We start from the raw sequence: 56,531 nt of genomic DNA, 5'->3' as shown, positions 1-56,531 counted from the left end.
CGTCGTCGGTTCTCGGCTGGGAATTGATGACACACGACCTTGCGCCCAGCGCAGTCGTGGGGGTGGACAAGGAATTGGTCAGCGCCCCCAGGCTCGACAATCAGGGCACGTGTTATGCAGGGACACAAGCACTTTTGGCCGCGGCTGAGTCGCCCGGTCAGCAGGTCCCAGTGCTTGCTCTCTTCGATCATGAAGAGGTCGGCAGCATGTCCGATCGCGGAGCTTTCTCGGACCTGCTGAACACCGTGCTCGAGCGGATCGTGTTGGGACGCGGTGGTGGCCGCGAAGAATTCCTGCAGGCGATGGCCGGCTCGGTATGCGCGTCGGGCGACATGGCACACGCGACGCACCCCAATTACCCGGACCGCCACGAGCCCGCTCATCGGATCGAGATCAACGGTGGGCCGGTACTCAAGGTGAACCAGAATCTGCGCTACGCCACCGATGCGGCCGGTGCCGGCGAATTCGCGCTCGCGTGCGATCAGGCGGGAGTGCCGATGCAGCGCTACGTCCACCGCGCCGATTTGCCGTGCGGCTCCACCATCGGACCGATCACGGCATCACGCACCGGACTGTCCACCGTCGACGTCGGCGCGCCTCAGCTCGCGATGCACTCTGCCCGCGAGCTGATGGGCGCGGCAGATGTCCGCATGTATGCCGACGCGCTCGGTGCGTTCCTCACGCCGCGTAGTTAGAGGGCGCGTAGTCAAAGTGCAGGGAGCCCAGTGGGCGTAGAGGGCGCAGTCGGTAGATCCTCGAAGAAGTCGGCGCTCGGTGTGAAGAACATCGAGCCCGTCACGGCCGTCGAGAAATCGAGCAGACGGTCGTAATTGCCGCGAGGGTTGCCGAGAAACATGTTCTCGAGCATCCGTTCGGTGATCGCCGGCGTGCGGCAGTAGCCGATGAAGAAGGTGCCGATCTCGTCATCACCGAGGCGCCCGTACGGCATGTTGGCACGCAGGATCTCGAGAACCTTGCCGTTCTCGTCCTTGATTGCGTTGAGGGCTACGTGCGAGTTGGACGGCTTCACGTCGGACGTCATCTCGATGTCCTCGAGCTTGCTGCGTCCGATCACACGTTCCTGCTCGTCGACGGTGATTGCTTCCCAGTCCCGCATCTTGTGGACGTAGCGCTGGATATGGACGTAGCTTCCTCCGGTGAACGCAGGATCTTCGTCTCCGACAGTCACGGCGGCGACGGCGTCGCGGCCCACCGGATTTTCGGTGCCGTCGACGAAGCCGATGAGGTCTCGGTTCTCGAAGTACTGGAAGCCGTGAACCTCGTCGACCACCGTGGCTGCTCCGTGCAGTCGCTTCGTGATCTGCCGAGCCACCTCGAAACACGCATCCATGCTCATCGCGCGGATGTGGAAGAGCAGATCGCCGGGAGTCGACGGCGCCGAGTGAACGTCACCCTGTAGAGCGGCGAACGGGTGCAGTAGCGCGGGGCGCGGACCGGCGAACAGTCGATCCCAAACCGACGAACCGATGCTTGTCACCACATCCAAACCTGATCCGGGGACGCGCAGCCCCACGGCGCGCTGCAGGCCGGCGACGTCGGCGACTAGTTCTCGTGTGGTGTTCTCACCACCCGGATTTACGGTCGCGACCAGGAAAATTGCAGCCGGAGTGAGGGGAGTGGTCACCGACTGGGACTGTGCCGTGAGGTCGGACTGACGAACATCCTGGGGGCATGCGAGGCCTTTCGAGGGAGAGAGTGGGCCGGCCCTGACTTTAAGAAAACCGACCGGATCACCCAACCGGGGCGGGTGTGACGGGCGATACTTCGCAGGCCCGGAGGTGTTGCGGGTGCTGCCGTCTGCGGAAGTCGTCGGCCCACACCGATAGACTGTCCCCCGGCACGTTCTTTCGTTGGGCACATTCGTGGTGTCCCGCTCCGCGCCGGCTTGCCTCTTGACTCCCGTAGGGAAGGGACCACTCTCCAGTGTCTGCTCACCAGGTCGATACCGTCACGCACGCATCGGCTGATCCCGATGCCGCTCAGCCGTTCAAGGAGCTCGGTCTCAAGGACGACGAATACGCACGCATCAAGGAGATCCTGGGCCGCCGTCCCACGGACGCCGAACTGGCGATGTACTCGGTGATGTGGAGCGAGCACTGCTCGTACAAGTCCTCCAAGGTCCACCTCGGATACTTCGACAAGACCACCACCGACGAGATGCGCGCCAACATGCTGGCCGGTATCGGTGAGAACGCCGGCGTCGTCGACATCGGTGACGGCTGGGCAGTCACGTTCAAGGTCGAGAGCCACAACCACCCGTCGTACGTCGAGCCCTACCAGGGTGCGGCGACCGGTGTCGGCGGTATCGTCCGCGACATCATGGCCATGGGTGCTCGTCCGATCGCCGTCATGGATCAGCTTCGGTTCGGTGCTGCTGACGCCCCCGATACCCGTCGCGTAGTCGACGGTGTCGTGCGCGGTGTCGGTGGATACGGAAACTCCCTCGGCCTGCCGAACATCGGCGGCGAGACGGTGTTCGACGAGTCCTATGCAGGTAACCCGCTGGTCAACGCCCTCGCTGCCGGCGTCATGCGCGTCGAGGATCTGCATCTGGCCTTCGCTTCGGGCGCGGGCAACAAGATCATCCTGTTCGGCGCACGCACCGGTCTCGACGGAATCGGCGGCGTCTCGGTCCTCGCGTCGGCGACGTTCGACGACGAGGGTGGAGACACCGGCGGACGTAAGAAGCTGCCCGCGGTTCAGGTCGGCGACCCGTTCACCGAGAAGGTGCTCATCGAGTGCTGTCTCGACCTTTACAAGGCCGGCCTCGTCGTCGGCATCCAGGACCTCGGCGGCGCCGGGCTGTCCTGCGCCACCTCCGAGCTGGCCGCGGCCGGCGACGGCGGCATGCACATCAACCTCGAGAAGGTTCCGATGCGCGCCACCGGCATGACCCCGGCCGAGGTGCTCTCGAGCGAATCGCAGGAGCGCATGTGCGCCGTGGTCACGCCCGAGAACGTCGATGCGTTCATGGAGGTCTGCAAGAAGTGGGACGTCCTGGCCACCGACATCGGCGAGGTCACCGACGGTGAGCACCTCACCATCTCCTGGCACGGCGAGACCGTCGTCGACGTTCCCCCGCGCACCGTCGCGCACGAGGGCCCGGTTTACCACCGCCCCGTCGAGCGTCCGGCAACGCAGGATGCCTTGATCGCGAATACGACTGCCGGACTGAAGCGTCCCGAAACCGACGCCGAGCTCGAAGCGACCCTGCTGAAGATGATCGCCTCGCCTGCCCTGTGCAGCCGCAAGTGGATCACCGAGCAGTACGACCGCTACGTCCGCGGAAACACCGTCCTGGCCGAGAACGCCGACGGCGGTGTCATCCGCATCGACGAGAAGACCGGACGCGGGATCGCACTGTCCACCGACGCTTCGGGCCGCTACACCGCGCTCGACCCGTACACCGGTGCGCAGCTCGCGTTGGCCGAGGCTTTCCGCAACGTGGCAGTCACGGGCGCAACGCCCAAGGCCGTCTCCAACTGCCTGAACTTCGGTTCTCCCGAGGACCCGGGTGTCATGTGGCAGTTCCAGCAGGCCGTTCGCGGCCTTGCCGACGGCTGCGCCACCCTCGGCATCCCCGTCACCGGCGGCAACGTCAGCTTCTACAACCAGACCGGATCCACGGCAATCCTGCCGACGCCGGTGGTTGCCGTCCTCGGTGTGATCGACGACGTTCACCGCCGCATCCCGACGGGCCTCGGACTCGAGCCGGGCGAGACGCTGATCCTGCTCGGCGACACCCGCGACGAGTTCGACGGCTCCATCTGGTCGCAGGTCGAGCACGGTCACCTCGGTGGCGTGCCGCCGAAGGTCGACCTCGCCCGTGAGCAACTGCTCGCCGACATTTTGCTCGCCTCTTCGCGTGACGGTCTCGTCACCGCAGCCCACGACCTCTCCGAGGGTGGACTGGCCCAGGCTGTCGTCGAAGCCGCGCTGGCCGGCGAAACCGGTTGCCGCATCCTGATTCCCGAGGGCGCCGATCCGTTCGTGACCCTGTTCTCGGAATCGTCGGGACGTGTCCTCGTTGCAGTTCCGCGTACCGAGGAGACTCGCTTCACCGGTATGTGCACCGCCCGCGGCTTGCCGTGGACGCGTATCGGGGTCGTCGACGAGGGCAGCGACTCCGTCGAGGTCCAGGGACACTTCTCCGTCACGATGGCCAAGCTCCGTGAGGCCTTCGAGGGAACGCTGCCCGCACTGTTCGGGTGATAGATGGTCGATTCCGGAGAACTGACTTCTTCTGACAGCCAGCCGCAGGAACACCACCTGCGGCTGGCTGTTCCCGCACCCCTCGAGAAGCTCGACAACCGCTTCACCGAGTGGGCGTGGGGGCTCCTCAAACTCGACTTCACCGGCATCGCGTTTGCCGCGTTCTTCTTCTGCTGGTCGTTGACCCCTTCGCTGTTGCCGCGCGATTGGCTTTTCCAAGGTCTGATCGGCGGAATCAACTCGGCCATCGGCTACGGCGTCGGTACTGCGATCGGTTGGGCTGTCGAGCGATACCTGCTCAGCGGGCGACGGTGGTGGCCACTGCCCGAGCCGGTGCCTTCCGCGATCAAGGTCTTCGTTCCGGTCGCGTCCATCGTCGCGGCGATCATCATGCTGGTCTACGCGGCCGGGTGGCAACGTGAAATCGCGGCACTGACCGATGCCGAAGGCACGACCACTTCCGGCTACATCCGAACCCTCGGACTGAGCCTGCTCGTCGGTGGCCTGCTCATCTCGATCTGGCGGGTCCTCCATGATCTGGTGAAACTGATTGCCCGACAGCTGATGCGGCGGTTCCACTGGTCACGGTCGGTGGCCAATGGCGTCGGTGTCCTGGTTGTCACCGTCCTGTTCTTCATGCTGGTCGACGGCGTCCTGGTCCGCGGAATCTATGCAGCGACCAACTCGATCTTCAGTCTGCAGAACTCGACCACTCGCGACGGCGTCGTCGAACCGCAGGATCCGATGAAATCGGGTAGCCCCGAATCAGCCGCTCCCTGGGACACATTGGGGTTCGAGGGACGAAACTTCGTCTCGCGCGGACTCGACGCGCAGGAACTCGAAGCGGCAACCGGTAAGCCTGCGATGGATCCGATTCGCGTATATGCCGGACTTGAAAGCGCCGAAGATCCCGAAGAGCGTATGGATCTGGTCATCAAGGAGCTGGAGCGAACCGGCGCCTTCCAACGCAAGGTCCTCGTGGTCATTCCGACGACGGGTACGGGATGGGTCAATCCCACTGCGGCACAGGCAATCGAACTTGTGCATGACGGCGACACTGCTCTTGTCGCCAGCCAGTACTCGTACTTGCCGAGTTGGATCTCGTTCCTCGCCGACCAGGAGAAGGCGCAAGCTGCCGGACGCCTGTTGATCGAGCGGGTACACGAAAGATGGCTCCAGGAACCGGAAGCCACCAGGCCGAAGTTCATGGTCTACGGCGAGAGCCTCGGCGTCATGGCCGGCGCCGGAGCCTTCGACACACTGCAGGCGGCGCGCGATACCGCCGACGGAATTCTGTGGGTGGGCCCGCCGAACGCGACGCAGTTGTGGCGTTCGATCGAGAAGAGGCGCGATCCTGGTACTCCCGAAGTAGCGCCCGTATACGCGGACGGCCTGGCCGGCGTGCGGTTCGCGGATCGCTCCGAAGACATTCCGACCGACGGGATGACGTGGCCGGAGCCGCGAGTTCTGTTTGTCCAGCACCCTTCCGATCCGGTGGTGTGGTGGTCGCCCGACCTCATGTTCAATCGTCCCGAGTGGCTCAAGGAAGTACCGGGATTCGACCGCTCACCGTCGATGAAGTGGTTCCCGGTCGTGACGTTCTGGCAGGTGTCGGCCGACCTCGGCAACGCCGCGGGAGTTCCGGACGGCCATGGTCACAATTACGGAACCTCCGTTCTGGACGCCTGGATCAGCGTTGCCCAGCCCGAGGGATGGACGGCCGCAGAAACCGAGCGGGTGCGATCGGCTTTGGTTGTCGCCGTGAAATCAGAGGGCCCCGAGAAGTGAGGGGAGTCGCCTCGATCGCGCTCTCCGCTACCGCGATCACCTGGAGCAACGTCGTGCTTCCGGCATTCGGTCTTTCGCCTCGTGCCCGCGCCGTGGTCAACACCGCGGCCGGTCTGTCGGCGATCGGAGTCCTACTCGCACGTGGTTACACCCGCGAGGAACTCGGCTTGGCGCACACCGGCATTCGTGGTGGTGCTCAGTTCGGCGGAGCCGCGGCGGGGGCGGTCCTTACCGGCTACAGCGTCGCTTTGGCCGTTCCGTCCTTGCGCGCGACTCTCGCTGCCGACGAGCGAGCAGACGGCCGCGAAGACTTCCTCGAATGGATCATCCTGCACATCCCGTTCGGGACGGTGCTCTCCGAGGAACTGTTGTTCCGTAGCGCGATGTCGGCCGTCTGGAGCCGCGAACTGAACAGGCCGACCGCGCAGGCTGTTCACGCACTGACCTTCGGGCTGTGGCACGTCGCTCCCGCTCGCGGTGCCGGCGACAACGTTCCCGCAGCAGTGGCGTTCACCGGCGCTTCGGCATTGCTGTTCGAGTGGCTGCACCGCCGTGGCGGCAGCGTACTTGCCCCCGCCCTGCTGCACCTGGCCACGAATGCCGGTGGCGCACTTGCCGTTCGTATCGCTACTCGCAGACAGGGAGTGAACTGATGCCGCCCCGCCGCGCCGTCGACCCCGCCGAATTTCGTGCCGCCGTCCTGGCCGTCGGCCCGTGGCTTCGAGATCCGGAACTGCCGAAGCCTTCGCGCAGTGAACTCGGTGCGGCAGTGAAGATGAGTGCGCGCACTCTCGAACAGATCGCCCCCGGATCGAGCGTCGAGGTGCGGGTCCCACCGTTTGTTGCGGTGCAATGCATCGAAGGTCCGCGTCACACGCGCGGAACCCCGCCCAACGTCGTCGAGACGGACGCTCGGACGTGGTTGCAGATGGTCACCGGATTGCTCGAGTTCTCCGAGGCCTCAGGTGACGGAAGAGTCGACGCCTCAGGTAGCCGCGCTCCCGAAATTGCGCACTGGCTCCCACTGCTGCGGTTGACCTAGCAACAGAGGGGTTGGCGTAGTGACAGAGTGGTTGACGCAGTAACAGAGAGAGACCATCCGGTTCGCTTCGGCGTGATCTGAGACCCAAGGCAGCCCTCAGGGGAAGTGAGTCCCAAAATGGCCGTAGACTGTGGATGCCCCCCAACCCCTGCCCACAAAGGGAGCGCCCGGTGACTCGTGCCGATCTGTCGGTCAACAGTCCAAATCTCCTCGCTTCGAACCCGTCCGACGAGGACGAGAACGAGCCCCGCGAAGAATGCGGTGTATTCGGCGTCTGGGCGCCGGGAGAGGATGTGGCGAAGCTCACTTATTACGGCCTGTACGCACTTCAGCACCGTGGTCAAGAAGCTGCCGGCATTGCGGTAGCCGACGGCTCCCAGGTGCTGGTGTTCAAGGATCTCGGCCTGGTCAGCCAGGTATTCGACGAGCAGACCCTCGCAGCGATGCCAGGTCACGTCGCCGTCGGACATTGCCGTTACTCCACCACCGGTTCCACGACGTGGGAGAACGCGCAGCCCATCTTCCGTACCACCACTGCCGGCACCGGCATCGCGCTCGGCCACAACGGCAACCTGGTCAACACCGCTGAACTCGCGAGCCGCACCCGTGCAGCCGGCCTGGTCAACGACAAGCGCCCCAATGCCGCGACTTCCGACTCCGACCTCATCGGTGGTCTCCTGGCACACGCTGCCGGCGACAGCACCATCGAACAGGCCGCGATGGAATTGCTTCCCACGTTGGAGGGCGCGTTCTGCCTCACCTTCATGGACGAGCACACGCTGTACGCAGCGCGCGATCCGCACGGCATCCGCCCGCTCTGCCTCGGTCGACTCGACCGCGGTTGGGTAGTCGCCAGCGAGACCGCAGCCCTCGACATCGTCGGTGCGTCGTTCGTTCGCGACATCGAACCCGGTGAGCTGCTTGCGATCGACGCCGACGGCGTCCGCTCCTCACGTTTCGCGAATCCGACGCCCAAGGGCTGTGTTTTCGAGTACGTCTACCTTGCCCGTCCCGACAGCGTCATCGGTGGCCGTTCGGTCCACTCGACCCGCGTCGAGATCGGCCGTCTGCTCGCCAGCGAGCATCCCGCCGAAGGTGACTTGGTCATCCCCGTTCCCGAGTCCGGCACCCCCGCAGCCGTCGGGTACGCACAGGGCTCAGGCATCCCCTACGGCCAGGGTCTGATGAAGAACGCCTACGTGGGCCGCACCTTCATCCAGCCGTCGCAGACGATCCGTCAGCTCGGTATCAGGCTCAAGCTCAACCCGCTCAAGGAAGTCATCCGCGGCAAGCGCCTTGTGGTGGTGGACGATTCGATTGTCCGCGGAAACACCCAGCGTGCGCTCATCCGGATGCTCCGCGAAGCCGGCGCCCTTGAAATTCACGTCCGTATCGCCTCGCCGCCGGTCAAGTGGCCCTGCTTCTACGGCATCGACTTCGCCTCACCGGCCGAGTTGATCGCCAACGGCGCGGGCGGACAGGATGCGACGTTCGAGGAGATGCTCGACGGTGTGCGTCGTTCCATCGGAGCGGACACCCTCGGATACATCTCCACCGAGGGCATGATCGCCGCCACCGAGCAGCCGGCCAGCCGTCTGTGCGCCGCGTGCTTCGACGGGACCTACCCGATCGCGCTTCCCAAGGAAACGTCGATCGGCAAGAACGTCCTCGAGGGGATGCTCGAGAGCACCGCAGGTTCGACGGCCACTCGCGACAACGACAATGCGAGCGCGCTCAGCCGCCCCTGAACATCAGAATCGTTGAAATTCGACAGCCGAGAATCTGCCGTCCACAGCATGTGGGCGGCAGATTTTCTGTTCACGACTTTCTGTTCCACGACACGGCATACGTCGTGAGCATCTGGCATAGTGCCCTCCGTGGCGCAACTGAGAATGGATGGGCACCGGGTCCTGGTCGCAGACCTGGTGGGGGACACCATCAAAGCGATCAACGGCTCGATGGTGGCGTACGAGGGTGCGATCACCTTCAAGAACGCCGGAATGGGCGGTGGCGGTGGGTTACGTGCCGCGCTGAAACAGAAGGCGGCAGGTGAATCACTGTCCCTGATGGAAGTCAGCGGTCAAGGCACCGTCTACTTCGCGGTCGACGCCCAGGACATCACGATCATCGAGCTCAACAACGACGCTTTGCACGTCGAAGCCTCGCAATTGCTCGCATTGGTCGGCCAACTGCGAACCGACGTGAAATTTGCCGGTCTCCGCGGCGCAGGTTCCGGACAGGGCTTGTTCACGACGGTCGTCAGCGGCACCGGTCTGGTGGCGGTGCTGTCGAAGGGCGGACCGATCATCGCGCTCGAAGTCAGCCCGCAGTATCCGCTGGTTGCCGATCCCGACGCATTCGTCGCTCACCGTGGCCAGCTGAACCAGAGCTTCGTCACCGACGTCACCTGGCGCTCTGCGATCGGCGGTGGCAGCGGTGAAGCGTTCTCGCTGCGATTCGACGGATCCGGAGTCGTCTACATCCAGCCCGAGGAGCGCTGAACCATGCCGTTGGAATTGGTGAACAGCAAGGTCGTCAAGTCGACCCTCGCGCCGGGCCAGAACGTGCTCGCCCGCACCGGGTCGATGCTCTACTACACCGGTGACGTCCGCTTCATCCCGCACAGCATGGGCGGTGGGCCCGGCGCCATGCCGAACATGGGCGGTATCGCCGGGATGGCCGGCCGCATGATGTCCGGCGAGCATGCACGCATGATGGCGGCCGAGGGAAACGGTGAGGTCTTCTACGGGCACGCCGGCTTGTACGTCGAGGTCATCCACCTCGACGGTTCGTCGATGCTCACCGTCGAAGCCGACCGACTCCTCGCACACGACGGTTACCTCCAGAGTTCGATAGTCGCTCTCACGTCGCAGGGCGGTGTGCGCGGAGCGGTACGCGGAGCGATGACCGGTCAAGGACTGTTCACGACGCAGTTGCACGGACAGGGAAGCGTCGCGGTCCTCTCGCACGGGGGCGCGATTCCGTTGCAGGTCGGTCCGAACAATCCTCAGGTCGTCGTCGACCCGCAGGCATACGTGTGCCACATCGGTCAGATCAACGTCGACATCTCCGCGAACGTCGGCTGGCGCGAGGCCGTCGGCAAGGGCTCGGGGGAGTCCATCCAGCTGAAGATGACCGGCGCCGGCACCGTCTGGGTCCAGGCGTCCGAGCAGAAGTTCTGAGAGGGCACAGAGCATGGGTATCGAAATTCACAATCCGGCAACTCTGCCCGCCAACGACAACGTCCCGGGCAACGACTACGCCTTCTGCGTCGAGATGGCCGGGCAGCCGTGGTTCACGTCCAAGGGCGCGATGATCGCGTACTACGGAAACATCAACTTCGAGCCGCTCGGGCGCACGAGTATGACGGCGATCGTCGCGGCCAGGTTCTCTTCGCCGCTCTACGCCGACGACTGGGTGCTCGCTCAGGGACAGGGCAAGTTGATCCTCGGGGACCGCGGATTCAACATCAATTCCTACGACCTCGACGACGGCAACCTCACGATTCGCGCGGCCAATCTCCTCGCCTTCGAGACGAGCCTGGACCTCAAACAGTCCATCGTCCCAGGCTTTTTGACGCTACTGGGGACAGGCAAGTTCCTGGCGTCGTCCAATGGCCCGGTCATGTTCGCGGAGCCGCCGCTGCGCATCGACCCGCAGGCGTTGGTGGGTTGGGCCGACTGCCCGTCGCCGTCCCACCACTTCGACGCCGACTGGATGCAGAGCTTCCTGGGCGCGGTTCGCGGAAGCATGTTCGGCGCGAACACCGGTGAAGAACGCCAGTTCGATTTCACCGGAGCCGGGACGGTACTGATCCAGTCGAGCGAGAAGGTCGTCCACGACGGACACCTCCTCAAACACATCGAATCCGAGACGGTCGCACTCGGGCAGAACAGTCTGCGCGCACTGCACGCCTCGATCGGTGCCCGGCTGCAGAACTGACGTCTCGGGGTACGCGAGGTCTCACCGAGGGGGCCGGTCCGGTAGCGTATGGGCGTAATCGTCGGTATTTGTGTGCGCGCTCTGGGTCTCGAGTCGAACGATCCATCTCGCGTCACGAGGATTGCAAACACTTCACATTGCAAGACCACTTACCTGTGCACGAGCAATACGTGCTCGCGAGAAATACAAGGCTGGAGTAGTAACCCGATGACCGAGGACAGTCACCGCACCGCAGGCGCCTCCTACGCGGCAGCAGGAGTCGATATCGCCGCAGGCGACCGGGCGGTGGAACTCTTCGCCCCTCTGGCCAAGAAGGCCAGCCGCCCCGAGGTCATGGGTGGCCTCGGTGGTTTCGCCGGCTTGTTCTCCCTCAAGGGTGACTACAAGGAGCCGTTGCTCGCCGCATCGACCGACGGCGTCGGAACCAAGCTCGCTGTCGCCCAGGCGATGGACAAGCACGACACGGTCGGACTCGACCTCGTCGCCATGGTTGTCGACGACCTCGTCGTCTGTGGCGCCGAGCCGCTGTTCCTCCAGGACTACATCGCCGTCGGCCGGGTCATCCCCGAGCGCGTCGCGGAATTGGTCAGCGGAATCGCCGAGGGCTGCATCCAGGCCGGCTGCGCTCTCCTCGGCGGCGAGACCGCCGAGCACCCCGGCATCATGGCCGACGGTGACTACGACCTTTCCGCCACCGGTGTCGGCGTCGTGGAGGCAGAGAAGCTGCTCGGACCGGATCGCGTTCGCCCCGGCGACGTCGTCATCGCGATGGGTTCTTCGGGACTGCACTCCAACGGTTACTCACTGGCCCGCAAGGTCCTGCTCGAGATCGACCGCATGAACCTGAGCGCACACGTCGACGAGTTCGGCCGCACGCTCGGTGAGGAACTGCTCGAGCCCACCAAGATCTACGCCAAGGACTGCCTGGCACTCGCTGCCGAGACCGACGTGCGCACGTTCTGCCACGTCACCGGTGGCGGCCTCGCCAACAACCTCGCGCGCGTCATGCCCAAGGGCTTGGTCGCCGAACTCGATCGCGGAACCTGGAGCCCCGCTCCGGTCTTCGCCATGATCGCGCAGCGCGGACGCGTCGAGCGCGCCGAGATGGAGCAGACGTTCAACATGGGCGTCGGCATGGTCGCCGTCGTCGCACCCGAGGACGTCGACCGCGCACTTGCCGTCCTCACCGCACGCCACATCGACTGCTGGACGCTCGGTAGCGTCAAGAAGGCGTCGGACGCCGCTGCAGAGCGTGCGTTCCTGGCCGGAGACCACCCGCGCTTCTAGACCGCAACGTCAGCTGCCCCATCGGAGAGATCCGGTGGGGCAGTTTTGTGTGTCCGTACAAGTAGGCGCGAGGCGGAAAATCGAACGCAAAAATGAGGAAGAGCGATCAGCTCTTCCTCATTTCACAGTCTGCGCGGTGGCAGTGCGCGGTCAACGCCGCCAGTCGTCGTAGTCGTCCTCTCGCGCATGCCCTTCCCTATCGGAAGTCTGGTCCGATCGGACACTGCTCCGATGCGAGTTGGTCGATCCACCTGCGAGCTCTCTTTGCAGGCTGTCGAAATCCGTGGTCGGTACGCTGTATTTCAATTCGCGTGCAACCTTGGTCTGCTTTGCCTTAGCCCGGCCGCGGCCCATGGCTGACCCCCTCGCGCTTTCGCGGGGCGGCCTGGGGAATTTGGCGGCCCCGTTTGAGTGTGTAAGTTTCCTGACACACACTCTAGCGTGGAAAAGTCGCTTCCGCTTCCACGAAGGCCTCACCGCCGTGTCTGATTGCTCTCACTATGGCCGCGAGCTGCCAGGATGCTGAAAGAACTCGTCAGAACTTTGTGAGAACTGCTCAGAAGTTTCCGGGAATTGCGCGAATCGTCCCCACTCGGGCGTCGCCGCCGAAGACCGGAGCGGATGCGAGAGCCGCCAACTCCTCGGTCCACTCGGTGTTCATCCGCTTGAGCAGAGCTGCCGCCAAGGGCAGGAGCGCCCGCTCGTGACCGTCGTCGATCTTGAGGGCGAAAGCGGAACCGTCGGGAAGCGCTCCGGCGTAGATGCCGTCGTATCCGGTCTTGGAGAACAGACCCGGCACTGCGGACATCAGACGCTGATCGTTGCGGCCCGTGCCCGAGACGAGGAAGGGGTTCTCGCGCACCGCGTCGGCCACTGCTCGTTCGGGGGAGTCGGGCTCAGCCGAGGGCAGGCGTCCGAATGCCCGAGCCAGGTTCGTGAGCGAGAGCGGCACGATCGGGAGACCACAACCGTCGATGCCGAGTTCCTGCTCTTCCTCGCCGCTGAGATCGAAGATCGTCTCCTGGATCGCGAGTTGGAGGGGATGAGTCGGCTCCATGTACGTCTCGAGCGGCCAGTCGTTCACGACGCACGTGGCGAGCATCGCGGAGTGCTTGCCCGAGCAGGTCATGTAGATCGGGCTGGGAAGCTCGCCCGCTGCGATCAGTTCGGCTCGGGCCAGTTCGTTGCCTGGCAGATCGGAGGGGCACTGCAACTGGTCGACACCGAGTTGGTAGCGAGCGAGAAGCGCTGCGACCAGTTCGATGTGATCGGCCTCGCCCGCATGTGAGGACGACGCGACGGCCAGCTCTTCCGGGCTGGTGGGTGCAAAGCCGTTACGAAGCGCAGCGACGGCTTGCAGCGGCTTGTTCGCCGAGCGCGGGTAGATGGGTGTGTGAATTTCCCCGAGTCCGACAACGACCTCGCCGTCGGCGCCGAGAATGACGGCCGATCCGCGATGCACGCATTCGCGGAATCCGGAGCGGACCACTTCCACCAATTCGATACTCACGAGTGCACCTGCGCTTCTGCTTGTTCGATGAACCTCTGGACGCGCGCGGTGACGTTCGGTGCAAGGTCGGTGTGTTCTGCGAGCAGCCGTCGAAGCCGCTCAGGGTCCGTTCCGGCGAAGACCTCTCGAACAGTCACTCCGTGATCCGGTACGTGGACTCGGGTGACCGAATCGCCCGCGGCGATCGTGCCGGTCCGGTTGACGCGAAGGTAGGCGCCGACGTCGGTCCGCTCGGTGAATCTTTTGACCCAGCCCTTTTCCGCGGCCCAGATGCCGAAGGTGCCGCACGGGACGCGGGGAGCAGTCACCTCGAGTTCGAGAACGTCCGACGCCTCGGCTCCGGTGATGTGCCAACGCTCGCCGATCACGGCGTCCGTGACGAGCATCCCGCTGATGTGAAGATTCTCGCCGAACCATCCGGGGCCGAGAGGTCGGCCCAATTCGTCCGACCAGCGCTGCGCTTCGTCGCGCTGATACGCGTAGACAGCTTGGAAGGCGCCGCCGTGGAACTCGGTGTCGCAGACGTAGTCGCCACCCAGACCGAGTCGGCCGACCGCGACGCGGCCGTCGACGGGACGCTTGTCGATCGCGGTACGGGGGACTCGCCTGACGCCACTGTCACGTTCGGTGTGGACGACGCAGACCGCGTCGACCGTGCCCGTCACTTTCCGCGCAATCGGTTGACAGCCTCACGTCCGGCCTGGGGTGCGTCGTCCGCCACGATCGAATCCGGATCGATGGACGCAGCGCTGGGGCCGGCCATCAGTTCGGTGTCGACCGGGATGTTGCGCTTGATCAGAGCGAGTGCGATGGGGCCGAGCTCGTGATGATTGACGACGCTCCCGACGCGTCCGACGGCCCGTCCGCCCGCCGTGATCGGGTCACCCGGTTCCGGGACGGCTTCGGCGCTGCCGTCGAGGTGCAACATGACGAGATGGCGCGGGGGCTTGCCGAGATTGTGAACCCGGGCGACGGTTTCCTGACCGCGGTAGCACCCCTTGTCGAGGTGGACGGCGCCGTGCTCGGCCGGCCCGCCGATCCAGTGGACCTCGTGCGGGATCGTGCGTTCGTCGGTGTCCAGTCCGAGACGAGGCCTCGTCGCTTCGACGCGCAGTGCCTCGAAGGCCCAACTGCCGGCGGGCTTGGCACCGGCATCGGTCAGCCTGGTCCACCACGCTGCCAGTTGCTCACGTGGGACGAGAAGATCGAAAGAGTTCTCGGTAGGCCACGGCATGCGGCGGACAAATCCGCCTTCGGCCAACGCGAGAGCGTCGTAGGCCTCGGTTGGCGTCTGCACCTCGAGTGCGGCGAGGACAGTTGACGCTTCGGGTCCGATCAGGCTCAGGACCGCGAGCTCGTTGCCGCCTCGAGGCTCGGCCTTGGACCAGAACACCATCTTCTTCAAGAAGGAGAGAAGGTCGGGTCCGCGGTCGGCCTCGGTGTCGATCCAGGTGACACCTGCCAGGTCCGTCTGCACGAAGTGGTGCTCGACGCGTCCGTTGACGTCCAGGCTCAAGTTCTCGGCACTCTTGCCGTCGGGGAGCGCGGCGATGTGCTGGCTCGAAATCGTGTGCAGCCACGTGAGGCGTTCGTCGCCGGGAATGGCGATCACGAATCTGTGACTGCGGTCGACCACCACTGCTGCGCGCTGCGCGGTTCGCTGTTCGCCGAGGGGATCGCCGTAGTGCCACGCGACACCGATGTCGGCCGAACCGTCCGGTGCGGTGACCGCGCCGGGGGAAGTCAGAAGTGGGCTGTTGGGCACAAGAGCGTTGTCGACCACGAGACCAGTCTAGGAGTGTGGGCGGGATCGCGGTTACAGGGCGGCCCCGGCGGCTTGGCGGATCGTTAGGGTTGATGGCATGCCTGATCGCGTATTGGTGACTCTCGACCATGAGGTGCTCGATGCTGACGCACCGTTTCTGCACGCCGACGACCTGGCGGTGGTGCGCGGCGACGGAGTCTTCGAGACGCTGTTGGTACGCGACGGCCGCGCCCGGGTGGTCGAGGGACACCTGAGTCGACTGGTTCTGAGCGCGCGGGCACTCGGTCTGCCCGCTCCCGTTCTCGATGATTGGCGTCTGGCGATCGAGATGGCTGCCGAGGAGTGGGGGACCGAGAAGGAAGGCGCTCTTCGTCTTGTTCTGACCCGCGGCCGTGAGAGCGGTGACAAGCCGACAGCCTTCGTGATGGTCGGTCCGGTGGCCGATCGGGTCAGACAGGTCCGCGAATCGGGGTTGTCGGTGATGACTCTCGAGCGAGGTTTCTCTGTCGATCTCTCTGCCCGGGCACCCTGGCAGCTACTGGGCGCGAAGACGTTGTCGTACGCAACCAACATGGCAGCGCTTCGATATGCGGCGAATTTGGGTGCTGACGATGTGATCTTCGTCAGTTCCGAGGGCAATGTGTTGGAGGGGCCACGCTCGACGGTGGTGATCGTTCGGGACAGGACTTTGATCACACCGCCTCCCGCACAGGGCATTTTGATGGGCACTACGCAGCGCGCCCTGTTCGACGTTGCCGGCAGTGCTCGCTTCGATTGCCGATACGAAACCCTCCGACCTGCGGATTTGATTGCGGCCGACGGAGTGTGGATGGTTTCGAGCGTCACGCTGGCCGCACGCGTCCATACACTCGACGGGCTCACATTGCCAGAGCCGAAGGTCTCCGGGGAATTCGCGGAATTGGTTGAACGTGCAATTGATTCGGATTCAGCAGGGCGATAGGCGAATAGGAATCGCGACAGGTCTCTACTACATTTGGTAGTAGCAAAGTCCTGCGGTCCAAACCGGACAGCAGTACCGTGTCCGCAGGGGCCGAGCGACTGCCCGCGTCTCGAACCCCGAAGCCTGTCCCAGGGCCCTACTCTCGGAGTAGCCAATGGATACTTTGGACGTCTCCAGGTGGCAGTTCGGTATCACTACCGTCTACCACTTCATCCTTGTTCCGCTGACCATCGGACTTGCGCCGATGATCGCGATCATGCAGACGATGTGGGTGGTCACCAAAAAGGACCACTGGTATCGGCTCACCAAGTTCTTCGGCAAGCTTTTCCTCATCAACTTCGCACTCGGTGTAGCCACCGGCATCGTGCAGGAGTTCCAGTTCGGCATGAACTGGAGCGAGTACTCGCGATTCGTCGGTGACGTCTTCGGAGCTCCGCTCGCATTGGAAGGCCTTGTCGCCTTCTTCATGGAGTCCGTCTTCATCGGACTCTGGATCTTCGGTTGGGGCAGGCTGCCCAAACTTGTACACCTGGCGTGCATTTGGCTCGTGGCGATCGGCGTCAACGCGTCGGCGTTCTTCATCATCGCGGCCAACTCGTTCATGCAGCATCCGGTCGGTGCGACGTACAACCCTGAAACGGGTCGTGCCGAGCTCACCAGTATCTGGGAGCTGTTGACCAACAACACCGCTCTCGCTGCCTTCCCGCACGCGGTTGCCGGCGCCTTCCTGACGGCGGCGACGTTTGTTGCCGGCATCAGTGGTTGGTGGATGGTGCGGAACATGCGCCGCGCCAAGCAGGCTGAGGCCGCCGAAGCCGAACGCCTCGAGTCCGACGCGCGCACGATGTACCGTCCGGCAACACGATTCGCGTTGCTCGTCATGATCGTGGCCGGAATCGGAATCATCTACACCGGTGACGTCCAAGGCAAGCTCATGTTCCAGCAGCAACCCATGAAGATGGCGTCGGCAGAGTCGTTGTGCGAGACCGAGATGGATCCGGACTTCTCGATCCTCACTATCGGCACTCACAACAACTGTGACAGCGTGACGCACGTTCTGAAGGTGCCGTTCGTTCTGCCATGGTTGGCCGAGGGCAAGTTCACCGGCGTCGAACTGCAAGGCGTGAACCAACTGCAGGAGCAGGCGGAGCAGGACTTCGGACCGGGTAACTACCGACCGAATCTCTTTGTCACGTACTGGTCTTTCCGCGCCATGATCGGCCTCGCCGCCGGTTCGGCAGCACTGGCTCTCGCGGGGCTGTGGGTCACACGTAAGGGGCGAGTCCCGGACCAGAAGTGGTTCGGAATCCTCAGCCTCGTCGCGATTCCCACTCCGTTCATGGCGAACAGTGCCGGTTGGATTTTCACCGAGATGGGCCGTCAGCCCTGGGTGGTGCATCCCAATCCGACCGGCGTCGACATGATCAGACTGACTGTCGACCAAGGTGTTTCGGACCACGCGTCGGCTACCGTCTGGGCTTCGCTGATCACCTTCACCCTCCTGTACGGAGCGCTGGGTGTGGTCTGGTTCAAGCTGATCGTGCGGTACGCGAAGGAAGGTCCGTTGGAGCACGACATGCATCCGCCGGGCGATACGGATCATGACGAGCCGGAAGATCCGGACAAGCCCAAACAACTGTCGTTCGCGTACTAGGAGGCGATCATGGGACTTCAAGAAGTATGGTTCGTGCTCGTCGCAGTACTGTTCATCGGTTACTTCGTCCTCGAAGGATTCGACTTCGGTGTCGGAATGCTCATGCCGATCGTCGGCAGAGGCAGTGACCTCCCGGCCGATACGCGTCGACGGGTAGCGCTCAACACGATCGGCCCGGTGTGGGACGGCAACGAAGTGTGGTTGATCACCGCAGGTGGCGCGATGTTCGCGGCATTCCCGGAGTGGTACGCGACGTTGTTCTCCGGGTTCTATCTACCGCTGCTGATCATCCTGGTGGCCTTGATCGTTCGTATCTGTGCCATCGAATGGCGAAGCAAGATCGACGACGACAAATGGCGTCAGCGTTGCGACTGGGGCATCATCTTCGGCTCCTGGGTCCCGGCAGTTCTCTGGGGCGTGGCTTTCGCGAACATCGTTCGGGGCGTGGCGATCAACGCAGACAAGCAGGTCGAGTCGGGATTCTTCGATCTGCTCAATCCGTACGCGCTGCTCGGCGGTCTGACCACCGCGCTGGTGTTCGCTCTCCACGGTGCAGTGTTCCTGGCACTCAAGAGTGCCGACGAGGTTCGTGAAGATGCCGTGAAGATTGCTGCACGACTGGCAATTCCGGCTATTCCGGTCGCCGGCGGATTCGTCCTGTGGACGCAACTCGCCTACGGCAAGGGATGGACGTGGATTCTGGTAGCCGCCGCTGCTGCGGCACTGATCGGCGTCGTCTTCCTGACGCGGGCCGAGCGCGAAGGCTGGGCCTTCGTTCTCACCTGTGTGGCCGTCATCGCCACCGTCGTGCTGCTGTTCGCCTCGCTGTTCCCGAACGTCATGCCGTCGACGCTGGATCCGGCGTACAGCCTGACCATCGAGAACGCGTCGTCGAGTCCGTACACGCTCAAGGTGATGACGTGGGCCGCGGCATTCATGACGCCGGTGGTGATCATCTACCAGGGTTGGACGTACTGGGTGTTCCGACAGCGCATCTCCTCCAAGCAGATTCCGGCGTCGATCGGCCTGCGATTCAAGGAGAAGACGTGGTAGTGGCAAAACCGCAATCACACAAGATTCGAAACACGAAAGAACTGACGGTCGAATTCACGTGACTATCGAAGTAGGCGACGCTCCCACCACTCGGGAGCGTCGCCGGGGACCGATCGACCCGCGGCTGTGGCGACATTCCGCTTCTGCGCGCGGCTATCTGATCCTGACTGTTGCTCTGTCGATGGTGAACGTCGTGATGGTCATCGTCGCGGCGCTCATGATCGGCCGGGTGCTGGCCGGAGTGATCACCACTCGAACTGTGGATGTTTCCTCGTGGACAACCGAATTGGTTGTTCTCGCCGCAGCTGTGGCGGTCCGAGTTCTGGGGACCTGGCTGCAGACCAGGTATGCGCACCGGGCGTCGACTCGCGTCGTTGCCGAGATCAAGAACGGCGTGCTGACGTCGGCGACGGCGATGAGTCCTCGCGATCTGGATCCGCGGCGTGACGAGATCGCGACCGTGGTCACCCGAGGTGTCGACGGCCTTGGTCCGTACCTGACGGGATACCTTCCGGCCCTGGTCTTGTCGGTGACGCTGACACCCATCACCCTGATAGTCATTGCGGTGCAGGACATGACGTCTGCGGTCATCATCTTCGTGACGCTGCCGCTGATCCCCATCTTCATGATTCTGATCGGCCTGCTGACAAAGGGTAAGTCGGAGAAGACGCTGGCAGCGATGACCACGTTGTCTTCGCAACTGCTCGATCTCCTTGCCGGTTTGCCGACGCTGCGGGCGCTCGGTCGTCAGCAAGGTCCTGCCGAGCGCGTCCGTGAACTCGGTGACGCTCATCGGCGAACGACGATGTCAGCTCTCCGCGTCGCGTTCCTGTCCTCGATGGTGCTGGAACTGCTCGCAACGCTCTGCGTCGCGTTGGTGGCCGTGAGTATCGGCTTGCGACTGGTGTACGGCGACATGTCACTCGAGCCGGGGATAGTCGCGTTGATCCTCGCCCCCGAGGTGTACCTGCCACTTCGGATGGTGGGAACCCAGTTCCACGCCGCCGAGGACGGAATGGCGGCAGCCAACAAGGCATTCGAGGTTATCGAGGCGGATTCTGCCGCACCGGAGGGTGGTAGCACGACGGTGGTCGCTCGCGGTGCCGACATCGTCTTCGACGGACTCGGCGTGACCTCTCGTGGGGGAGTCGCACCGTCTCGACTTTCCGCCGTGGCATCGCCAGGGGCGATCACCGTGCTCACCGGTCCCAACGGCTGCGGCAAGTCGACGGCAGTGCACGCGCTGCTCGGGTTGATCGAACCGAGCAGTGGGCGCGTGACGGTCGCCGGCGTCGATGTCCGAGACCTGGACGAGCACGCGTGGTGGAGTCAGTTGGCCTGGCTACCGCAACATCCGGTCCTCCTGCCCGGCACCATTCGCGAGAACCTCGATCTCACCGGGGCTGTCGATGCGCAAGCATTGGCTCGCGCCGCTGCTGCGACGGGATTCGACGCGGTACTGGCCGAGCTGCCTGCGGGCGTCGAGACCGTGATCGGCGTCGGCGGTACAGGTCTGTCTTTGGGGCAGCGGCAACGGCTGGCACTGACACGCGTGCTTGCCTCGGACCGCGCAGTTCTTGTCCTGGACGAACCCACCGCTCACCTCGACTCGGATTCGGAAGGGACAGTGTTGGCTTCTCTGAGAGCACGGGCGGAGCGTGGCGACACCGTTGTCGTGATCGGCCACCGTCCGAGTGTGCTTGCCGCAGCTGACCGGATCGTCGAGGTGCGCGCTCATGAGAAGTGACGCTCACGATCCGCTTCTGCGTGCTCTGCGGCTACTGGAACTTCGGCCACGACGCGTACTGACGGCGGTAGCGGCGGGTGTGGCAACACTCGGTAGCGCACTCGCCTTGGCCGCGCTGTCCGCATGGTTGATCACGCGTGCTTGGGAGATGCCCCCCGTTCTCGATCTCAGTGTTGCGGTAGTTGCCGTACGCGCATTGGGAATCTCACGTGGTGTCTTCCGCTATCTCGAACGATTGACGACGCACGACGTCGCGTTGCGCGGAACCACCGCGGCGCGATCGAGGATCTACCAGCAGTTGGCCGCAGGAGATCCCGCGGCAGCAGCCGGACTACGACGCGGTGACCTGCTCTCACGTACGGGCGCCGACGTGGATGCACTGGGCGACGTCGTCGTCAAAGCACTGATCCCGATTGCGGTCTCGATTGTCCTCGCGTTTGCTGCGGTGGGAATCCTGTTGTTCATCTCGGTTCCGGCCGCGCTCATCCTGGCTGTTGCGCTGGCGGTGTCCGGGATCGCGGCACCCTGGCTTTCGGCTCGTGCTGCTCGTCTCGCCGAGGCCGACAGTTCTGCTGCCGCAGCGCGATTCAGTGAGTCCGCGGTGACCGCCCTCGACCATTCCGCCGAGCTCCGGGTATCGGGTCGCTTGGATCAGGCGGTGAGCGAGGCTGTGTCCGCCGAGAACGAGGTGGTCGATGCAACCGATCGCGCGGCGGTACCGAGTGCCTTTGCCGCCGCGGCGACGCCCCTGGCAATCGGCGTGAGCGTCCTCGGTGCCCTGTTGATCGGAATTACGCTGTACGGAACCACCGACATGTCACCGATGTCCATGGGAATCCTTGTACTGCTTCCGCTGTCGGCTTTCGAGGGAACCGCGATACTGCCCAGCGCGGCGGTGGCATTGACCAAGGCGCGGCTGGCGTCGGCACGCATCATGGCGGTACTCGATCGAGCCGACGCCGAACACGTTGAAGGAAATCGTGCGTGGCCGGAGGACGGGGTCCTGAGTGTGCACGCGTTGCGGGCGGGTTGGCCCGGGGGAAAGGTGACCGAACCGCTGTCGGTGGATCTTCCTCGCGGTGCTCGTGTTGCCGTCGTCGGCGAGAGCGGATCCGGAAAGACCACCGCGCTGATGACGATGGCGGGACTGCTGCCGCCTATCGCGGGAACAGTGCGCGTTGGCGGAGTGGATGTTTCGGAAGTCGATCCGGCCGAACTGCGTCGGCACGTCGGGTACTTCGCCGAAGACGCACACCTCTTCGAGACGTCGGTACTCGAGAACCTGCGCGTCGCGCGGGGTGACCTCACCGCCGAGGACGCGGAGAAGGCACTTGCCGCAGTCGGTCTCGGCGAGTGGCTGGCGGAACTGCCGGACGGGCTCGACACCTACCTGGTCGGCGGTATGCGAGCGGTTTCGGGCGGTGAGCGTCGTCGGTTGCTGTTGGCACGCGCGATCGTCTCGCCCGCGGAGGTACTGCTGCTCGACGAGCCGACCGAGCACATGGACGCGGAGGCCGGCGCTCAGTTGCTGCGCGAGTTGCTCGATCGCGACGGAATGCTGGTCGATTCTTCACGAACGGTTGTTGTCGTTACCCATCAACTTCCGGCCGGTACTGGAGCTGACCAGGTGATATGCGTCGGAAAAGTTTCTGTGGAAAATACGTTGCCGTCATCGTGAAGTGGGCGTACTTTCTCCTGTACACAAGGAAGGAGGTGGTCTGAAATTGAAGTACAGACGGACGCGTGAGGTGGCTGCCAGCTAGCCGCAATCGCTGATGGAATTCACTTACCGCGTGAGCGGCCGGCGAATCCCAGGCAGCCACCCGACCCCCGAGCCCCCGATCAGTCCGACCGGGATCCGCGCGAAAGCGTGGGTGTGGCTCGGGGGTCGCTTCGTGCCGTGCGCCTTTATCAACCCCCGGCGGTTAATAAAGGCGCACAGCGTGGACAAGGATTAGGCCCCCACCATCCACCGCGCTCGAGGATCGCTCTGACCTCGGCTGCAGTTCGGCACGAGGCCCCCTCCACCTCCTCCCAACCGAAGACCAGTGTGGCGTTGCCTGACAGTTCGGATGCGTTTCCTCGCCGACGATCCCGCAGCGCAGTCGCCCGAGAAGCGTGGAAGGCAAATCCGTCGAGTCGAACGATCAGTGCGACACCGCAATTGCGGTAGTCGACGTCCTCGTAGAGAGTTCTCCCATCGACGAGGACCGGTGATTGCCGTCGTGCTTCCGGCAAACCGTGTGCGCGCTCGACCTCGATTGCGTAGCGATGTTCGAGTACCGACTGGACACCGCGATCCAACAGGTCCAATGTCGAGGACAGCGCTTTGACATATCGCCTCGGCCGGCGGCATTCCATTCGGGTGCGCAATTCCATCCGTGACACTTTGCACGCCGTGGCGGAGCGAACCAGAGAACGAGCGGCGTCGCGAGCCGACGGCTCTGCAACCGCCAGGTCAATTGCGGTGTCGGCCAGCGAAGTACGAGCAGGCTGAGTGGCAACGCCGATGTATGCCTGAGCGCGTGAACGATGAACGATCACTCCGGGATGGGCAGTGGACCACCCCAACGGAACGGGGCGCGCCGGGGAGCGTTCGGGTCTGACCGTCGGACTCTGACAGCGCGAGGATCTGCCGTATCGGACCGTGATGTGGACCGGCAGTTCGGACTCGATGTGCGTGAGTCCCCACTCTTCAGCTGCCGTCCGGTGACTCAGGTAGGTCTCTCCGCCGCCGAACAGAAGGGCGGCCTCGAGAATCATTGCTCGGTTGAGTGGGCCGTTGGTGCTGGATTGAACGCCGTGGAGGACGGTTGTCCATTGACCCGATTCGACCAGGTGTTGGATTCGCCGCGGTGAATAGCCGAAAGGGCGTAGTTGTTTGTTGGTCGCGAGTCCGTGTTGGAAGTCGAAGAGTCTTCGGAGATCAGGATCGATGTAGTCGCAGCTCATGCGAATACCGTGAGATCGCGGTCCGACAGGAATCGGTCGAAACTGCCGCTCCAGAGCCCGCCTGTGGAATTTGTCGGTGCCTGTGGATAAATCTGCTGTGCGCCTTTATTAACCGCCGGGGGTTAATAAAGGCGCACAGCAGAGCTAGCCGATGTAGCGCGTCAGGCGGGCCGAGAGACGCGGTTCCAGGCCACCGTCAGACATGATCCGCTCTTCGACGTACGCAAGGTCGCCGCCTTCGACGATGCCGTACAGACGCTTCGCGCCGCCGTACAGTGCACCGGACTGGCTGCGGATCACCACGTCGGTGGCAAGTTCCCACGACGCTTGGGTGAGTGCGCGCCCGTAGTACATTTCGACGACACCGGAGCTGTGGCTGAGCAGGAGTTCGACCACTTCCTGGTTGACGCTGCCCGGGATGCCGTCGCCGCCCATGCGCCAGTAACCGCTCTCGCGCAGATCGGGGCTCACGTACTTGCCCTCGGCGTCGATGCGCCAGGACCGGGACTCCCAATTGAGGTACGGGCCGCCGTCGTGCGAGATGACGATCTGCTGACCGAAGGCGTAGTCGCCGTTCTCGTCGTGTCCTTCACCTTCGCCGCGCCAGACACCGACGAGGGGGAGAAGCGCGAGGAGTTCGGGATTGATATCCGGGCCGAGGCGCAGGTTTGCGGTGTCCTCCGGCAACGGAAGGTCCGGCAGGGTCGGAATGTTGAGCGACGCCGTCGACTTGGAGCGCTCGACGGCGATGGCGACAGCTTCGTCCCCGCTGCCGCGCCTCACGGCACCTGCAGCGGCGGAATCGTCAGCGGTCGCGTCGGACCCTGAATCCGGAGCCTGACTCACGACTCGTCGGTGACCAAGCGGTACACGACGTACACGGAGAACCAAGCGATCATGACGGATGCGAGTGCGAGGAGTACCTCGAAGAAAATGACCACGGGTACATCTTAGACCGCGGCGACCGACCGGAAAAATCGGGAGCCGGAATGCAGAAGGCCCCGCACCGGAGGGGTGCGGGGCCGCCTGACAAAGCAGGAATTACTTGCTGACGGTCACGTCCACGTTGTGCACGCCCGAGCCCTCGGGAGCGACGGTGGAGGTGCCGTTGCCCGAGCTGGACAGTGCACGCACGGTCCACTCGCCCGGAGCGGCGAAGAAGCGGAAATCGCCGGTTCCCGATGCCACGACCTCGGCCGTGAACTCTCCGGAGCCGTCGAGCAGACGCACGAATGCGCCGCCGATGGGCTGGCCGTCAGTTGCGAGAACGCGGCCGGTGATGACCGTTTCCTTCTCGACGTCGACGCCGGCAGGCAGGGTCTGGCCCTGGGTAGGTGCTCCACACATGATCAGGCTCCCAATTCGATCGGTGCGCCGACGAGTGAGCCGTATTCGACCCAGCTGCCGTCGTAGTTCTTGACGTTGTTCTTGCCGAGGATCTCCTGCAGGACGAACCAGGTGTGGCTCGAACGCTCGCCGATGCGGCAGTAGGCGATCGTTTCCTTGGTGTCGTCGAAGCCCTTTTCCGCGTACAGCTTGGCGAGGTCGTCGTCCGACTTGAAGGTGCCGTCCTCGTTGGCGGTGGTGCTCCACGGGATGTTGATGGCTCCGGGGACGTGGCCACGCTGCTGCGCCTGCTCCTGCGGAAGGTGGGCGGGAGCGAGGATCTTGCCCGAGAACTCGTCAGGGCTACGAACGTCGACGAGGTTCTTGCTGCCGATGGCGTCGATGACCTCGTCGCGGAAAGCGCGGATCGAGAAGTCGGGGGTCTCGGCCTTGTACTGCGTGGCTTCGCGGTTGACTGCGTCCTTGGAGAGCGGGCGTCCGTCGAGTTCCCACTTCTTGCGGCCGCCGTCGATCAGCTTGATGTCCTGGTGGCCGTACAGCTTGAAGTACCAGTAAGCGTAAGCGGCGAACCAGTTGTTGTTGCCACCGTAGAGAACGACGGTGTCGTCGTTCGCAATGCCTTTGGCGGAGAGCAGATCCGAGAACTGCTCCTGGTTCAGGAAGTCGCGTCGGACGCCGTCCTGGAGGTCCTTGCGCCAGTCGAGCTTGACTGCACCCTCGATGTGGCCGCCGTCGTATGCGCTGGTGTCCTCGTCCACCTCGACAAAAACGGTCTTGGGGGTGTTGAGGTTCTGCTCAGCCCAGTCAGCGGAGACTAGGACGTCGGAGCGAGCCATGGTGTTCCTTTCGATATGGTCTTGCATCGGTCGTTATCTAGCAGGGGTTCAGCAGGGTTGTGGGGCAAGCGTTTTCACGCGGTGGTAGCACGGCCGGTATTTCGCAGCCTTGCGACGAGTGGATAGATCTGGCAGCCGAGGCAGATACCGAACGCGGCGTTGAGCAGGGCCGCGAACAAGGCGAAGCCGGTGGCAACGGTGCCGACGATCGTCGACCCGGCCAGGAAACCGACCGTGCCTGCCAATGCGAAGACGAAGCCGACGAACTGCGCGAAGCGCAGCGGTGCCACGGGTTCGCGTTCGCTGACCGGCGAGAGTCGCGGGGCGACGAGCTTGCCGAAGATCTGGCCGTACGGGCTGCGCTTGGGGCCGAGTACCGCTCCGACCGCGAAGACTATGGCCTGCAGTGCGAGAACGACGGTGGCGGCGGGCAGTGAGAAGGTCGAGAGGATGAGCGTGAGTACGAGAACGCCGGTGGTGACCCACGCGGCGAATCGAGGTCCGCGGACGTCGACCTGCTCGAGCTGGGGTGTGGTTGTGGACATCGGGAGTGCTCCTGCGCTGGATTGCATGATGCTGTGCCTGGACCGAGAAAACGGGACGTCAAAGTCCCACTCGGTGGATTGATCACGTGAGCGAAAGCTCGAAGGTCAGAGAGATCTGACGGATGTGGTGATCAGCAACAGGTACAGCAACAGCCCCCGAGGCGGCACAGGTCTACTGCGCGGCGTCGGGTGAGCATCAGCTCGTGGCGGGTTTGCACGTCGGCGAGTTTACCCCGAATTCTCGGATTTTGGCTCGTGGGGTCCGGATAGTGGTACGAGTGCAGCTTTCAGATCCGCTGCGGATGGCACTCCGGACACCCGGAACTGTTCCTCCAGGCCACCGTCGAGGATGAAGGTGGTGGGCAGCGAGAGGACACTCATCTCGCGTGCCAGAGCCGGTTCCTTGTCGATGTCGAGCTCGATCTCCACCGGCGGACGGGGAGCGTCGGCCATCGAGATCACGACCTGACCGACGACGCGGCGTACTGCCGCGCACGGTCCGCACCAGTCGGCAGAGAAATGCAGTACGACGGGTCCGCCGTTCGGCGAAGAGACTCCAGCGGCGCGGAGCAGTTCGAGGCGACTGTCCGCCGCGCCGGTCGCGGCCGGCGTGGTGACTCGGACCTTTCCGTTGCGCGACTTGAGAAAGAGCCCGACCGCGACGACGGCGACCAGCGCGACCAGCAGAATTGTGATCCCGGTCATCGGTTCTGCAGCTCTGCGAGATCGATCGTCGTGTTTTCGGCGCTGCCTTCGATCACGATTCTTCCGCCTTCCGCGTAGACCAGGCTCGGCTGAATTCCGTAGGGGAGTGCCTGCGGATCGATCGTGTAGCTGAACAAGCCGAGGACGACGGGTTCGAGTGCTGCGGGGATCGAGAAATCGGCTTTGCCCTCCGGACCGAAGTACAGATTGCTGGCGACGATCTTGACCTGCCCACCTTCCAGAACCAGGTTGGCCTGCACGCTCACTGCAGTCTCGACCGGACCGACGGCAACCGTTCCCGTCAGCACGACGGCGCCCGCGGTGCTCGCTCCGGTTCCGCCGCTGCCCCCGGTGCCATCCGACTTGTTGGCCGGCGGCGAAGATACCTGCAGGTCAGGGATGTTGAGCAGCTTTCCGAGGTCGGTGGCGTTGATTCCCATCCGGCCGTCGAGTTTGTCGACGGGGAGTTGGGTGACATTGCCGTTCACGATGTCGGAGAAGGGAACGGTGACCCCGCGCAGATCGGCCTCGACGGTCACTTCGCCCACCACGTCGCTCTGGACGCCGGTAGCTCTGACGTAGACGTCCTTGTATTTCCCGCCGAGTGCCTGGGTGAGGAAGGGGAACCCGTTGAAGGTGACCTCCGGATCCGACTCGAGTGATGCGCCGGTTCGGAGCTCGCGGGAAACCCGGTACTCGGCGTACGCGGCCGCGCCGAAATCGGCCACCAGTCCGAGGCCGAGGAGAAAGACGATGCCGATGATCAGTTTGCGCACCGCACCATTGTGACGGACTCCGGTCGGGGTTCGATGCGACGGCCCCGGTACCAGGCACGCTAATGTAGGGACCGACCAAAAGCGTCGAACTACTCGAGCGTTGCCCTCACGGGTTGCGCGGGCTACTAGATAGGAGGCCGTGTGGAACTGCTCCTCCTCACCTCCGACCCCAACCCGGAAGCTGTACTACCGGCGTTGGCGTTGCTGGCGCACTCGGTTCGGCCTGCCCCCACAGAGGTTTCCTCGCTACTCGAGGCAAGTTCCGCGGACGTGGCATTGGTGGATGCGCGCACCGATCTGGCTGCCGCACGCGGGTTGTGTCGATTGCTCGGAAGCACAGGATCCGCAGTACCTGTGGTCGCCGTCCTCACCGAAGGCGGACTCGTTGCCGTCAACGCCGACTGGGGGTTGGACGACATCCTGCTTCCCGGTACCGGTCCGGCTGAGGTGGACGCCCGATTGCGGTTGTTGGTCGCCCGCAGCGGCGGTGTGGCCAGTCCGGAAGCGTCGGGAAAGATCACGCTGGGCGAACTGGTTATCGACGAGGGGACGTACACGGCACGACTGCGTGGACGGCCCCTTGATTTGACTTACAAGGAATTCGAGCTGCTCAAGTACCTCGCGCAGCACGCCGGACGGGTATTCACCCGGGCGCAGCTGCTGCAGGAAGTGTGGGGCTACGACTTCTTCGGCGGCACCAGGACGGTCGACGTCCACGTGCGTCGTCTGCGGGCGAAACTCGGCACCGAATACGAGTCCTTGATCGGTACAGTCCGAAATGTCGGATATAAGGCAGTGCGTCCGACCAGGGCCAAGGGTGGCGCAGCTGCTCCCGTTCAGTTCGAGGACGACGAGGACGTCGACTACGACGCGGCCGACGGATCGGTGGTCTGACGTGGGTTGGACAGATTCACTGCCGGCTGGATTCGCCGAGCAGGTTTCCGCGCTTCTCGATCGCGCAACCGAGTTCGACGGCAAGGCGCCCGTGTCGGAACAGGGGCGCCATGCCGTTGCCGGGCGCGGCGCCGCGCGACACTTCCTCGAACTCGACGGCGATGCAGTCGTCGGTTATGCGCAGCTGCAAGCCGGTTCGGACGAGCATCCCGACATGGCCGAGTTGGTGGTCGACCCGCAGGCGCGGCGTCGCGGCATCGGAACCAGGCTTGCCGCAGCGGTATTCGACGAGGGCCGGCCGGGCACGCGTGTCTGGGCGCACGGAAACGTCGACGCCGCAGTCGAATTCGCCAAGACCCTCGATCTGGTCAGCGTTCGTGAACTCCTGCAGCTGCGTCGACCACTCGATGCTCCGCAGCTTCCGGAAATCGTTGTGCCCGAAGGTGTGACGATTCGGACGTATCGTGGACCCGAAGACGATTCCGAGATCCTTCGCGTCAACAATGCGGCCTTCTCCTGGCATCCCGAGCAGGGCGGCTGGACCCAGGCGGAGATCGACGAGAGAACGGCCGAAGGTTGGTTCGACCCTGCTGGTCTGTTCATGGCGTTCGCGGACACCGATCCCGATACTCTTCTCGGCTTTCACTGGACCAAGGTGCACGCACCCGAAGGTGACGATCCGGAGCTGGGGGAGGTGTACGTCGTGGGGATCGATCCCGCGGCGCAGGGACGAGGTCTCGGCCGAGTGCTGACTCTCGCGGGCATGCATTACCTGCGTGATCGCGGCCTCGGAACCGTCCTTCTGTACGTCGAAGGCGACAACACGGCCGCCCTCCACACGTACGAACGACTCGGCTTCGATCGCTTCCACGTGGACATGGCTTACGCCCGCGCGCTCTGACGTCACAGTCGGACACGCAGAAATGTCCAGTCTGTTCATTCTCCGTTAACCATGTGTGGTCCAGCCGGACACCGCGCCCGCCTACTTTTCTCTGTGGGCAGCGCCGTGTTGCCTGATGCAGATTTCAATCATTCTGCGTCTCATGTCGCCGCCCGATCGTGGGCGTGGCGGTAGCGATTTCCGGAGGATCTTGGTGAATCTCAAGCGCAGTGGTGCCCTGCTCGGTGTAGTGGCCGTGGGCGCCATGACCTTGGCCGCATGTGGCAGCGACAACAACTCGTCGTCGACGGGTGTGGACGCGTCCGCATCGAACGCAACGTGCGAAGGCAAGAGCAACCTCTCTGCCGCTGGTTCCTCGGCACAGAAGAACGCCATGGACCAGTTCGTCGCCACTTACATCTCCGTGTGCCAGGAAAAGGGCAAGACGGTCAACGTCGCGTACAACCCCAGCGGTTCGGGCGACGGTCGTACACAGTTCATCGCCGGCCAGATCGACTTCGCCGGCTCCGACTCGGCCATCAAGGACGAGCAGGCCGACAAGGCCAAGGAGCGTTGCGTCGGCGGCGAAGCCTGGAACCTTCCCCTCGTCTTCGGCCCGATCGCAGTTGCATACAACCTCGACGGCGTCGACAAGCTCGTTCTCAACGCAGAGGTTCTCGCGAAGATCTTCAACGGCGGCATCACCAAGTGGAACGATCCGGCAATCGCCGCGCTCAACTCCGGTGCATCGCTTCCCGACGAGAAGATCACCACCGTGATCCGCTCCGATTCCTCGGGTACCACCGACAACTTCCAGAAGTACCTCGACGCGGCATCGAACGGTGCTTGGACGTCGGGCGCAGGGTCCGACTTCACCGGTGGCGTCGGTGAGGGCGCCAAGGGTTCGGCGGGCGTTGCACAGGCAGTTGCCACGGCACCGGGTTCGATCACCTACGTCGAGAAGTCGTTCGCCGATCAGAACAAGCTCTCGGTTGCCGAAATCAACACCGGCTCCGAGGCAGTCGCACTGACCAACGACACGGCCGCGAAGTCGATCGCAGGCGCGAAGTTCAAGTCCGACGCAACCGGCGACCTGACGCTCGACCTCGCGTCGATCTTCAAGACCAACGAAGCCGGCGCCTACCCGCTGGTTCTCGCCACGTACTCGATCGTCTGCTCCAAGGGCTACGACGCGGACACCTCCGCAGCAGTGAAGTCGTTCCTGACGAGCGCGGCCAACGAGGGTCAGGCCAACCTGGCCGAGCAGGGTTACGTCCCGCTGCCGTCCAACGTCCAGGATCGCCTCAACGCGTCCATCACGGCAATCAGCTGACCTAGAGACTCGTGCGGACAAGCTCATGGATCTACATTCAGACGTGAAGGAAGTGAGCGCGCATGAGTGACGCGCCCATCACCTCGACATCTCGTTCTCCCGGCCCCGCAACCAGCGGGGCCGGGGTGGGCGGTCCGAACGGCACCACGGAGGACACGATTACTTCCACCAAGGCTCCAGAAACCGAGCATCCTCCGAAGGGTGACGGTCCGGGTAGCGGCAACAGCAAGACGGTGACCCGTCCGGGTGACCGCATCTTCAGCTCGCTCGCCTCCGGTTCGGCAATCTTCATCACGGTTGTCATCGCGGCGATCGGCGCGTTCCTGATCTGGCGTGCTGTTCCTGCTTTGAGCCGGAACCAGGTCAACTTCCTGACCAGCCGTGAATGGGTCACGCAGAACATCAACGCGATGGCGTTCGGTGTCCTCGATCTTTTCCAGGTCACGGTGTTGGTCTCGCTGTTCGCACTGGTGCTCGCGATGCCGATCGCACTGGGCATTGCGATCTTCCTGACTTCGTACTCACCCAAGTGGCTCACGCGGCCACTGTCGTACACGATCGACCTTCTGGCAGCTGTGCCGTCCATCGTCTACGGCCTGTGGGGACTTCTCGTCTTCGCTCCGGCGATCACCCCGGTCGCGGTGTGGCTCAACGACACTCTCGGCTGGTTCCCGCTCTTCGCCGACGGCAGCGGATCGATCACCGGTGGCGGCACCATCTTCACCGCAGGCATCGTCCTCGCCGTGATGATCCTTCCGGTCATCACCGCAGTGACCCGCGAGGTGTTCATCCAGACCCCGCGATCACAGATCGAAGCCGCACTCGCCCTCGGCGCCACGCGCTGGGAAGTTGTGCGCACCACGGTCATCCCGTTCGGTAAGTCCGGCTACATCAGCGGCTCGATGCTCGGTCTCGGACGCGCACTCGGTGAGACGATGGCGCTCTACCTGATCCTGCGCACCACCTCTCAGGCCTTCGGCTGGTCGCTGTTCGACGGCGGCTCGACCATCGCCTCCAAGATCGCCCTCGGCTACGCGGAGTTCAACAACGACATCCAGGCAGGCGCGTACATCGCGGCCGGACTGGTGCTGTTCGTACTGACCTTCGTCGTCAACGCGGCTGCCCGCGCAGTGATCGCCGGAAAGAAGGACTGACCCATGACCTCCACTCTGGACCGGCCGGTCAAGGCCCCCACTTTCCAAGGCGTCGGCGCTCGTCGTCGTGCCAAGGACGTCATCGCGACCATCCTGGTGAGCCTGGCAGTCGTCATCGCGCTCATCCCGTTGGTCTGGGTGCTCTTCACGGTCATCGCCAAGGGCCTGCCCGCTCTGACGTCGCCTACCTGGTTCACCAACTCGCTGAGCGGATTGACGGCGTCGGCCGACGGCGGCGGTATCTATCACGCATTGATCGGCACCCTGCTGCAAGGCATCGTGTGCGCGGTCTTCTCCATCCCGCTCGGTATCTTCGTCGCGATCTACCTGGTGGAGTACGCCGACCGGAAGTCGAAGCTGGGCAAGCTGACCACGTTCATGGTCGACATCCTCAGCGGTGTTCCGTCGATCGTGGCTGCGCTGTTCATCTACGCCCTGTGGATCGCGACCTTCGGCTTCCCCAAGTCCGCGTTTGCGGTGTCACTGGCTCTGGTCCTTCTGATGGTCCCGGTCGTCATCCGCTCCACCGAGGAAATGCTGCGCATCGTCCCGATGGATCTGCGAGAGGCGTCGTACGCGCTCGGTGTGCCGAAGTGGAAGACCATCTCGAAAATCGTTCTGCCGACGGCACTTCCCGGCATCATCACCGGCGTCATGCTGGCCCTGGCACGCGTGCTCGGTGAGACCGCACCGCTGCTGATCCTCGTCGGCTACGCACCGTTCATCAACTTCGACCTGTTCAACGGCGAAATGGGCACACTGCCTTCCGTCATGGTCGCCGAGATGAACAACCCCACCGACGCCGGCACCAACCGCATCTGGGGCGCAGCACTGACCCTGATCCTGCTGATCGCGATCCTCAACATCGTCGCGAAGCTGATCGGTCACTTCTCACAGGTCAGAAGTAAGTGATGCGGCCGCGGAACATGTTCGTACTCAACAGCGTCAACAACTCAGTAGGGAGCCGGTAATGGCCAAGCGTCTGGATCTCAAGGACGTCAACATCTACTACGGCAAGTTCCACGCCGTCGCCGATGTGGGCCTGTCCGTCCCGCCCCGGAGCGTCACCGCCTTCATCGGCCCGTCCGGTTGCGGCAAGTCCACCGTTCTCCGTTCACTCAATCGCATGCACGAAGTGATTCCCGGTGCGCGCGTCGAGGGTTCGGTGCTGCTCGACGGCGAGGACATCTACGGCTCGAACGTCGATCCGGTCGGTGTTCGCAAGACCATCGGCATGGTGTTCCAGCGACCCAACCCCTTCCCGACCATGTCCATCAAGGACAACGTCGTCGCGGGCTTGAAGTTGCAGGGCGAGCGCAGCAAGAAGAAGCTCGACGAGGTGGCCGAGCGTTCGCTGCGCGGTGCCAACCTGTGGAACGAGGTCAAGGATCGCCTCGACAAGCCCGGTGGCGGCCTCTCAGGCGGTCAGCAGCAGCGTCTGTGCATCGCGCGTGCCATCGCGGTCTCGCCCGACGTCCTGCTCATGGACGAGCCGTGCTCCGCGCTCGACCCGATCTCGACTCTCGCGATCGAAGACCTGATCACCGAGCTGAAGAAGGACTTCACGATCGTCATCGTCACGCACAACATGCAGCAGGCTGCGCGTGTGAGTGACCAGACGGCATTCTTCAACCTCGAGGCAACCGGCAAGCCCGGTCAGCTCGTCGAGATCGACGACACCGAGAAGATCTTCTCGAACCCGACGCAGAAGGCCACCGAGGACTACATCTCCGGCCGCTTCGGATAGGTCCCGGGATCAACCCTGCACGATCATGTTTCACCCCCGTTTCCAACAGGAGACGGGGGTGAAACTTTTTGGTTGTGGTGATAGTTCCCACTCCGGTGCGCAGAGCTGAGCGTCGTTGGGCGCCCGAATAATTCGATGAGCAGCGCAAGTGCGCCGAGTGGGCGCTGAAGTAGCCGACGACGTGAATCTCGTGGATACTGACGACGCTTCGGGCAATGCTAATCTCGGCCCGACAGCACGCTGTCGATCGATGTCGTTTCACAACCGGAAGGGCTTGTCAGTGCACCTCACCCCTTCAGATACCGAAAAGCTGCTCCTGAGCGTCGCGGGCATGGTCGCCCGTGACCGCCGCGAGCGCGGGGTACTGCTGAACTACCCCGAAGCGATGGCACTGATCTCGTGCTGGATTCTCGAGCGCGCGCGTGACGGAATGACGGTTGCGGAACTGATGAACGCCGGTCGGCAAGTGCTCACCCGCGACGACGTGATGGAAGGGGTACCCGAGATGATTGCAAACGTCCAGGTGGAGGCCACTTTTCCGGACGGTCGCAAGCTGGTCACCGTGACGGAGCCCATTCGATGATTCCCGGCGAGGTACGTGTGTCCACCGAACCGCTCGAGTTCGGCACGGACGCGGAGAAGATCACGATGGTCGTCGTCAACGACGGCGATCGCCCCATTCAGATCGGTTCACATCTCCACCTTCCCGCGGCCAACCCGGCGTTGACCTTCGATCGCGAAGCGGCAGACGGCTTCCGGCTCGACATCCCCTCGGGAACGTCGGTTCGGTTCGAACCCGGGGTCAGCAGAACGGTGACACTGATCGCGCTCGGCGGACTCAAAAGGGTTCCGGGCCTGCAGATCGTGCCGGACGAAGACCTACCGACACATGCGCGCGAGCCCAAGACCGTCATGCCGTTCGGCACGCCCGGCGTCGAGGTCGAAGAACCTTTGCGAGCGTCCTCGGTGAACGTGCGTGTGAGTGATGTTCCAATCGAGGCGGATTCACCGGACGACGCCGCGACGACAGTTGAGAGGACAGCCGAATGAGCAGGATCGATCGACGCGGCTACGCCTCCCTGTACGGCCCGACCGCAGGCGACCAGATCCGTTTGGCCGACACAGATCTGTGGATCGAGATCGAGCACGACTACACCGCGACCGGCGACGAGATGGTCTTCGGCGGCGGTAAGAGCATCCGCGAGTCGATGGGCCAGGGCCTGACCACTCGCGACCAGGGTGCTCTCGACGTCGTCATCACCAACACGGTGATTCTCGATCACTGGGGAATCGTCCGGGCAGACGTGGGAATTCGCGACGGACGCATCGTTGCGATCGGCAAGTCCGGTAACCCCGACATCATGGATGGCGTGCACCCCAAGTTGCTCATCGGGCCGAGCACCGACGTGATCGCCGGCGAGGGGAAGATCCTCACCGCGGGTGCGATCGACACGCACGTGCACTTCCTCAGTGAAATCGAGATGATGGAGGCGCTCGCGACCGGTACGACGACGGTGGCGGGCGGCGGAACGGGCCCCACCGAGGGAAGCAAGGCAACCACCGTCACACCCGGCGCCTGGTCCTTGACGATGATGCACCGCGCCCTCGACCACATCCCGCTCAACGTTCTTCTCCTCGGCAAGGGCAGCACCGTCAGCCATGAGGCCATGCGTCAGGAAGCTCTCGCCGGCGCAGGCGGATTCAAGGTCCACGAGGACTGGGGTTCCACTCCGGCTGCGATCGACGCAGCGCTGCGCGCAGCCGACGAGTTCGGCCTCCAGGTAGCGCTGCACGCCGACAGCCTCAACGAAACCGGTTACGTACAGCACACTTTGGATGCGATTGCCGGACGTGGGATCCACGTGTTCCATGCGGAAGGCGCCGGCGGCGGGCACGCACCGGACATCATCGTGACGGCAGGTGAGCCGAACGTTCTTCCGGCATCGACCAATCCGACGTTGCCGCATACCGTCAACACGGTTGCCGAGCACCTCGACATGCTCATCGTGTGTCATGCGCTCAATCCCCGGGTTCCGGAGGATCTTGCCTTTGCCGAGTCCCGGATCCGGCCGACAACGATTGCAGCAGAAGACTTTCTGCACGACATCGGAGCCATCTCGATCACCTCGTCCGACGCCCAAGCGATGGGCCGTATCGGTGAGGTGACCCTGCGGACATGGCAGGTGGCTCACGTCATGAAGGCCCAGTACGGCAAGCTGGGCACCAGCATGCCGGCCGACAACGAGCGTGCGCGGCGTTACGTCGCCAAGTACACGATCTGCCCCGCGGTGGCGCACGGTATCGATCACGAGATCGGCTCGGTCGAGGCCGGGAAGATGGCGGACCTGGTGCTGTGGGATCCCGCGTTCTTCGGAGTCCGTCCTTCTGCCGTGATCAAGGGCGGGGCGATAGTTGCTGCGCCGCTTGGTGATCCGAATGCTGCTATCCCGACCCCGCAGCCGGTGTTCGTTCGCCCGGCCATCGCGGCGACTCCGGGATCGGCCCCGCACCTGTCCACGACGTTCGTCTCTCCGATGGCCATCGAGGACGGTCTGGCCGATCGTCTCGGTCTCACCCGCACCCTTACCGGTGTTCGTCCGACGAGACACCTCACCAAGGCGGACATGCCGAACAACACGGCGCTGCCGTCCATCGACGTCGATCCGGAGACGTTTGCCATCAAGGTCAACGGCGACCTGATCGCGCCCAACCCCGTTGACGTGGTGCCGATGGCTCAGCGCTACATGCTGTTCTGAAACCATGTCGATCGAGACGGCATCTGCCGAGATAGCATCGATGCTCTTGGCAGACGGGCGTCTGCCTACCGGCGGTCACGCGCACTCGTCGGGGTTGGAACCGGCACTGACGGGCGGACTCCTGCAGAGTCAGGTCCCTGACTTCATTCGCGGTCGACTCGAAACAGTCGGACTTGTCGAGGCCGCTTCAACGGTGGTCACGCGCCGCTGGGCCGTAAGTGAGGGTAGTGCAGGCGAACTCGAGGACATCTCGAGGGAACTGCTCGCTCGGACTCCCAGTGCACCGCTGCGTGAGGCGTCGATTCAGCTCGGCCGTGGGCTGGCGAGACTGGCGTCGCGATTGTGGCCGCAGCACCCCGCGGTGCAGATGCTCATGGCGCTGCCTGGGCATCCGATGCGTCCGCTCGCGTTGGGCGTCTTCACGGCGGTCTCCGGGATGGACGACCTGCAGGCAGCCAGATCTTGTTTGTACGACGACGCCCAAACGGTGGCGTCGGCGGCATTGAAGCTACTGCCGGTGGATCCGGCAGAACCGGTCGAATGGTTGCTCCGAGCAGCCCCGACCATCGAAACCGTCGCCGCGGCTGCCGTAGCCGTCGAGGGCGTCGCAGATATACCCGCAACAACAGGGCCGTTGGTCGAACAATGGTCACTCGAACACCACGCTCGATCCAGGAGGATTTTCCGTGCTTGACAACCTGAACAACACCACCACTGCTGCAAGAGGTTTGAGGCTCGGCGTTGCCGGCCCCGTCGGCACCGGCAAAAGCACCCTCATCGCCACCATCTGCCGCGAACTCGCGGCGGAGTACGAGATCGCGGTGGTCACCAACGACATCTACACCGACGAGGACGCGCGACTGTTGCGCGCGGCCAACGTTCTGCCGATCGAGCGCATCGTCGCAGTCGAGACCGGTGCGTGCCCGCACACGGCTATTCGTGACGACGTCACGCCGAACCTCATTGCGGTCGAAGACCTCGAGCGTCAGTTCCATCCCCTCGACATGGTGATCGTGGAAAGCGGCGGTGACAACCTGACCGCCACGTTCAGCCCGGCACTGGTCGACGCCCAGATCTTCTGCATCGACGTCGCGGGCGGCGGAGACGTCGCACGTAAGGGTGGTCCCGGCATCGAGCGGGCAGATCTGTTGGTGGTCAACAAGATCGACCTGGCCCCGTACGTCGACGTCGACGCGGTCCAGATGGTGGCCGATGCCACGGCCGCGCGAGACGGACTTCCCGTTCTCGCGCTCAGCCAGAAGGATCACGCGACGATCGACCAACTCAGTGCGTGGCTTCGCCAGGTCATCGCAGCTCACCGTGCGGGTAGTCACACCCCGCAGGATCCGGGGCCGATGGCGCCGCACTTCCATGCCGATGAAGAAGACCACGGACACGGTCACGGGCACAGCCACTCTCACGCTCACTGATGCGCACCGGAGCTACGCGGGTCGTCGTCGAGAGAGTGGGTGACACCGCTGTTGCGCGAGAGCTGATCTCGGGCGACTTCCTGGCCCCGCGGTTCGTCGACGCTCGCGGGCTCACCGTGCGAATTGCCTTGGTAGGGCACAGTGCAACGCTGCTGGCCGGCGACGACCTGCGTATCGAATTCGTAGTCGCTCCGGGTACGTGCCTCGAGGTGATCGAGCCGTCGGGGACCGTCGCGTACAACGCGCGTGGCGGCCGGGCGTCGTGGTCGGCTTCGGCGAGCGTCGGCGCCGGTGCGGCGCTGATCTGGCGCGCGGCACCGTTTGTCGTCGCGGGCGGCGCGGATGTGACCAGGCGCGTGGATATTTCACTGGAATCCGATGCCGTTGCGCTGCTCGACGAGATGATCGTATTCGGCCGGACCGGCGAAACCGGCGGTGCGCTTCGCTCGGATCAGCGCATTACCGTCGACGGTGACGCGCTGCTCGTGGAAACTCTCGACCTGCGTAGCGTTCCTGGCCGTTCGCTGCCGGGAATTCTCGGTGGCCATCGCGTGCTCGGTACGACCATGCTGTTGGGGATGAAGACTACCGACGACGTCGAAGGGCACGTGACGCCGCTGGCGGGAGCAGGGATGCTGGCACGGGCCGTGGCCGATCACGCACACGAGGCGAGCGCAGCGTTGGATCCGATCTGGTCGCGGTGGCGTGGGCGGGTTTCGCAGAAGTACAGCGACTGATTCGCCCGACCGTCACACTTCGGGAGGCTGCGTCGTCCAGTATGTGACCAGGCCGAAGAGAGCCGGGCGCACGGGTTTGACGGAGGCATCATGCGAATTGTTGTTCTGGGCGGAACCGGCCAGATGGGAAAGCTGGTCGTCGAGCAGGCGAAAATCGGGGGCCATGACGTCGTCGCCGCCGCTCGATCGACGGGAGTAGACATCTCCACGGGTGCGGGGTTGGACGAAGCATTTGTCGGTGCCGACGTGGTCGTCGACGTGAGTGATCACGTCACCAACAGTGCCAAGAAGGCAATCGAGTTCTTCGAGACGGCAGCGAAGAACATCGCCGCGGCCGAAGCCAGAGCAGGCGTTAAGCATCACGTGCTGCTCTCGATCGTGAACTGCGACGATCCGCGATTGAAGTCCTTCGGTTACTACCAGGGGAAGGCTGCGCAGGAACGCGCGGTGGAAGCGTCGAGTATTCCTTTCACGATCCTGCGATCCACTCAGTGGTTCGAGTTCGGCGAGAAGACGATCGCGCTGTTCGGACTGGGGCCGATCGCGATGGTTCCTCGGATGCGGTCACAACCGGTGGCAGCGAAGACCGTTGCCGAGGCGCTCGTGACCTGCGCTCAGAACGGTCCGACCGGGAGGGCTCCGGACCTGGCCGGGCCCGAGGTCCTCGAGATCCCGGCCATGACGCGCGAGATCTTGAAATACCGTGGCCGACGTAAGTGGCTGATCCCGATCTCGATGCCGGGAGCGGGTAAGGCGATGAAGGGTGGGGCGTTGCTACCCGCGCCGGGATCCACAACTGCAGGACCCACGTTGGAAACCTGGTTGCACGAGAACTGAATAGGAAAGGCGGCCGCGCAAGTGCGCGGCCGCCTTTTACTCACGTGGACGGTTGGGTTCAGAGATCCGGGTACGAGGTGAGGTTGTCGACCTTCTCGGTGGTTTCGGGCTCTTCGGGCAGCTTGCCGGTCACCAGGAAGATGACACGTCGGCCGACCTCGACGGCGTGGTCGGCGAATCGCTCGTAGAAGCGGCCGAGCAGCGTGACGTCGACTGCGGCGGCAACGCCGTGCTTCCACTCACGGTCCATGAGGACGGTGAAGAGGTGGCGGTGGAGGTCGTCCATCGCTTCGTCTTCTTCGCGCAGACGGGCAGCGCGCTCGGGGTCGCGGGTCTCGAGGACGACCTTGGCGGCCGCACCGATGGAGACAGCGATGCGTCCCATCTCGGCGAAGTAGCCGTTGACCTCTTCAGGAAGCACGTGGTTGGGATGTCGGCGGCGCGCGATCTTGGCGACGTGCAGGGCGAGTGCGCCCATGCGGTCGATGTCGGCGACGATCTGGATTCCGCTGACCACCGAGCGCAGATCTCCGGCAACGGGAGCCTGCAAGGCGAGCAACGCAAACGCGCGCTCCTCGCAGATGGTGCTGAGTTCGGTGATCTTGTCGTGTTCGCCGATTACTTGTTCTGCCAGGGACAGGTCTGCCTGGAGCAGGGACTGGGTGGCGCGCTCCATAGCGGCACCTGCCAGTCCTGCCATCTCGCCGAGCGTGTCTGCAAGCTCGGTCATCTGTTCGTTGTAAGCCACGCGCATGAGGTCAGAGCCTACGTGCCGTGAAAGACCAAGTCACAAGCACCAGGTGAACGCAAGGTGAATGAACGCGTGTCAGTCGCAGGTGGTGTCGCCGGCGTTGACGCTGGCGATGTCGGCGGGCAGAGCCGTCGAGGTGCTGGTGTCGACCGACGTCGGATTTGCCGCCAGGATGGTTCCCGGGTCCGCGGGGGCGACGACGGTGCCGGCGAAATTGCTTCCGACGACGACCTCGATCATGTCTCCCATGCTCGGAGCGAGAACCAGAACCGCGCCGGGAATCGAGGACGCGACGGTCACCGCTTCAGCCTCGTAACCTGCGGCGTAGCGCACGACGGTGGTCGACGCTTGGGCATTCGCCAGGCCGGTGGCTGCGCTGAAGTTACCGACTGTGGAGATCTGGAAACCGTAAGCCGCGAGGCTGTCGGCGATCGTCGCGGCCAGCCCGGCGATTCCCGACGCGTTGGAGACGTCGACCGAGATGTTGTAGGCGCTCATTGCCTCGACGGAAGTGGCGGCCGGCGGCGTGCTGGACGTAGGCGCGGTTGTCGTGGAACTGGTCGACGACGGTGTGGTGTCCTCGCGCTCTTCGCCCGGAAGCGGATCGTCGTCGATGATCGCCTGGAAGAGGGACTTGATCTCGTCCGTGCGAGGAATCTCGTTGCCCCAGTCGTTGGTGCCGTCCGTGGGGACCGTCAAGAACGTGACCGCGCCTGCGTCGACGTTCTGGAGCGAGCGACCGAGGGTGACCAGTGACTTGGTGTCGATGTTTTCGACGAACGTGTCGCTGGTGAAGGCGTTGATGAATCCGTTGAGCTTGCTCGGATTCAGGAGGACCTGGTTGGACAGGGCCGAGCGGAGCAGCGCCGACAGGAACTTCTGCTGGCGGGTGATGCGCCCGTAGTCGCCGTTGCCCTCGGCTTCGACGTGGCGAGCACGCACGTAGTTGAGGGCGGTACGGCCGTCGAGCATCTGCGTGCCGCCGGAGGCGAGGACGGTTCCGAGGATGCCGTCTTCGATCGGTCCGGGGGAGCAGACGTTCACACCGCCGACGGTGTCGACCATGCGCTCGAAACCGGCGAAGTCCATTCCGACGAAGTGCCCGATTTTCAGGCCGGACATCTTCTGGATGACCTTGACCAGGCATTTGGGGCCACCGAGTGCGTATGTCGCATTGAGTTTGTCGCCGCTCGCCGCCGGGAAGGTTTCGCTGGTGTACTTGCCGGCGTCGTTGTCCCATCCCTGACAGATCGGACGTTCGACGTCGAGGTCACGCGGGAAGGAGACGGCGACGACGCGGCTTCGGTCGGCGGGAATGTTCACCAGCATGACCGTGTCGGCTCGGGCGCCTTCGGCGTCTTCGACGGTTCCGGCGCCGATCTCACCGCTCGCACCGGCGCGGGTATCTGTGCCGATGATCAGGTATGTCTCGTCGCCGAGTTGACCACCGGCGTCGATGATGTCGTCGGACTCGGTGTCGAGTGCCGCAATCTGATCGAATCCGCCTTCGACCGAGCGCAGATAACCCCACACGACGCCGGTCAATGCGAGAGACATGACGGCCAGGAACGCTACTGCCGATCGGCCGATCACTTTTGCGCGATGGCGGCGGCGAATCTTGCTTTGCGCCAGACGAGTGGCGCCGGTGTCACCGACTACCCGCGGCACTGCGGAGGTGACGGGATGTTCTTCGGTGATCCAGTCCGCAGCGGCGGGCGGAACGGTCGGACGGGCGGGAATCGGCCGGGCCGGGGGCGGCGACGACGCTGCTGAAGATTGAGTCTTGGGTGGTACGGATTTGTTCGGCGCCGGCTTGGGCGGCGCAGCCGGGGCTGGTGGCGGCTTCTTGTCGCCTACCCGACGGACCAACTCGGCGACCGAAACGGAGTCGTCGGTCGGAGGCGAGTCCCGTCGCCCGGTACGTCCACTGCTGCGACGCTCCGGGGGACTGGGTGGTTGCGGTGTTGGTCGCTGGGGTGTGGCAGGGCGCTGGGGCGTTGCCGGTTGGTCCGGTCGGGCGTTGCGGAAGCGCTTGTCTGCGAGCGGACGTTCCCAGGGGGCGCGGCTCTCGGGCGGAGGTGGGCCCGAATCGTGATCATCACCCACCGATGCAACCTGTCCCGTCGTCGACTGTCAGTAACTCGTCATTCAGATGCCGGCGTCAACCGGTTGTCGACGAAGCTGGAGCCATATTACTGGTGAATCCTGAGTGCTTCACTCAGAAAGTGATGTGAGTAATCCGACGGCGTGTTTTCGCTAGCCGCCAGAGTGCATCATGTCAGCTCCCACCGGCACAAGGTCGTCTTCGGGATCGTCGAGCCAACCTTCCGGGAGTGCTACCTGACCGGGTGAGCCTTGGCGTCCGCGCGGGCCTTCGGCGTCCTTGGGGAACGGGACGTCGTGGTCGAGCTGTCCGAGCAGATCGTCCAGTTCGGACAACGTGCTGACCAGAGCCATCGAGACCCGCAGATCCGATCCGACCGGGAACCCACGCATGTACCAGGAGACGTGCTTGCGAAGTTCGCGCAGACCCTTCATTTCACCGTGATGTGCGGCGAGCAGTTGGGCGTGACGGGCGATGATCTTGGTGACTTCGCCGAGCGTCGGCGGCGTGGCGATCTGTTGTCCGTTGAGAGCTGCGCTGAGTTCCGCGAACAGCCATGGCCGTCCGAGGCAGCCGCGTCCGACGACGACGCCGTCGCAGCCGGTCTCGTTCATCATGCGGGCAGCATCCGAGGCGTCGAAGATGTCGCCGTTGCCGAGGATCGGCACGTCGGTGACGTGTTCCTTGAGGCGCGTGATCTCGTTCCAGTCAGCAGTGCCGGAGTAGCGCTGCGACGCGGTACGTGCGTGAAGTGCGACGGCAGCGGCGCCTTCAGCTGCGGCGATCCGGCCTGCGTCGAGGTGCGTGTGATGTTCGGGGTCGATGCCGACGCGCATCTTGACGGTGACCGGAATGTCGGTGCCTTCGGTGGCGCGCACGGCTGCCGCGACGATCTGACCGAACAGTCGACGCTTGTACGGTAGCGCCGATCCGCCGCCCTTGCGGGTCACCTTGGGTACCGGGCAGCCGAAGTTCATGTCGATGTGATCGGCCATGTTCTCGTCGACGATCATCTTGGCCGCGGCGTAAGTCGTATCCGGGTCGACGGTGTACAGCTGCAGCGACCTGGGCGTTTCGGTCGGACCGAACGTGGTCATGTGCATCGTGGCGGGTTGGCGTTCGACGAGCGCGCGGGCGGTGACCATCTCGCAGACGTAGAGCCCGGACGTGCTGCCTGCACGTTCGAGTTCGAGTTCACGGCACAGCGTGCGGAAGGCGACGTTGGTGACGCCCGCCATGGGTGCGAGGACCACGGGGCTGTGCAGCTCGAGTGAACCGATACGAAGGGATGACATGTCTACCTCTGAACAAATACTTGTGACAATTGGAAGTGCCCGGTACCGAATCCGGTACCGGGCACAGAATAGCTGGTGAAACTAAGAAGCCTGCTGTTCGCGCTTGGCGGCTTCGCGTGCGAGCATGCGATCGCGCTGTTCCTCGAACTTCGTCGCGTTGGCGGCGAGTGTCTCGAGGAAGGCCGCCAACTCTTCGCGCGTGTTCTCGCCTTCGGCGCTGAAATCGTTGCGCTCGAAGATGTTCCACTTACGCAGGACAGGCCAGACGACCTCGTCGAGGTGCTGGCGAAGGTCGTAGATGCCGTGCTTGGCCATGAGGGCGCCGTTGCGGCGGAAGTTCGGCATGCCGGCACCGGGCATCTGGAAGTTCTGGACGATGTTCGCCACAGCCTTGAGCGCCTGATCGGGAGCAAGATCGAGCGCGGCGGCGCAGATGTTGCGGTAGAAAATCATGTGCAGGTTCTCGTCGGCGGCGATGCGCTGAAGCATCTTGTCGGCAATCGGCTCGTCGCAGGCCTTGCCGGTGTTGCGGTGGCTGACGCGCGTCGCGAGTTCCTGGAAGGTCACGTAGGCGACCGAGTGCAGCAGGCCGGCGTCGCCCTCGTCGATGGGTGCGCTGTAACCGTTTGTCATGTGTTCCATGCGGAAGCGCTCGAGCTCGACGGGGTCGACTGCGCGCGTGACGACGAGGTAGTCACGCATCACGATGCCGTGGCGGTTCTCCTCGGCGGTCCACCGGCCGACCCACGTTCCCCAGGCACCGTCCTGCGAAAAGTTCTCGGCGATCTCACGGTGGTACGACGGCAGGTTGTCCTCGGTGAGCAGGTTGGTGATCATCGCGGCGCGAGCTACCTCGCCGAGTTGTGACTGTTCGAGACTCCAGTCTTCACCACCCATGGCTGCGAAGTTACGGCCCTCGTCCCACGGAACGTAGTCGTGTGGATGCCATTCCTTGGCCATGGAGATGTGGCGGTTGACGTTCTCCTCGGCAACCGGCTGCAGCTCTTGTAGCAGCTCCAGCTGCGTCAGAATCCTCGTCATTTCTTGCCTCCATGTTGAGTGAATGCGCGACTTCGCCCCAGCCTACGGCACCGTAGGTTTGAAAAGAATGGCATGAAAATTGCTCCCCTCGAGGGATGTTACCGATCCGTAGTTATCCGGGGGCACTTTCACTACCAAGTCGTTCTTTCGACGTAGTCGCGGAAAGTCCGGGCGGGATCGGACAGCTCGCGGCTCTTCGACCAGATCAGCCCTATTTTTCGCTGTGCTCCTTCGATCGGTACGTAGACGACTCCTTCGGCCCAGATCGGTGGATCCTGAACCGGCATGATGGAGACACCGAAGGACGCGGAGACCAGTCCGCCGACCGTTGCCAGCTCGCTGCTCTCGAAGACGAAATTCGGAGTGAATCCTGCGGCCGCGCACAGTTCATCGAGAATTCTTCGCATCCCGAAGTTCGGATGCATACCGATGAACGGTTCGTCGGCCGCGTCCGCAAGCTCGACCGAATGCAACTTCGCAAAGCGATGATCAGCCGGAACAGCCAATGCCAGTGACTGCTGGGCGATCTGCATCCACGCCACCTGCGGATCGCGCGGCTGAGGCGAGACGACGGCCAGGTCGGACGTGCCGGCGGCGATTCTGTCGACCAGGAACTGCGCGCTGTCCTGATGCAGTTCGAATCGCACTCCGGGATGCTCGACGCGGTATCCGCGCAGCATGTGCGGCACCAACCAGGTGCCGAACGAGTGGAGGAAGTCGAGCCGGACCGTGCCGCTCTCGGGGCTCGCCAGCGACTGGATTTCGGTCTGCGCGGCGTCGAGGGCACGCAGTGCGATGCGAGCATGTCGATAGAGGATCTCGCCGTACCGGTTCAGTTCGAGTCGGCGTCCCTGACGGTCGAAGAGTGTCACGCCGATCTGTCGTTCGAGGCGTGCGAGTTTGCGCGAAAGGGTCGGTTGCGACAGGTGAGTCAGATCCGCGGTAGCGGTCACCTGTTGGGTTTCGGCGAGCACGACAAACCATTCGAGGTCTTCGGTCAGCATCACGAACCCAATCTATATACCTCTGGAGCATATAGAACACCAAGTTTATGCATTTTCTTTTGCCGAGTCTGGGCGGGAGGATTCTTACCGGAGGTAAGTGATGCCTGGAGGTACGTGGTGACTGTCGAGAATGTGATCGAATCCGAAGTGATGCCGCTTCGCCGCGGAACATCGGGATATCGAACCGTGACCGTTGCGTTGTTCGCGGCCGGGCTGTCGACGTTCATCTCGATGTACGCGGCACAGGCGTTGCTGCCTGCGTTCGCCGAAGACTTCCACGTCTCGCCTGCGGTGTCTGCGCTGTCCGTCTCGGCGACGACGGGCATGTTGGCGTTGGCAATCATTCCGGCCAGTGCGCTCTCCGAGCGGTTCGGTCGCACACGGGTGATGATCGCGTCGGCGTCGGCGTCCTGTGTGATCGGTTTACTTCTACCGCTGAGTCCGACGATCGAGGTTCTGCTGGTCGGACGCGCAGCACAAGGATTGGCTCTGGCCGGTGTCCCGGCGGTGGCGATGGCCTATCTGGCCGAGGAGGTCGATCGGAAGGACCTCGGTGCAGCGATGGGAAGGTACGTCGCCGGCACGACGATCGGTGGGCTGATCGGACGGCTCGTGCCGTCGGCCGTCGTCGATTTCAGTACGTGGCGTTGGGCGCTGTTGACTGCGTCCGCGCTGTCGGCATTGTTCGCGCTCAACATGATCCGGCGGCTTCCCGCGTCGAAGTTCTTTCGCCCGCAACCGATATCGGCGCGCACGATCGCGTCGAATCTACGACGCCACCTTGCGAACCCGTCGCTGCGAACACTCTTCGCTTTGGGATTCATCCTGATGGGCGGCTTCGTGTCGATTTACAACTTCCTCGGGTTTCGGCTCACGGCAGCACCTTTCGGCCTTCCTGAAGCGCTTGTGGGCCTGGTGTTCCTTTTCTACCTTGCCGGAACTTTCACCTCGGCGGTAGCCGGCGGGGCCTCTGACCGACTGGGTAGGCGCAGCGTGCTGCTCGGGTCGGTTGTCGTCATCGGTATCGGCCTGGCACTGACCGTTCCGGACAATCTGGCGTTGACGCTCGTGGGGATGCTGCTCTTCACCGGAGGATTCTTCGCCGCACATTCGGTGGCCAGCGGTTGGGTGGGGCTGATCGCTACCGATCACCGGGCCGAGGCGTCGGCGTTGTATCTGTTTGCCTACTACGCGGGTTCGTCCGTGGCGGGCGCCCTCGCGGGTCTTGCATACGCGGGTGGCGGTTGGGTCGGGGTCAGTACTTTTGTGGGCGCGCTGCTGTTGGTTGCGTTTGCCTTGTCACTGAGGATGTTTCGATCTTCGACGATTGACTGAACAGAGCACTGCGGCGACCCCGAACGGGATCGCCGCAGTGCGTTCTGTCGAGCGTCTTACTTCTTGCCTCCGCCGAGGAGGCCGCCGAGCAGGTCTCCGAGGCCGCCGCCACCGGATCCACCCAGGATGCCGCCGAGTGCGCCGCCGATGCCGCCGCCGGAATTGCCGCCGCCGCCGAGAATTCCGCCGAGGAGATCCCCGAGCCCGCCGCCACCGGAGGCCTGAGTCTGCGCGCCGGCACCGCCACCGGTGAACTGCTTGGCGAGGTAGGCCAGGACGATGGGAGCGAGGATCGGCAGCAACTGCTTCACCAGATCGTTTCCACCGCCGCCACCGACACCGCCCAGTGCGCTGGCGACCTGATCGGTGTTGCCGCCGAAGATGTTCGAGACGATCTTCTGACCGTCAGCGGTGTCGACTTTGCTGATGTCGACGCCGTCGTCGAGAAGGCTGGTGTCGGCGTGAGACTGCAACGCGCTTTCCAGCGAGGCTGCACCGGCGGGATCCTGCGCGTTGGCGCCGAGGCCACCGACGAGGGTCGGAAGTGCAGTCTTGACCGCCGATTCGGCAGTTGCCTGGTCGACGCCGAGTTGCTGCGCGATCTGGTCGATGGGGATCTGGGATAGAAGGTCGTCAAGCGATGCCATTGATGCCCTACCTCTTCTGGGGTACTACTCGTCAGTACCCGGCTGTTGCAGACACTAGTGAATGTCGGCGTCGACGGTAACCCTCCGGTTGCCGAGCGGTCAGGCTCGGGTCTTCTCGCGGGGGACCAGGCACGCTAGGAGAGCGAGAATCAGTCCGCCGGCCGTCAGAATGAATCCTGTCTGATTTGTCAGGATCGTGGAGTAGTTTTCCCTGATGACATTGTCGAACTGATCGTTCACGCGGTAGTAGAACGTGCCAAGAGTCCCCAATCCCACGATAATTCCGATCCATGCTGCGATGCGAGAACCGAACAATGCGGCGATCAGAATCAATACGGCGGCGGCGAGCAGAAGTATCGCCATCGACCGGTAGAAGGTCACGGACTGATCGCCGAGTTGCTCGATTGCCCACCCTGCCGGAAAGCCGTCCCGCAGGTCCTCGAGGCGAACATTGTCGGGTTTGACCCCGGCCAGTACGTACATGAACGAGCCGACGGCAACGGCGATTCCACAAATGAGCAGAACGAGATGAACTAACGTGCGCATGCCAGTCTCCCTGTGTTCGGAGTTCGGTGACGCGGTCGTCGCCGAGCCTAGCTGTGTCGCGGGTGTCAAGCTCGGTATCGAGCGTGCAGAATCGTCTCCATGCCCGACAACATGCGTCGACTCGAAGAGATCTCGCTGTCGCTGCCGGAAGCGGAGCGCGTCGACATCGAAGCGTGGGACGGCCACCCGACGTTCCGGGTCCGCGGCAAGAACTTCGTGTTCTGCAACGTCGAAGCCACCTCCTTGACCGTCAAGCTGAGCAAGGAGGAAGCCGAAGCGGTGGTGGCCACCGAACCAGGCGCAAGTGCTGCGGGCTATGGACTCGGTCGACACGGGTGGGTTGCACTCGACATCGGCACCGACGTTTCCGAGGAGAAATGGTCGCAACTGGAGGAGTGGATCTACACCTCGTTCACCCTCGTTGCGCCGAAGCGGCTTGCCCGGATCGTTCTCGATGCGGATGAGGAACGCCCGTAACGGATAGATTCGTCAGTACAGACGCCGACTAGACGAGGAATTGTCATGACGACACCGGAAACTTCACCGGCCACCGCAAAACCGGGCATGCCGCCGTGGGCGAAGAAGGCCATCGGGATCGCAGTGATGGCGGTGGTCCTGGTCATCGCTTACTTCATCCTTGCCGCCTTCCTTCCGCGTTGGTGGGCGCAGCGCATTGCGTCGTTGGCGAACGGCAGTTTCAGCGCCGGAATCGCGTGGGGGCTGCTGTTCGGTCTCGTGTGCACCCTGGTCCCGCTCATCTTCTTCCGGGCGGTCTGGCAGGTGCGCAAGCGCAAGCATGCTCGAATCATGCAGATCACGGCTCTCGCGTTGGGTGTGATCTTCGCGCTGCCGAATCTGCTCTCTCTGACAGTTGTTCTCGGCAACAACAACGCTGCGCATGCGGGCGAGCGGATCCTCGACGTCGACGGCCCCGGATTCCGCGGAGCATCCGTTGTCGGTGCCGTCCTGGGCGTTGCGTTGTTCCTTGGACTTGTCGCGCTCGGCTACATGTACAAAAAGCGTGGAAAGGATCTCGACAAGATGCGCGGTGAGCTCAAGCAGCACGAGCCGCAGAGCAAGGGCGAGGCTCCGGCTCCGGAAATCTGAGTCAGCTCTTCGACCGAGTACTCAGGCCGACACCGACTCCGACGGTTCCCGCCGCCACCAGTCCGGCGAGCGGGACCGCCCAGTGTCCGGCAAATGTGCAGGCGAGAACCAGGATTGCGCTCACCGGTAGAACAGCCTGCTCGATCCTGTCACGCTTGAAGTGTCGTGAGTGCATGAGCCACACGAAGATCAGGAACATCGCGGCGGGGATCGTGACCGCGGCAGATGCTGCGAACGTCGAAATGTGCGCTTCGCCAACTGCTTCCTCGACGGCTACTTCGATGCCGGCGCCGATGGCCGCAGCGGATCCGAATACGAAGTAGTGCCCGTATCCCCACAACAGGACGGCGCGATTGCCTGGGTCTGCGAGGTACTCGTGGATCGGGACGGCGAAGTAGATCCACAACGCGGAGAACACGATCAGAACTCCGCCGACGGCAATCGGAATCAGTAGATCGGCGGCGTCGAAATCCCGGATGCCGGATTGGACCGCGATGGTCGCGGCAGCGATGGTTTCGCCGAGCATGATGATGGTGAAGAGGCCGTAGCGTTCGGCGATGTGATGCGGGTGCCACGGCGTCTGGTGGTTGCGTTCGGCGATCGCCGGCACCGCGAGTTCGGCGATCATGAGAACGAAGAAGCCCGGAATCCACGCCGACGCCGGCATCAGGAGCAGCACGATCCAGCCGGCCTGGACGATCACGAGCCCGGCGGCATATTGCAGAGCAGTCGTTCGCGCTGCACCGGATTCACCGCTGGCGGCTCGAAGCCATTGGCAGGTGAGCGCAATTCGCATGATGAGGTAGCCGACGATGGCCGTCGTACGGTCGGTTCCGTCGAATGCGTCGGGGATTCCGGCGGCGAAGACGAGCACGCCACAAATCTGTACGAAGGTCGCGACCCGGTAGGGGACGTCGTCCGTGTCGTAGGCAGACGCGAACCAGGTGAAGTTCACCCACGCCCACCACAGCGCGAAGAAGACGAACATATAGCCGGCGATGCCGTCGGCGTAGTGGCCCTCGGCAACAGCATGCACCAGTTGAACTCCGGCCTGTGCGGCTGCAACCACGAAACACAGGTCGAAGAACAGTTCGAGTGGTGTCGATGCGCGATGGTTCTCGTCGCGGCTGCGTGCGCGCATCCGGATGATCGGCATAACGGCCCGGCCGTGGCCCGCGCCCGTACTGGTGTGTTCTGTCATCGTCCCCACCTTGCTCCGACGTCTAGTGCAGGAGCGCAGTCTAGGGCGAATTCCGTCGGGTCGACGAATGAGACATTTCGCCCCTCACCACACGAGAACGGGTTTGATGACGCGCCCCGACGCTTGATCTTCGACGGCTTTGTTGATGTCGGAGAAGGCGTAGCGCGTCACCAAGCGGTCGATCGGAAACCGGCCACCAGTGAAGAGCTCGACGAGTTCGGGGATGAACGTCGAGACTTCCGACTCTCCTTCGATGCATCCTCGAATTGTCTTTCCGCTCAGCATGATGTCGGCCATGTTCATCTCGACCGTGGACGCTCCGAGTCCGACTACCGCCAGTGTTCCCCGTGCTCGAAGTGATGTGACGGCTTGATTGATCACGGAGCCGATTCCGGTCGTGTCGAGGGAATGTGTCGAACCTCCGTCGGTGGCGGCGCGTACTGCTTCGACCGCGTCCTCGGTGGTCGGATCGACAGTGACGGCGCCGAATTCCTCGGCGAGTTCGCGCCGCTGCGCAACGGGGTCCACGGCGACCAGGGTGGAAACGCCGGCAGCCCTCGCCGCCAGCAGCGCTGCGAGTCCGACGCTGCCTGCCCCGAAAACGGCAAACGTCGAGTCGGGCTCGGGGCGAAGTAGATTCAGCACTGCACCCGCGCCGGTTTGAAATCCGCAGCCGAGGGGAGCCGCGACGGTCAGGTCCACCGCAGGATCGACGACGACGGTGTTGTCGGCAGAGGCGATGACGTATTCCGCGAAGCTGGACTGGCCGAAGAAGGCGGACCGTAGCGGGGTTCCGTCTCGCCGGATCGGCGTCGAGCCGTCGGTGCGTGCGCCAGAGCTGTTGAGCGCGTGTGAGCTTTCGCAGTACGCCCGATGACCGCTGAGACATTGCCTGCACGCACCGCAACTGCGATAGCTCAACAACACGTGATCGCCGGGCACGACCTTGTCGATCGCCGAGCCGACGGCCTCGACCACCCCCGCCCCTTCGTGCCCGAACACGCAGGGGCCGAGTCGTTCCGGTAGCACCGACTTCGTGAACAGATCTGTGTGGCACAGGCCGGTCGCGACGATGCGAACCAGGATCTCGTCTGCGCGGGGTTCGTCGATCTCGACGGTGTCGAGTGTGAAGGGGGAGTGCGGGCCGTGTGAGAGCGCCGCTGTCATCTGCATGGCGGACGTCGAATTCTGTTCGGCGCGAATCACGCTCGCTCGAGCAGGAAGTAGTAGTGCTGTCCGCCGTCGAGAACCAACGCCGATTTTCCGTTCATGATGCCCATGAGCGTCGAATCGTCGACTTTCTTGAAATGGTCGAAGATCGGCGCGCCGTCGTAGACCATCGTCGCCGTGACTTCGCCACGAAACTCGATGTTCCACAGACTTGCCTCGCCATTGCCGCTCTTGACGTCGGAGTAGAGGTTGCCGTCTTCGTCTCGGCAGATCAACGGCTTGGCGTCCTCGACCGAGTTGAAGGTCTTGCCGTACCAACGGCTCGCGAACAGCTTTTCGTGAAGACGGTGACCGGTGGCGAAGTCGTCACCCTTCCACTCGCCGAGGATTTCTTCGGCGGCGACGGTTTCCAGTGCGGCCCACACCTCGTCGAGTTCTGCTGGTGATACACCACTTTCCGCAGCACGGAGCCGGGCGAAAGCAGTTCGGGCTTCGTCGAGATTCATGTCTCTCCTCGAGTTGACGGTAAGTGGCACGACTTGTTCGCGAACCAAATTGTTCGTCAACTCTGCACGCTACGCCGAACCGGATGGTTCGGCAACGGTCGATTCGTTCTAGGCTGTGAACATGCGCTCAGCAGGGGAAGCTACGAGGGACCGCATTCTGGCGGCCGCAAAGGACGAATTTGCCACGTACGGGCTGGCCGGCGCGCGGATCAATCGGATCGCCGCGCAAGCGCGTGCCAGCAAAGACCGTCTCTATGCGTACTTCGCAAGCAAGGAAGAGTTGTTCGCTGCCGTGACCGAACAGTGGACGTCCGAAACAACAGCGGAGACAGCACTTCGAGGTGACGACTTGCCGGGCTATGCAGGTCGCCTCTTCGACAACTACGTTGCCCATCCCGAGAACGCCCGATTGCAGCAATGGGCGGATCTCGAAGCGCCGGACGTCATGAGCGAGGACGACATACGAAGCAAGACCTTCCGGCCTAAAGTTGCGGAAATCCGCAAGGGGCAGCTCGAGGGGCACATCGACCCCGCGTGGAATCCCACGGAGTTGATCCTGCTGATCACGGATATCGCCCGGATGCTCGCGCTCAAGTCGTCTCGTTCCATCCCTCGACGTCGGGAGGCGGCAGTCGAGGCGGTTCGGCGTTTGATTGTGGCTTAGCGAGTCCAAACGCGAACGTCCACGCCCGTCGCTGTGTGGTTGCCCGGATTTACGGATTTCTCAGTAACGGTGCGTACGTTGGGCGTCGGCTCGTTGACGCCCTCGGGATGTTGACGTGCCGCCAAAACTTTTGTCGTCGACTGTTCAGATGCTGGTGAGCAAAAGGATCGCGGCCGGCCACCCTGACTGAATATCGTCGACGCCGAGCGTGTTCCTTCGGTGCGCGCACCTGTTCAGCATCTGGAGTGGACCCGTGTCGAAGTGGCTGTGCATATGAAGATCTCGAAGAAGGTAGCGCTGGTCGTTGTGGCTGCTTGCGCCCTGACGTTGGGATCGGCGCAAGTCGGAACCGCCCGCGCGGATGCGCCGGTCAAGGTCAGCGTGGCCGGTCATGTGGTGAGCGCCGGGCACTTCGAGCAGGTGCGGCGCCCCAACCGGTGTGTGAAGGCCGGGACGGGGAAGTCGAAACCGAGCGAGCAGAAGTCCACGAATCGCAGTGGGCGTCGAGGCAGCGGGGGATGCTTCTGACAGTGATTGCGAAGTTCCGCAATCAGCCGTCGCAAATCTGTAACACGTTCTAATCTTGCGGTATGGACGTGACTTACGAAGGGACCAAACGCGAAGTCGCTACCGACAGGGGGACTTTGCGCTATCACGAGGCGGGCGATGGTCCGCCGTTGATCCTGTTGCACGGCTCCGGGATCGGCGTGAGTGGATGGCGGAATTACCGGGGGAACCTCGAGGTGTTCGCAAAGCACTTCCACTGCTACCTCCTGGAGTTCCCGGGGTTCGGCGTGAGCGATGCCGTCGACGGTCATCCAGTTCTCACGGCAACCTCGGCGGTGGTTCGATTCATGGATGCGCTGGGAATCGAATCCGCTGCGATGATCGGCAATTCGATGGGCGGAGTTGTCGGGGTCAACGTCGCGATGAGGTTCCCTGACCGCGTCCGCAGATTGGTCACCATCGGAGGCGTGGGCCCGAACATCTTCAGTCAGAACCCGAGCGAAGGTACGCGTCTCCTCCAGGAATTCGCCGACGCTCCCAGCCGTGAGAAGTTGGTTCGCTGGCTCGAGTGCATGGTTTACGACAGATCCGTGATCACCGAGGAGCGGATCGAGGAACGATGGCAAACGGCCAACGATCCGGCCTCGCACCAGGCATTGACCGCGATGTACGGATCCAAAGCCTTTGCCGCTCAGCAGCAGATGATGTCCAACTCGGATGTGCCGCCGTACTGGTCGATGATGCACAAGGTGCAATGCCCGACCTTGCTGACATGGGGACTCGATGATCGGCAGTGTCCGCCGGACATGCCGATGATTCCGATGCGACTGATTCCGAACGCCGAACTGCATGTATTTCCGAACTGCGGGCACTGGGTGATGATCGAAGCCAAGGAGGCATTCGAGCGCGTGACCCTCGAGTTCCTGCTTCGATGACCTGCTGTTGCATTCATGTGGCACGAATCGATGTGGCACGAATGCACAAGACCCGGCGCCTCTGAATGAGGCGCCGGGTCTGTGTTTGTGCCCCCAGTAGGACTCGAACCTACGACCTGCGGATTAAAAGTCCGTAGCTCTACCAACTGAGCTATAGGGGCGCGGCGCAGAGTCTAACGGGACCGCAGAGTCCGTGAAAACACCACCCCCACCAGAAGGGCGATTCCGATGACGGCGATGGTCCCGCCAGTGCGATGCAGACCCGCGTCGTCGATGGTTCCGCGCATGGTCAGCTCGATGACGACGGCCGCAAGGTTGGCGCCGATGTACTGGATTGTTCGGTAAAGACCGATCGCAGTTCCGACGTCGGCGGAGGTGGTCACCGAGTTGATCAGGTTCTGGTTTCCCATGTTGTTGAAGCCGTTGGGAATGCCCAGGATCGCCGCAATCAGCAGGAGTGCCACAAGGGGAGTCGAACTCGATTCGACAAAGGCAATCAGAATCCCGCCGACAGCCAACGCGGCGGTGCCGATCAGGAGGGTGATTCGTGCGCCGAATTTCCCGTACACCCTGGACGCGGACATGGTCGCGAAGATCCCGACCGCAGCGACAGGCAGCATGAAGAGCCCGGCGCTGATCGGTGACATTCCGCGGGCTACCTGTAGCCACTGGGGGAGTCCGAAGAAGATGCAGTAGAACGCTGTGTAAGTCAGCAGGGTCCGGCCGAGAGTCATGCTCAGTGCGCGGTTTCGGACGACGGCGCGGACGTCGATGAACGCCGAGGCCGTTCGACGTTCCCACCAGACGAACAGGAACGCGAAGAGGGCCGTCGACGGGACGAGGTACCACTTCGCGTGCTCGGCGAGAGAGAGGAGAAAGAGCATCGTCGATGTCGTCAGAGCGAGAAACAGGGTGATCCCGAGTGGGTCGAGAGATTTGAACAACGCAGCGGCGCCGGCCCGGTCGGGCAGGGCGGAGTCGCTCGGGGCGGCGAAGAAGACCCATACGGCAGTGACGACGACAAGCGGGAGGTTCACCCACATGATCGATTGCCAACCGAGTGTGCCGACCAACAACCCGCCGAGAGTGGGCCCCAGCGCGACGACCGATTGAGCGCAAATGGTGAGTGTTGCTATAGCTGAACGGGTTTGAGTCCGGTGGCGGTCAGCGTATTCGCGGATGACGGTCATCGCGTTCGGATACTGTGTCGCCGTGCCGATTCCGAGCAGGATTCGTGCGGCGATCAGCCAGCCCAGCGACGGGGCGAGCGAGCCCAGGATCGATCCGGCAGCGATCAGGCCCAATCCGGCGAGGTAGACGCGTTTGGCGCCGAGGATCGATCCGAGTCGACCAGCCGCCGGCGCCGTGACCGCAGTCGCGATGTAGAGGGCCGAGATGACCCACGCTGTGCCTGAACTGGAACCGAAGTATGTGGCGATCGGGACGATTGCCACCGCAATCATCGACGAGTTCAGCGCTTGAAGAACGGTTCCGGAGCCGAGAGCAAGACTCAGTTTCAGTGGAACGGGAGTTTGGGGGGTCGGCGTTTCGACGACGGTGGTCACGAGTTCATCAGTGACTCCTCTGATATCGATGTCGATGCTGGGGACTCGCCCTGGCCGAGTCTTCGCAGGATTCGGCCGGCGATCAGAAGCAAGTCACGCTCGGCTTCGGTGCACTCGGCGTCGATGACCTCGGCCAGCCACTCTGTTCGTTTCGTTCGGTCTTCGTGAAGGGTCGATGTGCCGAGTTCGGTCATCGTGACCAAGACCGCGCGGCCGTCCGATGGATCCGCCCTTCGCGTCAC

General features: G+C 63.5%; 58 protein-coding genes and 1 tRNA gene (2 of these 59 running past the window's edge). 34 read left to right on the top strand and 25 right to left on the bottom strand.

The genetic code is table 11. The features are described from left to right. On the top strand, window positions 1-695 hold the 3' portion of the coding sequence (locus tag RA302_RS23675) for a M18 family aminopeptidase (RefSeq protein WP_037125764.1). It extends 625 nt beyond the left edge of the window; only the last 695 of its 1,320 coding nucleotides appear in the window; its start codon lies off the left edge, out of view; the stop codon is at window positions 693-695. Between the two features lie 11 nt (window positions 696-706). Here RA302_RS23675 and RA302_RS23670 read toward each other — a convergent pair whose 3' ends face one another. After that, window positions 707-1,645: a Dyp-type peroxidase gene (locus tag RA302_RS23670; RefSeq protein WP_037125767.1), complete on the bottom strand. Its 939-nt coding sequence runs from the start codon at window positions 1,643-1,645 to the stop codon at window positions 707-709. Between the two features lie 299 nt (window positions 1,646-1,944). Here RA302_RS23670 and purL point away from each other — a divergent pair, with 299 nt between their 5' ends. From purL to purM, 9 genes are all read left to right on the top strand, one after another. Beyond that, entirely contained in the window at window positions 1,945-4,233 is a 2,289-nt protein-coding gene (gene purL / locus RA302_RS23665) for a phosphoribosylformylglycinamidine synthase subunit PurL (protein ID WP_338478192.1), read from the top strand. Window positions 4,234-4,236: 3 nt separating this feature from the next. Further along, the gene (locus tag RA302_RS23660; RefSeq protein ID WP_003940273.1) at window positions 4,237-6,021 is read left to right on the top strand and encodes an alpha/beta-hydrolase family protein; all 1,785 of its coding nucleotides are present in this window, start codon (window positions 4,237-4,239) and stop codon (window positions 6,019-6,021) included. Beyond that, complete coding sequence (locus RA302_RS23655) at window positions 6,018-6,674, top strand: CPBP family intramembrane glutamic endopeptidase (protein ID WP_007733821.1); 657 nt, start codon at window positions 6,018-6,020, stop codon at window positions 6,672-6,674. The genes RA302_RS23660 and RA302_RS23655 overlap by 4 nt, the downstream gene beginning before the upstream one ends. Beyond that, window positions 6,674-7,063: a sterol carrier family protein gene (locus tag RA302_RS23650; RefSeq protein WP_007733822.1), complete on the top strand. Its 390-nt coding sequence runs from the start codon at window positions 6,674-6,676 to the stop codon at window positions 7,061-7,063. Before RA302_RS23655 ends, RA302_RS23650 begins: the two co-directional genes overlap by 1 nt. A 170-nt stretch (window positions 7,064-7,233) precedes the next feature. After that, window positions 7,234-8,811 (top strand): amidophosphoribosyltransferase, encoded by a 1,578-nt coding sequence (gene purF / locus RA302_RS23645; RefSeq protein ID WP_003940541.1) that lies wholly within the window; start codon window positions 7,234-7,236, stop codon window positions 8,809-8,811. A gap of 144 nt (window positions 8,812-8,955) precedes the next feature. Beyond that, complete coding sequence (locus RA302_RS23640; protein ID WP_003940441.1) at window positions 8,956-9,564, top strand: AIM24 family protein; 609 nt, start codon at window positions 8,956-8,958, stop codon at window positions 9,562-9,564. A gap of 3 nt (window positions 9,565-9,567) precedes the next feature. Further along, window positions 9,568-10,245, top strand: coding sequence for an AIM24 family protein (locus RA302_RS23635; protein WP_003939918.1), 678 nt, complete (start codon window positions 9,568-9,570; stop codon window positions 10,243-10,245). A gap of 13 nt (window positions 10,246-10,258) precedes the next feature. Further along, the gene (locus RA302_RS23630) at window positions 10,259-11,005 is read left to right on the top strand and encodes an AIM24 family protein (protein WP_003939813.1); all 747 of its coding nucleotides are present in this window, start codon (window positions 10,259-10,261) and stop codon (window positions 11,003-11,005) included. Window positions 11,006-11,212: 207 nt separating this feature from the next. Next, entirely contained in the window at window positions 11,213-12,292 is a 1,080-nt protein-coding gene (gene purM / locus RA302_RS23625; protein WP_003940225.1) for a phosphoribosylformylglycinamidine cyclo-ligase, read from the top strand. A gap of 150 nt (window positions 12,293-12,442) precedes the next feature. Here purM and RA302_RS23620 read toward each other — a convergent pair whose 3' ends face one another. The 4 genes from RA302_RS23620 to RA302_RS23605 form a co-directional block, all read right to left on the bottom strand. Next, window positions 12,443-12,646, bottom strand: coding sequence for a DUF3073 domain-containing protein (locus RA302_RS23620; RefSeq protein ID WP_003940337.1), 204 nt, complete (start codon window positions 12,644-12,646; stop codon window positions 12,443-12,445). A gap of 202 nt (window positions 12,647-12,848) precedes the next feature. After that, a complete protein-coding gene (locus RA302_RS23615) occupies window positions 12,849-13,802 on the bottom strand; it encodes an asparaginase (protein ID WP_003940365.1) in 954 nt (317 codons plus the stop codon). After that, window positions 13,799-14,467, bottom strand: a complete 669-nt coding sequence (locus RA302_RS23610) for an MOSC domain-containing protein (protein ID WP_030535239.1) — start codon at window positions 14,465-14,467, stop codon at window positions 13,799-13,801. Before RA302_RS23610 ends, RA302_RS23615 begins: the two co-directional genes overlap by 4 nt. Beyond that, the gene (locus RA302_RS23605; RefSeq protein WP_030535240.1) at window positions 14,464-15,585 is read right to left on the bottom strand and encodes a folate-binding protein YgfZ; all 1,122 of its coding nucleotides are present in this window, start codon (window positions 15,583-15,585) and stop codon (window positions 14,464-14,466) included. Before RA302_RS23605 ends, RA302_RS23610 begins: the two co-directional genes overlap by 4 nt. A 79-nt stretch (window positions 15,586-15,664) precedes the next feature. Between RA302_RS23605 and RA302_RS23600 the strand changes: the two genes are divergently transcribed. From RA302_RS23600 to cydC, 5 genes are all read left to right on the top strand, one after another. Beyond that, window positions 15,665-16,528 (top strand): aminodeoxychorismate lyase, encoded by an 864-nt coding sequence (locus RA302_RS23600; RefSeq protein WP_007733829.1) that lies wholly within the window; start codon window positions 15,665-15,667, stop codon window positions 16,526-16,528. Window positions 16,529-16,682: 154 nt separating this feature from the next. Continuing rightward, window positions 16,683-18,182 carry a cytochrome ubiquinol oxidase subunit I gene (locus tag RA302_RS23595; RefSeq protein WP_030535241.1) on the top strand — a complete coding sequence of 500 codons (1,500 nt, stop codon included), beginning with the start codon at window positions 16,683-16,685 and terminating at the stop codon, window positions 18,180-18,182. A gap of 9 nt (window positions 18,183-18,191) precedes the next feature. Further along, complete coding sequence (cydB, locus tag RA302_RS23590) at window positions 18,192-19,235, top strand: cytochrome d ubiquinol oxidase subunit II (RefSeq protein ID WP_003939727.1); 1,044 nt, start codon at window positions 18,192-18,194, stop codon at window positions 19,233-19,235. A gap of 58 nt (window positions 19,236-19,293) precedes the next feature. Beyond that, window positions 19,294-20,982 (top strand): thiol reductant ABC exporter subunit CydD, encoded by a 1,689-nt coding sequence (gene cydD, locus RA302_RS23585; protein WP_051720796.1) that lies wholly within the window; start codon window positions 19,294-19,296, stop codon window positions 20,980-20,982. Beyond that, entirely contained in the window at window positions 20,972-22,660 is a 1,689-nt protein-coding gene (gene cydC / locus RA302_RS23580) for a thiol reductant ABC exporter subunit CydC (protein ID WP_030535243.1), read from the top strand. Before cydD ends, cydC begins: the two co-directional genes overlap by 11 nt. Before the next feature lie 233 nt (window positions 22,661-22,893). On the opposite strand, the gene RA302_RS23575 is transcribed toward cydC, so the two are convergent. The 7 genes from RA302_RS23575 to RA302_RS23545 all read right to left on the bottom strand — a co-directional run bounded on the left by RA302_RS23575 (window position 22,894) and on the right by RA302_RS23545 (window position 28,143). Then, window positions 22,894-23,934: a type IV toxin-antitoxin system AbiEi family antitoxin domain-containing protein gene (locus tag RA302_RS23575; protein ID WP_030535244.1), complete on the bottom strand. Its 1,041-nt coding sequence runs from the start codon at window positions 23,932-23,934 to the stop codon at window positions 22,894-22,896. A gap of 144 nt (window positions 23,935-24,078) precedes the next feature. Continuing rightward, window positions 24,079-24,717 carry an FABP family protein gene (locus RA302_RS23570; protein WP_030535245.1) on the bottom strand — a complete coding sequence of 213 codons (639 nt, stop codon included), beginning with the start codon at window positions 24,715-24,717 and terminating at the stop codon, window positions 24,079-24,081. A gap of 258 nt (window positions 24,718-24,975) precedes the next feature. Further along, window positions 24,976-25,281: a DUF1416 domain-containing protein gene (locus RA302_RS23565; RefSeq protein ID WP_030535246.1), complete on the bottom strand. Its 306-nt coding sequence runs from the start codon at window positions 25,279-25,281 to the stop codon at window positions 24,976-24,978. 2 nt (window positions 25,282-25,283) lie between these two features. After that, a complete protein-coding gene (locus RA302_RS23560; protein ID WP_003939859.1) occupies window positions 25,284-26,117 on the bottom strand; it encodes a sulfurtransferase in 834 nt (277 codons plus the stop codon). Between the two features lie 74 nt (window positions 26,118-26,191). Further along, complete coding sequence (locus RA302_RS23555; protein ID WP_003940408.1) at window positions 26,192-26,662, bottom strand: DUF4395 domain-containing protein; 471 nt, start codon at window positions 26,660-26,662, stop codon at window positions 26,192-26,194. A 228-nt stretch (window positions 26,663-26,890) separates the two neighbouring features. Then, window positions 26,891-27,367, bottom strand: coding sequence for a thioredoxin family protein (locus RA302_RS23550; protein WP_003939684.1), 477 nt, complete (start codon window positions 27,365-27,367; stop codon window positions 26,891-26,893). Further along, window positions 27,364-28,143 (bottom strand): LmeA family phospholipid-binding protein, encoded by a 780-nt coding sequence (locus RA302_RS23545; RefSeq protein WP_003939847.1) that lies wholly within the window; start codon window positions 28,141-28,143, stop codon window positions 27,364-27,366. Before RA302_RS23545 ends, RA302_RS23550 begins: the two co-directional genes overlap by 4 nt. Before the next feature lie 141 nt (window positions 28,144-28,284). On the opposite strand from RA302_RS23545, the gene RA302_RS23540 reads away from it, so the two are divergent. The 13 genes from RA302_RS23540 to RA302_RS23480 all read left to right on the top strand — a co-directional run bounded on the left by RA302_RS23540 (window position 28,285) and on the right by RA302_RS23480 (window position 39,911). Further along, window positions 28,285-29,037 carry a response regulator transcription factor gene (locus RA302_RS23540; RefSeq protein WP_003939728.1) on the top strand — a complete coding sequence of 251 codons (753 nt, stop codon included), beginning with the start codon at window positions 28,285-28,287 and terminating at the stop codon, window positions 29,035-29,037. Window position 29,038: 1 nt separating this feature from the next. After that, a complete protein-coding gene (gene mshD / locus RA302_RS23535; RefSeq protein WP_030535247.1) occupies window positions 29,039-29,938 on the top strand; it encodes a mycothiol synthase in 900 nt (299 codons plus the stop codon). A gap of 193 nt (window positions 29,939-30,131) precedes the next feature. Continuing rightward, a complete protein-coding gene (pstS, locus tag RA302_RS23530; protein WP_003940482.1) occupies window positions 30,132-31,250 on the top strand; it encodes a phosphate ABC transporter substrate-binding protein PstS in 1,119 nt (372 codons plus the stop codon). Between the two features lie 62 nt (window positions 31,251-31,312). Continuing rightward, the gene (gene pstC, locus RA302_RS23525) at window positions 31,313-32,404 is read left to right on the top strand and encodes a phosphate ABC transporter permease subunit PstC (protein WP_007733846.1); all 1,092 of its coding nucleotides are present in this window, start codon (window positions 31,313-31,315) and stop codon (window positions 32,402-32,404) included. Window positions 32,405-32,407: 3 nt separating this feature from the next. Next, on the top strand, window positions 32,408-33,316 hold the full coding sequence (gene pstA / locus RA302_RS23520) for a phosphate ABC transporter permease PstA (RefSeq protein WP_003940100.1): 909 nt from the start codon (window positions 32,408-32,410) through the stop codon (window positions 33,314-33,316). A gap of 58 nt (window positions 33,317-33,374) precedes the next feature. After that, window positions 33,375-34,151 (top strand): phosphate ABC transporter ATP-binding protein PstB, encoded by a 777-nt coding sequence (gene pstB, locus RA302_RS23515; RefSeq protein WP_003939968.1) that lies wholly within the window; start codon window positions 33,375-33,377, stop codon window positions 34,149-34,151. Window positions 34,152-34,431: 280 nt separating this feature from the next. After that, entirely contained in the window at window positions 34,432-34,734 is a 303-nt protein-coding gene (gene ureA, locus RA302_RS23510; RefSeq protein ID WP_003939800.1) for an urease subunit gamma, read from the top strand. Continuing rightward, the gene (gene ureB, locus RA302_RS23505; protein WP_030535248.1) at window positions 34,731-35,201 is read left to right on the top strand and encodes an urease subunit beta; all 471 of its coding nucleotides are present in this window, start codon (window positions 34,731-34,733) and stop codon (window positions 35,199-35,201) included. Before ureA ends, ureB begins: the two co-directional genes overlap by 4 nt. Further along, window positions 35,198-36,907 (top strand): urease subunit alpha, encoded by a 1,710-nt coding sequence (locus RA302_RS23500; RefSeq protein ID WP_030535249.1) that lies wholly within the window; start codon window positions 35,198-35,200, stop codon window positions 36,905-36,907. Before ureB ends, RA302_RS23500 begins: the two co-directional genes overlap by 4 nt. Window positions 36,908-36,911: 4 nt before the next feature. Continuing rightward, window positions 36,912-37,601 carry an urease accessory UreF family protein gene (locus RA302_RS23495; RefSeq protein WP_030535250.1) on the top strand — a complete coding sequence of 230 codons (690 nt, stop codon included), beginning with the start codon at window positions 36,912-36,914 and terminating at the stop codon, window positions 37,599-37,601. Then, window positions 37,594-38,337 (top strand): urease accessory protein UreG, encoded by a 744-nt coding sequence (ureG, locus tag RA302_RS23490; RefSeq protein WP_030535251.1) that lies wholly within the window; start codon window positions 37,594-37,596, stop codon window positions 38,335-38,337. The genes RA302_RS23495 and ureG overlap by 8 nt, the downstream gene beginning before the upstream one ends. Then, a complete protein-coding gene (locus RA302_RS23485; RefSeq protein WP_070161625.1) occupies window positions 38,337-39,074 on the top strand; it encodes an urease accessory protein UreD in 738 nt (245 codons plus the stop codon). Before ureG ends, RA302_RS23485 begins: the two co-directional genes overlap by 1 nt. A gap of 90 nt (window positions 39,075-39,164) precedes the next feature. After that, window positions 39,165-39,911: an SDR family oxidoreductase gene (locus RA302_RS23480; RefSeq protein WP_003940029.1), complete on the top strand. Its 747-nt coding sequence runs from the start codon at window positions 39,165-39,167 to the stop codon at window positions 39,909-39,911. Window positions 39,912-39,969: 58 nt separating this feature from the next. On the opposite strand, the gene phoU is transcribed toward RA302_RS23480, so the two are convergent. The 5 genes from phoU to RA302_RS23455 form a co-directional block, all read right to left on the bottom strand. Beyond that, a complete protein-coding gene (gene phoU, locus RA302_RS23475; RefSeq protein WP_003940130.1) occupies window positions 39,970-40,665 on the bottom strand; it encodes a phosphate signaling complex protein PhoU in 696 nt (231 codons plus the stop codon). A 72-nt stretch (window positions 40,666-40,737) separates the two neighbouring features. Further along, on the bottom strand, window positions 40,738-42,768 hold the full coding sequence (locus RA302_RS23470; protein WP_030535253.1) for an LCP family protein: 2,031 nt from the start codon (window positions 42,766-42,768) through the stop codon (window positions 40,738-40,740). A 150-nt stretch (window positions 42,769-42,918) separates the two neighbouring features. Beyond that, window positions 42,919-44,061, bottom strand: a complete 1,143-nt coding sequence (gene dusB, locus RA302_RS23465; RefSeq protein WP_003939756.1) for a tRNA dihydrouridine synthase DusB — start codon at window positions 44,059-44,061, stop codon at window positions 42,919-42,921. An 81-nt stretch (window positions 44,062-44,142) separates the two neighbouring features. Beyond that, complete coding sequence (locus RA302_RS23460) at window positions 44,143-45,102, bottom strand: acyl-ACP desaturase (RefSeq protein ID WP_003940492.1); 960 nt, start codon at window positions 45,100-45,102, stop codon at window positions 44,143-44,145. A gap of 131 nt (window positions 45,103-45,233) precedes the next feature. Further along, window positions 45,234-46,109, bottom strand: a complete 876-nt coding sequence (locus RA302_RS23455) for a LysR family transcriptional regulator (RefSeq protein WP_030535254.1) — start codon at window positions 46,107-46,109, stop codon at window positions 45,234-45,236. A 147-nt stretch (window positions 46,110-46,256) separates the two neighbouring features. Here RA302_RS23455 and RA302_RS23450 point away from each other — a divergent pair, with 147 nt between their 5' ends. Then, the gene (locus RA302_RS23450) at window positions 46,257-47,441 is read left to right on the top strand and encodes an MFS transporter (protein WP_167349871.1); all 1,185 of its coding nucleotides are present in this window, start codon (window positions 46,257-46,259) and stop codon (window positions 47,439-47,441) included. Between the two features lie 56 nt (window positions 47,442-47,497). Here RA302_RS23450 and RA302_RS23445 read toward each other — a convergent pair whose 3' ends face one another. After that, the gene (locus RA302_RS23445; RefSeq protein ID WP_003940105.1) at window positions 47,498-48,088 is read right to left on the bottom strand and encodes a DUF937 domain-containing protein; all 591 of its coding nucleotides are present in this window, start codon (window positions 48,086-48,088) and stop codon (window positions 47,498-47,500) included. 99 nt (window positions 48,089-48,187) lie between these two features. Further along, window positions 48,188-48,634 carry a hypothetical protein gene (locus RA302_RS23440; protein WP_003939955.1) on the bottom strand — a complete coding sequence of 149 codons (447 nt, stop codon included), beginning with the start codon at window positions 48,632-48,634 and terminating at the stop codon, window positions 48,188-48,190. A 99-nt stretch (window positions 48,635-48,733) separates the two neighbouring features. Here RA302_RS23440 and RA302_RS23435 point away from each other — a divergent pair, with 99 nt between their 5' ends. Together RA302_RS23435 and RA302_RS23430 are read left to right on the top strand one after the other, a co-directional pair. After that, window positions 48,734-49,111: an MmcQ/YjbR family DNA-binding protein gene (locus tag RA302_RS23435; RefSeq protein WP_007733864.1), complete on the top strand. Its 378-nt coding sequence runs from the start codon at window positions 48,734-48,736 to the stop codon at window positions 49,109-49,111. Between the two features lie 45 nt (window positions 49,112-49,156). Continuing rightward, entirely contained in the window at window positions 49,157-49,741 is a 585-nt protein-coding gene (locus RA302_RS23430) for a hypothetical protein (protein WP_003940111.1), read from the top strand. 1 nt (window position 49,742) lies between these two features. On the opposite strand, the gene RA302_RS23425 is transcribed toward RA302_RS23430, so the two are convergent. From RA302_RS23425 to RA302_RS23415, 3 genes are all read right to left on the bottom strand, one after another. Then, window positions 49,743-50,942 (bottom strand): low temperature requirement protein A, encoded by a 1,200-nt coding sequence (locus RA302_RS23425; RefSeq protein WP_080712683.1) that lies wholly within the window; start codon window positions 50,940-50,942, stop codon window positions 49,743-49,745. A gap of 84 nt (window positions 50,943-51,026) precedes the next feature. Next, entirely contained in the window at window positions 51,027-52,115 is a 1,089-nt protein-coding gene (locus tag RA302_RS23420) for an NAD(P)-dependent alcohol dehydrogenase (RefSeq protein WP_030535257.1), read from the bottom strand. 29 nt (window positions 52,116-52,144) lie between these two features. Next, complete coding sequence (locus RA302_RS23415) at window positions 52,145-52,618, bottom strand: DUF4334 domain-containing protein (RefSeq protein ID WP_007733878.1); 474 nt, start codon at window positions 52,616-52,618, stop codon at window positions 52,145-52,147. 121 nt (window positions 52,619-52,739) lie between these two features. Between RA302_RS23415 and RA302_RS23410 the strand changes: the two genes are divergently transcribed. From RA302_RS23410 to RA302_RS23400, 3 genes are all read left to right on the top strand, one after another. Continuing rightward, window positions 52,740-53,282 (top strand): TetR family transcriptional regulator, encoded by a 543-nt coding sequence (locus tag RA302_RS23410; protein WP_030535258.1) that lies wholly within the window; start codon window positions 52,740-52,742, stop codon window positions 53,280-53,282. Between the two features lie 273 nt (window positions 53,283-53,555). Then, window positions 53,556-53,810 carry a hypothetical protein gene (locus RA302_RS23405; protein ID WP_007733879.1) on the top strand — a complete coding sequence of 85 codons (255 nt, stop codon included), beginning with the start codon at window positions 53,556-53,558 and terminating at the stop codon, window positions 53,808-53,810. A 62-nt stretch (window positions 53,811-53,872) separates the two neighbouring features. Then, on the top strand, window positions 53,873-54,724 hold the full coding sequence (locus RA302_RS23400) for an alpha/beta fold hydrolase (protein WP_030535259.1): 852 nt from the start codon (window positions 53,873-53,875) through the stop codon (window positions 54,722-54,724). A gap of 88 nt (window positions 54,725-54,812) precedes the next feature. On the opposite strand, the gene RA302_RS23395 is transcribed toward RA302_RS23400, so the two are convergent. The 3 genes from RA302_RS23395 to RA302_RS23385 all read right to left on the bottom strand — a co-directional run. Beyond that, window positions 54,813-54,885: transfer RNA gene (locus tag RA302_RS23395), tRNA-Lys, on the bottom strand. A gap of 12 nt (window positions 54,886-54,897) precedes the next feature. Beyond that, window positions 54,898-56,289, bottom strand: coding sequence for an MFS transporter (locus RA302_RS23390; protein ID WP_030535260.1), 1,392 nt, complete (start codon window positions 56,287-56,289; stop codon window positions 54,898-54,900). Then, window positions 56,286-56,531, bottom strand: partial view of a MarR family transcriptional regulator gene (locus tag RA302_RS23385; RefSeq protein WP_007733882.1) — the 3' portion only. 246 nt of this gene lie beyond the right edge of the window; only the last 246 of its 492 coding nucleotides appear in the window; its start codon lies beyond the right edge, outside the window — the gene reads right to left on this strand; it ends in the stop codon at window positions 56,286-56,288. The genes RA302_RS23390 and RA302_RS23385 overlap by 4 nt, the downstream gene beginning before the upstream one ends.

Source organism: Rhodococcus sp. DN22, assembly GCF_036669995.1.
GTDB classification, from domain to species: domain Bacteria; phylum Actinomycetota; class Actinomycetes; order Mycobacteriales; family Mycobacteriaceae; genus Rhodococcus_F; species Rhodococcus_F erythropolis.
This window is presented reverse-complemented; position numbering and strand designations above follow the sequence as displayed.

Bases quoted from the DNA above. Each gene is read 5' to 3' on its own strand.
- RA302_RS23660 (WP_003940273.1), top strand. From the start codon at position 4,237: ATGGTCGATTCCGGAGAACTGACTTCTTCTGACAGCCAGCCGCAGGAA.
- RA302_RS23650 (WP_007733822.1), top strand. From the start codon at position 6,674: ATGCCGCCCCGCCGCGCCGTCGACCCCGCCGAATTTCGTGCCGCCGTC.
- RA302_RS23640 (WP_003940441.1), top strand. From the start codon at position 8,956: ATGGATGGGCACCGGGTCCTGGTCGCAGACCTGGTGGGGGACACCATC.
- RA302_RS23635 (WP_003939918.1), top strand. From the start codon at position 9,568: ATGCCGTTGGAATTGGTGAACAGCAAGGTCGTCAAGTCGACCCTCGCG.
- RA302_RS23630 (WP_003939813.1), top strand. From the start codon at position 10,259: ATGGGTATCGAAATTCACAATCCGGCAACTCTGCCCGCCAACGACAAC.
- purM (WP_003940225.1), top strand. From the start codon at position 11,213: ATGACCGAGGACAGTCACCGCACCGCAGGCGCCTCCTACGCGGCAGCA.
- RA302_RS23620 (WP_003940337.1), bottom strand. From the start codon at position 12,646: ATGGGCCGCGGCCGGGCTAAGGCAAAGCAGACCAAGGTTGCACGCGAA.
- RA302_RS23600 (WP_007733829.1), top strand. From the start codon at position 15,665: ATGCCTGATCGCGTATTGGTGACTCTCGACCATGAGGTGCTCGATGCT.
- RA302_RS23595 (WP_030535241.1), top strand. From the start codon at position 16,683: ATGGATACTTTGGACGTCTCCAGGTGGCAGTTCGGTATCACTACCGTC.
- cydB (WP_003939727.1), top strand. From the start codon at position 18,192: ATGGGACTTCAAGAAGTATGGTTCGTGCTCGTCGCAGTACTGTTCATC.
- cydC (WP_030535243.1), top strand. From the start codon at position 20,972: ATGAGAAGTGACGCTCACGATCCGCTTCTGCGTGCTCTGCGGCTACTG.
- RA302_RS23575 (WP_030535244.1), bottom strand. From the start codon at position 23,934: ATGAGCTGCGACTACATCGATCCTGATCTCCGAAGACTCTTCGACTTC.
- RA302_RS23565 (WP_030535246.1), bottom strand. From the start codon at position 25,281: ATGTGTGGAGCACCTACCCAGGGCCAGACCCTGCCTGCCGGCGTCGAC.
- RA302_RS23560 (WP_003939859.1), bottom strand. From the start codon at position 26,117: ATGGCTCGCTCCGACGTCCTAGTCTCCGCTGACTGGGCTGAGCAGAAC.
- RA302_RS23555 (WP_003940408.1), bottom strand. From the start codon at position 26,662: ATGTCCACAACCACACCCCAGCTCGAGCAGGTCGACGTCCGCGGACCT.
- RA302_RS23550 (WP_003939684.1), bottom strand. From the start codon at position 27,367: ATGACCGGGATCACAATTCTGCTGGTCGCGCTGGTCGCCGTCGTCGCG.
- pstC (WP_007733846.1), top strand. From the start codon at position 31,313: ATGAGTGACGCGCCCATCACCTCGACATCTCGTTCTCCCGGCCCCGCA.
- pstA (WP_003940100.1), top strand. From the start codon at position 32,408: ATGACCTCCACTCTGGACCGGCCGGTCAAGGCCCCCACTTTCCAAGGC.
- pstB (WP_003939968.1), top strand. From the start codon at position 33,375: ATGGCCAAGCGTCTGGATCTCAAGGACGTCAACATCTACTACGGCAAG.
- ureB (WP_030535248.1), top strand. From the start codon at position 34,731: ATGATTCCCGGCGAGGTACGTGTGTCCACCGAACCGCTCGAGTTCGGC.
- RA302_RS23500 (WP_030535249.1), top strand. From the start codon at position 35,198: ATGAGCAGGATCGATCGACGCGGCTACGCCTCCCTGTACGGCCCGACC.
- RA302_RS23495 (WP_030535250.1), top strand. From the start codon at position 36,912: ATGTCGATCGAGACGGCATCTGCCGAGATAGCATCGATGCTCTTGGCA.
- RA302_RS23485 (WP_070161625.1), top strand. From the start codon at position 38,337: ATGCGCACCGGAGCTACGCGGGTCGTCGTCGAGAGAGTGGGTGACACC.
- RA302_RS23480 (WP_003940029.1), top strand. From the start codon at position 39,165: ATGCGAATTGTTGTTCTGGGCGGAACCGGCCAGATGGGAAAGCTGGTC.
- phoU (WP_003940130.1), bottom strand. From the start codon at position 40,665: ATGCGCGTGGCTTACAACGAACAGATGACCGAGCTTGCAGACACGCTC.
- dusB (WP_003939756.1), bottom strand. From the start codon at position 44,061: ATGTCATCCCTTCGTATCGGTTCACTCGAGCTGCACAGCCCCGTGGTC.
- RA302_RS23460 (WP_003940492.1), bottom strand. From the start codon at position 45,102: ATGACGAGGATTCTGACGCAGCTGGAGCTGCTACAAGAGCTGCAGCCG.
- RA302_RS23450 (WP_167349871.1), top strand. From the start codon at position 46,257: ATGCCGCTTCGCCGCGGAACATCGGGATATCGAACCGTGACCGTTGCG.
- RA302_RS23445 (WP_003940105.1), bottom strand. From the start codon at position 48,088: ATGGCATCGCTTGACGACCTTCTATCCCAGATCCCCATCGACCAGATC.
- RA302_RS23440 (WP_003939955.1), bottom strand. From the start codon at position 48,634: ATGCGCACGTTAGTTCATCTCGTTCTGCTCATTTGTGGAATCGCCGTT.
- RA302_RS23435 (WP_007733864.1), top strand. From the start codon at position 48,734: ATGCCCGACAACATGCGTCGACTCGAAGAGATCTCGCTGTCGCTGCCG.
- RA302_RS23430 (WP_003940111.1), top strand. From the start codon at position 49,157: ATGACGACACCGGAAACTTCACCGGCCACCGCAAAACCGGGCATGCCG.
- RA302_RS23425 (WP_080712683.1), bottom strand. From the start codon at position 50,942: ATGACAGAACACACCAGTACGGGCGCGGGCCACGGCCGGGCCGTTATG.
- RA302_RS23420 (WP_030535257.1), bottom strand. From the start codon at position 52,115: ATGCAGATGACAGCGGCGCTCTCACACGGCCCGCACTCCCCCTTCACA.
- RA302_RS23415 (WP_007733878.1), bottom strand. From the start codon at position 52,618: ATGAATCTCGACGAAGCCCGAACTGCTTTCGCCCGGCTCCGTGCTGCG.
- RA302_RS23410 (WP_030535258.1), top strand. From the start codon at position 52,740: ATGCGCTCAGCAGGGGAAGCTACGAGGGACCGCATTCTGGCGGCCGCA.
- RA302_RS23405 (WP_007733879.1), top strand. From the start codon at position 53,556: ATGAAGATCTCGAAGAAGGTAGCGCTGGTCGTTGTGGCTGCTTGCGCC.
- RA302_RS23400 (WP_030535259.1), top strand. From the start codon at position 53,873: ATGGACGTGACTTACGAAGGGACCAAACGCGAAGTCGCTACCGACAGG.